42 protein-coding genes, 15 tRNA genes and 1 other annotated feature (1 of these 58 only partly in view) are annotated in these 40,850 nt (G+C 44.6%); of the genes, 13 read left to right on the top strand and 44 right to left on the bottom strand.

Going from position 1 to position 40,850, the window contains the following annotated elements; translation table 11 throughout:
* Positions 1-2: a 2-nt sliver of a metal-dependent hydrolase gene (locus BM415_RS21415; RefSeq protein WP_091161200.1), read on the top strand. It extends 985 nt beyond the left edge of the window; just 2 of its 987 coding nucleotides fall inside the window; the start codon falls outside the window, past its left edge; only part of the stop codon is in view: it crosses the left edge, with 2 bases visible at positions 1-2.
* Positions 3-159: 157 nt separating this feature from the next.
* Here the strand turns inward: BM415_RS21415 and BM415_RS21420 are convergent, their stop codons facing one another.
* Complete coding sequence (locus BM415_RS21420; protein WP_076315001.1) at positions 160-375, bottom strand: alpha/beta-type small acid-soluble spore protein; 216 nt, start codon at positions 373-375, stop codon at positions 160-162.
* Positions 376-505: 130 nt separating this feature from the next.
* On the opposite strand from BM415_RS21420, the gene BM415_RS25255 reads away from it, so the two are divergent.
* Positions 506-676 (top strand): hypothetical protein, encoded by a 171-nt coding sequence (locus BM415_RS25255; RefSeq protein ID WP_170862576.1) that lies wholly within the window; start codon positions 506-508, stop codon positions 674-676.
* A 31-nt stretch (positions 677-707) separates the two neighbouring features.
* On the opposite strand, the gene trpS is transcribed toward BM415_RS25255, so the two are convergent.
* A complete protein-coding gene (gene trpS, locus BM415_RS21425; RefSeq protein ID WP_091161201.1) occupies positions 708-1,688 on the bottom strand; it encodes a tryptophan--tRNA ligase in 981 nt (326 codons plus the stop codon).
* A gap of 66 nt (positions 1,689-1,754) precedes the next feature.
* Positions 1,755-1,984 (bottom strand) — a binding site (T-box leader).
* A gap of 231 nt (positions 1,985-2,215) precedes the next feature.
* Between trpS and BM415_RS21430 the strand changes: the two genes are divergently transcribed.
* A complete protein-coding gene (locus tag BM415_RS21430) occupies positions 2,216-3,193 on the top strand; it encodes an aldose 1-epimerase (RefSeq protein WP_091161203.1) in 978 nt (325 codons plus the stop codon).
* A gap of 196 nt (positions 3,194-3,389) precedes the next feature.
* The gene (locus BM415_RS21435) at positions 3,390-3,605 is read left to right on the top strand and encodes an alpha/beta-type small acid-soluble spore protein (protein WP_091161205.1); all 216 of its coding nucleotides are present in this window, start codon (positions 3,390-3,392) and stop codon (positions 3,603-3,605) included.
* Positions 3,606-3,777: 172 nt separating this feature from the next.
* Here BM415_RS21435 and BM415_RS21440 read toward each other — a convergent pair whose 3' ends face one another.
* Positions 3,778-4,173: an O-methyltransferase gene (locus tag BM415_RS21440; RefSeq protein ID WP_091161206.1), complete on the bottom strand. Its 396-nt coding sequence runs from the start codon at positions 4,171-4,173 to the stop codon at positions 3,778-3,780.
* Between the two features lie 270 nt (positions 4,174-4,443).
* Positions 4,444-6,246 carry a M3 family oligoendopeptidase gene (locus BM415_RS21445; RefSeq protein ID WP_091161208.1) on the bottom strand — a complete coding sequence of 601 codons (1,803 nt, stop codon included), beginning with the start codon at positions 6,244-6,246 and terminating at the stop codon, positions 4,444-4,446.
* Positions 6,247-6,389: 143 nt separating this feature from the next.
* Between BM415_RS21445 and BM415_RS21450 the strand changes: the two genes are divergently transcribed.
* Both BM415_RS21450 and BM415_RS21455 read left to right on the top strand, forming a co-directional pair.
* Positions 6,390-6,584: a YycC family protein gene (locus BM415_RS21450; protein WP_091161210.1), complete on the top strand. Its 195-nt coding sequence runs from the start codon at positions 6,390-6,392 to the stop codon at positions 6,582-6,584.
* Entirely contained in the window at positions 6,581-6,814 is a 234-nt protein-coding gene (locus BM415_RS21455) for a hypothetical protein (protein ID WP_091161211.1), read from the top strand. The genes BM415_RS21450 and BM415_RS21455 overlap by 4 nt, the downstream gene beginning before the upstream one ends.
* Positions 6,815-6,858: 44 nt before the next feature.
* Here BM415_RS21455 and BM415_RS21460 read toward each other — a convergent pair whose 3' ends face one another.
* Positions 6,859-7,242, bottom strand: a complete 384-nt coding sequence (locus tag BM415_RS21460) for a globin domain-containing protein (RefSeq protein WP_091161213.1) — start codon at positions 7,240-7,242, stop codon at positions 6,859-6,861.
* 510 nt (positions 7,243-7,752) lie between these two features.
* Here BM415_RS21460 and ylbJ point away from each other — a divergent pair.
* Both ylbJ and BM415_RS21470 read left to right on the top strand, forming a co-directional pair.
* Positions 7,753-8,976: a sporulation integral membrane protein YlbJ gene (ylbJ, locus tag BM415_RS21465; protein ID WP_091161215.1), complete on the top strand. Its 1,224-nt coding sequence runs from the start codon at positions 7,753-7,755 to the stop codon at positions 8,974-8,976.
* 85 nt (positions 8,977-9,061) lie between these two features.
* Entirely contained in the window at positions 9,062-9,865 is an 804-nt protein-coding gene (locus tag BM415_RS21470; protein WP_091161217.1) for an NAD kinase, read from the top strand.
* A 16-nt stretch (positions 9,866-9,881) separates the two neighbouring features.
* Here the strand turns inward: BM415_RS21470 and BM415_RS21475 are convergent, their stop codons facing one another.
* Both BM415_RS21475 and lipA read right to left on the bottom strand, forming a co-directional pair.
* On the bottom strand, positions 9,882-10,379 hold the full coding sequence (locus BM415_RS21475) for a YutD family protein (RefSeq protein ID WP_091161219.1): 498 nt from the start codon (positions 10,377-10,379) through the stop codon (positions 9,882-9,884).
* Between the two features lie 55 nt (positions 10,380-10,434).
* Positions 10,435-11,322, bottom strand: coding sequence for a lipoyl synthase (gene lipA / locus BM415_RS21480; protein ID WP_091161221.1), 888 nt, complete (start codon positions 11,320-11,322; stop codon positions 10,435-10,437).
* A 196-nt stretch (positions 11,323-11,518) separates the two neighbouring features.
* Between lipA and BM415_RS21485 the strand changes: the two genes are divergently transcribed.
* Positions 11,519-12,574 (top strand): M23 family metallopeptidase, encoded by a 1,056-nt coding sequence (locus BM415_RS21485; protein WP_244533645.1) that lies wholly within the window; start codon positions 11,519-11,521, stop codon positions 12,572-12,574.
* On the opposite strand, the gene yunB is transcribed toward BM415_RS21485, so the two are convergent.
* From yunB to zwf (BM415_RS21500), 4 genes are all read right to left on the bottom strand, one after another.
* Positions 12,502-13,641: a sporulation protein YunB gene (gene yunB / locus BM415_RS21490; RefSeq protein WP_091161222.1), complete on the bottom strand. Its 1,140-nt coding sequence runs from the start codon at positions 13,639-13,641 to the stop codon at positions 12,502-12,504. The two genes, BM415_RS21485 and yunB, sit on opposite strands and share 73 nt — an antisense overlap.
* 185 nt (positions 13,642-13,826) lie before the next feature.
* Entirely contained in the window at positions 13,827-14,720 is an 894-nt protein-coding gene (gene gnd, locus BM415_RS21495; RefSeq protein ID WP_091161224.1) for a phosphogluconate dehydrogenase (NAD(+)-dependent, decarboxylating), read from the bottom strand.
* A 12-nt stretch (positions 14,721-14,732) separates the two neighbouring features.
* Positions 14,733-14,870 carry a hypothetical protein gene (locus BM415_RS25260; RefSeq protein ID WP_170862581.1) on the bottom strand — a complete coding sequence of 46 codons (138 nt, stop codon included), beginning with the start codon at positions 14,868-14,870 and terminating at the stop codon, positions 14,733-14,735.
* 39 nt (positions 14,871-14,909) lie between these two features.
* On the bottom strand, positions 14,910-16,364 hold the full coding sequence (gene zwf / locus BM415_RS21500) for a glucose-6-phosphate dehydrogenase (protein WP_091161226.1): 1,455 nt from the start codon (positions 16,362-16,364) through the stop codon (positions 14,910-14,912).
* Between the two features lie 432 nt (positions 16,365-16,796).
* Here zwf (BM415_RS21500) and BM415_RS21505 point away from each other — a divergent pair, with 432 nt between their 5' ends.
* Positions 16,797-17,123: a winged helix-turn-helix transcriptional regulator gene (locus BM415_RS21505; RefSeq protein WP_091161227.1), complete on the top strand. Its 327-nt coding sequence runs from the start codon at positions 16,797-16,799 to the stop codon at positions 17,121-17,123.
* Positions 17,124-17,228: 105 nt separating this feature from the next.
* Here the strand turns inward: BM415_RS21505 and BM415_RS21510 are convergent, their stop codons facing one another.
* From BM415_RS21510 to BM415_RS21530, 5 genes are all read right to left on the bottom strand, one after another.
* Positions 17,229-18,149, bottom strand: coding sequence for a hypothetical protein (locus tag BM415_RS21510; RefSeq protein WP_091161229.1), 921 nt, complete (start codon positions 18,147-18,149; stop codon positions 17,229-17,231).
* Between the two features lie 202 nt (positions 18,150-18,351).
* Positions 18,352-19,239 (bottom strand): DUF1002 domain-containing protein, encoded by an 888-nt coding sequence (locus BM415_RS21515; protein WP_348272335.1) that lies wholly within the window; start codon positions 19,237-19,239, stop codon positions 18,352-18,354.
* Between the two features lie 312 nt (positions 19,240-19,551).
* Positions 19,552-20,070, bottom strand: coding sequence for an NUDIX hydrolase (locus BM415_RS21520; protein WP_091161230.1), 519 nt, complete (start codon positions 20,068-20,070; stop codon positions 19,552-19,554).
* A gap of 159 nt (positions 20,071-20,229) precedes the next feature.
* Complete coding sequence (locus BM415_RS21525; RefSeq protein ID WP_091161232.1) at positions 20,230-21,024, bottom strand: TrmH family RNA methyltransferase; 795 nt, start codon at positions 21,022-21,024, stop codon at positions 20,230-20,232.
* Positions 21,025-21,041: 17 nt separating this feature from the next.
* Positions 21,042-21,704: a potassium channel family protein gene (locus tag BM415_RS21530; RefSeq protein WP_091161233.1), complete on the bottom strand. Its 663-nt coding sequence runs from the start codon at positions 21,702-21,704 to the stop codon at positions 21,042-21,044.
* Positions 21,705-21,935: 231 nt separating this feature from the next.
* On the opposite strand from BM415_RS21530, the gene sspI reads away from it, so the two are divergent.
* Complete coding sequence (gene sspI / locus BM415_RS21535) at positions 21,936-22,169, top strand: small acid-soluble spore protein SspI (protein WP_091161235.1); 234 nt, start codon at positions 21,936-21,938, stop codon at positions 22,167-22,169.
* A 107-nt stretch (positions 22,170-22,276) separates the two neighbouring features.
* Here sspI and BM415_RS21540 read toward each other — a convergent pair whose 3' ends face one another.
* Both BM415_RS21540 and zwf (BM415_RS21545) read right to left on the bottom strand, forming a co-directional pair.
* Positions 22,277-23,857, bottom strand: a complete 1,581-nt coding sequence (locus BM415_RS21540; protein ID WP_091161237.1) for a peptide chain release factor 3 — start codon at positions 23,855-23,857, stop codon at positions 22,277-22,279.
* A gap of 357 nt (positions 23,858-24,214) precedes the next feature.
* Positions 24,215-25,771 carry a glucose-6-phosphate dehydrogenase gene (gene zwf, locus BM415_RS21545; RefSeq protein ID WP_091161239.1) on the bottom strand — a complete coding sequence of 519 codons (1,557 nt, stop codon included), beginning with the start codon at positions 25,769-25,771 and terminating at the stop codon, positions 24,215-24,217.
* Positions 25,772-26,085: 314 nt separating this feature from the next.
* Between zwf (BM415_RS21545) and BM415_RS21550 the strand changes: the two genes are divergently transcribed.
* Positions 26,086-26,415, top strand: a complete 330-nt coding sequence (locus BM415_RS21550) for a hypothetical protein (protein ID WP_091161240.1) — start codon at positions 26,086-26,088, stop codon at positions 26,413-26,415.
* Positions 26,416-26,517: 102 nt separating this feature from the next.
* Here BM415_RS21550 and BM415_RS21555 read toward each other — a convergent pair whose 3' ends face one another.
* From BM415_RS21555 to BM415_RS21605, 11 genes are all read right to left on the bottom strand, one after another.
* Positions 26,518-27,162, bottom strand: coding sequence for a response regulator transcription factor (locus BM415_RS21555; protein ID WP_091161270.1), 645 nt, complete (start codon positions 27,160-27,162; stop codon positions 26,518-26,520).
* Positions 27,163-27,181: 19 nt separating this feature from the next.
* The gene (locus tag BM415_RS21560) at positions 27,182-28,234 is read right to left on the bottom strand and encodes a sensor histidine kinase (protein WP_091161242.1); all 1,053 of its coding nucleotides are present in this window, start codon (positions 28,232-28,234) and stop codon (positions 27,182-27,184) included.
* Between the two features lie 25 nt (positions 28,235-28,259).
* Positions 28,260-28,907, bottom strand: a complete 648-nt coding sequence (gene liaF / locus BM415_RS21565) for a cell wall-active antibiotics response protein LiaF (protein ID WP_091161243.1) — start codon at positions 28,905-28,907, stop codon at positions 28,260-28,262.
* A gap of 210 nt (positions 28,908-29,117) precedes the next feature.
* The gene (locus BM415_RS21570) at positions 29,118-29,813 is read right to left on the bottom strand and encodes a PspA/IM30 family protein (RefSeq protein WP_091161245.1); all 696 of its coding nucleotides are present in this window, start codon (positions 29,811-29,813) and stop codon (positions 29,118-29,120) included.
* A gap of 1 nt (position 29,814) precedes the next feature.
* Positions 29,815-30,273, bottom strand: coding sequence for a PspC domain-containing protein (locus BM415_RS21575; protein ID WP_091161246.1), 459 nt, complete (start codon positions 30,271-30,273; stop codon positions 29,815-29,817).
* A gap of 4 nt (positions 30,274-30,277) precedes the next feature.
* Entirely contained in the window at positions 30,278-30,949 is a 672-nt protein-coding gene (locus BM415_RS21580; RefSeq protein WP_091161248.1) for a PspA/IM30 family protein, read from the bottom strand.
* Positions 30,950-30,985: 36 nt separating this feature from the next.
* The gene (locus BM415_RS21585) at positions 30,986-31,309 is read right to left on the bottom strand and encodes a hypothetical protein (RefSeq protein WP_091161249.1); all 324 of its coding nucleotides are present in this window, start codon (positions 31,307-31,309) and stop codon (positions 30,986-30,988) included.
* Between the two features lie 273 nt (positions 31,310-31,582).
* A complete protein-coding gene (locus BM415_RS21590; protein WP_091161251.1) occupies positions 31,583-32,458 on the bottom strand; it encodes a carbohydrate ABC transporter permease in 876 nt (291 codons plus the stop codon).
* A gap of 22 nt (positions 32,459-32,480) precedes the next feature.
* Positions 32,481-33,428 (bottom strand): ABC transporter permease, encoded by a 948-nt coding sequence (locus tag BM415_RS21595; RefSeq protein ID WP_091161253.1) that lies wholly within the window; start codon positions 33,426-33,428, stop codon positions 32,481-32,483.
* Between the two features lie 115 nt (positions 33,429-33,543).
* Positions 33,544-35,082: an extracellular solute-binding protein gene (locus BM415_RS21600; protein WP_091161254.1), complete on the bottom strand. Its 1,539-nt coding sequence runs from the start codon at positions 35,080-35,082 to the stop codon at positions 33,544-33,546.
* Between the two features lie 240 nt (positions 35,083-35,322).
* Positions 35,323-36,843 carry an extracellular solute-binding protein gene (locus BM415_RS21605; protein ID WP_244533647.1) on the bottom strand — a complete coding sequence of 507 codons (1,521 nt, stop codon included), beginning with the start codon at positions 36,841-36,843 and terminating at the stop codon, positions 35,323-35,325.
* 87 nt (positions 36,844-36,930) lie between these two features.
* On the opposite strand from BM415_RS21605, the gene BM415_RS21610 reads away from it, so the two are divergent.
* Positions 36,931-39,225, top strand: a complete 2,295-nt coding sequence (locus BM415_RS21610) for a helix-turn-helix domain-containing protein (RefSeq protein WP_091161256.1) — start codon at positions 36,931-36,933, stop codon at positions 39,223-39,225.
* Positions 39,226-39,411: 186 nt separating this feature from the next.
* Here BM415_RS21610 and BM415_RS21615 read toward each other — a convergent pair.
* From BM415_RS21615 to BM415_RS21685, 15 genes are all read right to left on the bottom strand, one after another.
* Positions 39,412-39,491, bottom strand: a tRNA-Leu gene (locus BM415_RS21615).
* 14 nt (positions 39,492-39,505) lie between these two features.
* Positions 39,506-39,579: transfer RNA gene (locus BM415_RS21620), tRNA-Arg, on the bottom strand.
* 13 nt (positions 39,580-39,592) lie between these two features.
* A tRNA-Leu gene (locus BM415_RS21625) sits at positions 39,593-39,678 on the bottom strand.
* 9 nt (positions 39,679-39,687) lie between these two features.
* Positions 39,688-39,761 (bottom strand) — tRNA-Cys (locus BM415_RS21630).
* A 6-nt stretch (positions 39,762-39,767) separates the two neighbouring features.
* A tRNA-Gly gene (locus BM415_RS21635) sits at positions 39,768-39,842 on the bottom strand.
* 8 nt (positions 39,843-39,850) lie between these two features.
* Positions 39,851-39,925, bottom strand: a tRNA-Gln gene (locus BM415_RS21640).
* 11 nt (positions 39,926-39,936) lie between these two features.
* Positions 39,937-40,012 (bottom strand) — tRNA-His (locus BM415_RS21645).
* 20 nt (positions 40,013-40,032) lie between these two features.
* A tRNA-Trp gene (locus BM415_RS21650) sits at positions 40,033-40,106 on the bottom strand.
* Positions 40,107-40,113: 7 nt separating this feature from the next.
* Positions 40,114-40,199, bottom strand: a tRNA-Tyr gene (locus BM415_RS21655).
* 11 nt (positions 40,200-40,210) lie between these two features.
* Positions 40,211-40,286 (bottom strand) — tRNA-Thr (locus tag BM415_RS21660).
* Positions 40,287-40,301: 15 nt separating this feature from the next.
* Positions 40,302-40,377 (bottom strand) — tRNA-Phe (locus BM415_RS21665).
* Between the two features lie 23 nt (positions 40,378-40,400).
* Positions 40,401-40,477, bottom strand: a tRNA-Asp gene (locus BM415_RS21670).
* 11 nt (positions 40,478-40,488) lie between these two features.
* Positions 40,489-40,562 (bottom strand) — tRNA-Met (locus BM415_RS21675).
* A gap of 10 nt (positions 40,563-40,572) precedes the next feature.
* A tRNA-Val gene (locus tag BM415_RS21680) sits at positions 40,573-40,645 on the bottom strand.
* A 133-nt stretch (positions 40,646-40,778) separates the two neighbouring features.
* Positions 40,779-40,850 (bottom strand) — tRNA-Glu (locus BM415_RS21685).

The raw sequence follows: 40,850 nt of genomic DNA on the forward strand, positions 1-40,850 counted from the left end.
AGTACGATCTACTTGAAACGGCCCATCAAGGCCGTTTTTTGTTCTTGACGGAAAGCGGTTTATTCAGGCAAAATCAGCACAAAGGGATTAACGCACAAAAAGCCTAAATCGGCTTTATGCCGCTCTAGGCTTATGACTTCGAATTATATACTGTCTAAGTTACATGCCGCTGCGGCCAGACAGTTGTTGTTCAGCTAATTGCACAAGACGTTTTGTGATGTATCCACCGAGTGAACCTGTTTCACGGGAAGTGTAGTTACCGTAGTAGCCGTCAGCTGGAATAGTTACACCCAATTCTTGAGCCGCTTCCATTTTAAGCTGTTGAAGAGCTGCCGTTGCTTGTGGAACTACCAGATTGTTAGAACGAGATGCCATAATGTGTAATCTCCTTTCGCTTCTCATGCTGTTAATATGTGCTGTGCAAGCTTGCAAGATTATTATGTCTCTTACTATTTGAAGCTATTCTCTTTTTCAAAAAAACATTTACCTGGAGGTATTTTACAAAATGATGAGTAAAGGTCTGTCCGCTTGGTTTGCGATCTCTTCGATGCTTCTGCTTATGGCAACTGCCGTATCCCTTAGTTATTCCTTGTGGTATGCTCTGCTATTCGCTGTCTTGTCCGTAGCCAATATCGGCTGGGGCTTTGTTATAAAGGCCAAAAAAAGAAGAGCTTGATCAAGATCAAGCTCTTCTTTGCTCTTTTATCTTAAAGTACGAATCCCATTCTTTTTTTGACTTCATCAAGCGTATTGGAGGCTTCTTCGCGAGCACGTTCAGCAGACGTATTCAGAATGTTCATCAGCTCATCAGATTCCCGAATTTCCCGGAATCTCTCTTGCATCGGTTCGATAACGGACAGGACTACTTCGGCCAATTCTTTCTTGAAGCCGCCGTACATTTGTCCTTCAAACCTTTTCTCTACATCCTGCAAAGAGAGGCCTGAGCATTCGCTGTAAATGCTCATTAAGTTGCTGACTTCCGGTTTGTTCTCAGGATCAAACCGGACAATACTATCGGAGTCCGTTGTCGCACGGCTGATTTTCTTGCGAATTTCTGCCGGTGTATCCAAGAGGGAAATATAACTGCCTGGGTTCGGATTGCTTTTGCTCATCTTCTTAGAAGCATCATCCAGTGACATGATGCGCGCTCCTACTTTTGGTGTGTAGACCTCAGGAATGGTGAAAAATTCACCGTAACGATGATTAAAGCGCTGTGCCAGATCTCTTGTCAGTTCAAGATGCTGCTTCTGATCCTCACCTACAGGAACCAGATCCGCATTGTACAGCAAGATATCTGCAGCCATAAGTGACGGATATACAAACAGCCCTGCGCCAACGGATTCTTTACCTTGAGACTTATCCTTGAATTGTGTCATACGCTCAAGCTCACCCATTGCGGTCAGCGTGGTTAACATCCATCCAAGCTCCGCATGCTGTGGTACATGGGATTGAAGAAACACATTCGCTTTCTTCGGGTCTATGCCTGCTGCAAGGTAGAGAGCCGCAACATCCTTCGATTGCTCCCGCAATGCCGCTGGGTCTTGGGCAACCGTAATTGCATGCAGGTCAACGACTACAAAATGGCAACGATATTCGTCCTGCAATTTCACAAAATTTTTCATTGCGCCGATGTAGTTGCCTAGTGTCAATTTGCCGCTGGGTTGAATACCAGAAAAAACAGTTTTCATTTTTTTGTCCTCCTAAACAAATCCTAATATGATTCACGAGAAATACAAAAAAGCCCCACATCCCGTAGAAGGGACGTGAGACCGTGGTGCCACCCTAATTCACTGAAATTCATCAGCCTTTCATTTTCCTTAACGCGGAAATCTTCGTCCGGCATACTGAAGAAGAATATACCTTCTCGTTGTGCCTGGGAGCTCTGAGGTCCATTCAGACAAAGCATGCAACACCGATTCGCATCCACCACCGGCTTTCTGTACTTGCTAATGCTAAGCTTACTTATCCCCATCAACGCTTTAAATTGTATTATTCGCCGCTCGTCATATTACATTTGAGCTTTGCTATATCATAAGCATCTATTGCTCTAATTGTCAAACGTAAATATTACATTTACCAAAGATTACATTATTTTCATTGGGAAATGACAGATCCTTCTTTACAGCCAGACTCGATTATCTGATATGATAGTCTTAAGTTTGTTCTTTGTGGTTATCATAGCATTATGATTTTTGTGGGAAAAGGAGTAAATAAGATGAAACAAGTGACCAAAGGACTTTGGAACGGCTACGATACATATACCTTGAACAGCCGTGATCTTGAAGTCACCCTGCTGCCCCGCCTCGGTAACAATATTATATCCATCTATGATCGAGCTCAGAATCGAGAAGTTGTTCGAAGACCGGATGAACAGGATCTCGCTTTCTATCTTCAGAAACCTTACCATTTTGGCGTTCCGATGCTGATTCCTCCAGGGCGTATCTGCCGAGGTCACTTTGAGTATGCGGGCCAGGAATACCAATTCGCTCAAAACTCCAACAATTCCAATCATATTCATGGATTACACCGCACACAGGCGTGGTGCGTCAGTGATATTGAAGAAGACGAAGAAGGATGCATCGTCACGACTGAATTCAGGACTCAGGAAGATGAATTATGGATGAAGCATTTTCCTGTTCCGCTCAAGCTTGAGATGACATTTCGTTTACAGGGGTCACTCCTGACACAGCAGCTTCGTGTAACTCATCTTGGCAGTCATGCTGTTCCCTTTGGAATGGGGTACCATACCTGGCTCCTGCTTGATGGTGAACCGGAACGATGGAATATTAGTTTACCTGTTACCGGCATTTACACATTGAATGAAGAACAGCTGCCAACAGGTGAATTAGCCAGTTTAGATGAACAAGCTGATCTTCCTGCAGGAATCAATCTTTCTGGTCAAAATCTTGACACGATATACAGATCAAATATGGAGCAGGATACTGCTGTTCTGCGGCGAAATGACGGGTATACTATCAAGTATACAGCGAACAAGGACTCCTTTAAGCATTGGGTGTTGTTTACCAAAGGCGAGGCCAGCGATTATCTATGTATTGAGCCTTATACCTGGCTTCCAGACGCCCCTAATCTTAACAAAGATAATGAATTTACAGGCTTGATTCATATGGAGCCTGGAGAGTCAATCTTGCTTCATACAGCTATAGAAATAATACAGCCTGAACACAAAGAATAGATTCATTTGAATATGAATCAGCAGCTGACACTGTCCTCAGCTGCTTTTTTGTTATGTAATTCTTAGATCCAAATAACTCTGTTGTCTGTTGTTGTGAGCCTCACATTTTTCCACTTGTTACCTTCCCCTTTTTTAAGTATATTTTGTCTCTTTGAAACCATACTAAACTCACAAAGCACAAAGGAGGTGACAACACATGGCAAATGGAAGATCTTCTAACAACCTTGTCGTTCCTCAAGCAACTGCAGCTCTTCAACAATTGAAGATGGAGGCTGCACAAGAGCTTGGTGTAACTATTCCACAAGATGGTTATTACGGTAACTATACTTCCCGTGAGACTGGTTCTCTTGGAGGTTACATCACGAAACGTCTTGTTCAATTGGCTGAGCAGCAATTGTCTGGTCGTCAATAATGATGCAATTTTCCTCATAAATCTAGCCTAACTGTTCTGTGAACGAACATTCACTCGTTTCGTATCAGAAGAGGCCTGCGGCAGATGACAAAGCGGTCTTCTATCCAGAGGGCCGCTTTGTTTCATTCTAACTCAAGCTCTATATATTCGTGCTGCCGACTCTCTTGCTATATTAACCAGAAGTCTTCTCTTGATATGTATTTCGCGGATAGCGAATCATCAGGCTTGCTAAATTGTAATTGGACTCAAGCGTGGCGTCCACTACAATCATTCCTTGTCGAACTCCAAAATCATAGGTGATTTCTCCATGTGTCCAGTGTCTCTTCAGCTTCAAGGTTTCTAAAGCCATCTGTCGAAAAGAAAGCCGCTGCATCTCCGTCAATCCGGTAGTGGCATGGATCTCGCTGTGCAACTGAACCGGATAATGCTTAATACCGAATTTACCAATAACATTATTCCGTATTTGCACAAATACAATTCCAGAGTCCATTCCTTTTAGCTCTTCATCAAGCTCCTTAAACACAATATCCAGCTGTCTAGGCAATGATAGTTGATCTAGTGAGACCATATGTTAACCTCCTTAGCATATTAGACCTATTTTATATAGGGCTTGTGACTCAGTATATGACAATATTTTCCTTAATACAACAAACTTATATTAAATTAGGAGTAATATACTAATTTTTGCGTTTATGTCAATTGAATCGGGTAGTATCCAGTCGAATATCTTCATTATTCGACACGTAAATTGTATTTTTCCATCAAAATAAGAAAAAAAGACCTCAACGCAAAACTGTCGAGGTCCTACTTATAGGTTATCACTAGAATTTCTTCACACTTAGATTACTCGATGCTGTGTCATACTCAAAAATTGTTCAATATCTGAAATACAGAGATCGGCTGCTCCTTGCCAGAAAGCAGGTTTAGTCACATCTGTACCCAGATGCTTCTCAGCAAGCTCCTCAACCGTCATGCGACCCGTATCACGAAGCAATGCATCGTACTTCTCTGCAAAATCACTGCCTTCTTTTTGCGCTTGTGCGTAAATCCCCATACTGAACATATATCCAAAAGTATATGGGAAGTTATAAAATGGAACATCGGTAATATAGAAATGCAATTTTGATGCCCAAAAAGTAGGATGATACGTTCCGAGTGCGTCACAATACGCTTCGCGCTGAGCTTCCTCCATCAGTTCGGACAACTCGCTGCTGCTAAGAAGTCCTTCCTTACGTTTTTCGTAGAAGCGAGTTTCGAACAAGAAACGGGCATGGATGTTCATGAAGAAAGCAATTGAATTCTGTATCTTCTCTTCAAGCAATGCAATTTGAGCCTCTTCATCCTTCGCCTCTTTGATCAATGCATCGGATACGATGAGCTCCGCAAAGGTTGAAGCCGTCTCTGCAACGTTCATGGCATAATTTTGATTCAACAATTCCATATCATCCATCACATGCTGATGGTATCCGTGCCCCAGCTCATGTGCCAGTGTGGACACATTGGAGGCTGTGCCTGCATACGTCATAAAAATACGAGTTTCCTTGCTCACAGGAAGGCCTGTACAGAACCCGCCTGGCCGCTTGCCTGGACGATCTTCTGCCTCAATCCACTGATGATCAAAGGCATGCTGAGCGAACTCTGCCATTCTTGGGCTGAATTTGCGGAACTGATTCACGATGTTCACTGCAGCATCATCATACGATATCTTCTCAGAGGCGGAAGTTATCGGAGCATCAACATCTGCCCATGACAGCTGCTCGACTCCTAAGAGCTGTGCCTTACGCTCCAGAAACTTTACGAGCGTCGGTTTGGCCCGTGTAATCACATTCCACATCGCATCAAGCGTATCCTGGGACATGCGGTTAATGCTCAGAGGCTCTTTCAGAACAGAATCCCAGCCGCGTCTTTCATACAGCTTCAGACGGAATCCAGCCAGATGATTCAGCGTATCCGCACAGTAATCAGCGGCATCACTCCATGCCTTCTCCCAGTCTTGTAGAAGCTTCTCCCGTACATTCCGGTCTGGATCCTGCAATTTATTAGCCGCTTGGCCAGCGGATAGATATACGGTTTCTCCATTCACCTCAAATGGGACACGAACCTTGCTCACGATCGTATCATAGAATTCTCCCCAGCCATGGTAACCATCAACGGCAAGATCCAGTGCAAGATTCTCCAGCTCAGGAGACATCTTTTCTTTGGCTTTTAATCTGCTCTCATTTAATACAAATGAGATTGGCTTAATTTCAGGCCGTTCCATCCATGCGGACCACACTGCATCCGACGTTCTTTCAAAAAGGCTGTCAAACATCGTCTGAACAGCTGCGAGTCTTGCTGATAAGGCGGCGATTCTGCCGCTTAACTGTACAGCCTTCTTGTCATCCTGATTCTGGGCTCCAAGACAAGCTGTAAAAGAAGATCCTTCATACAACCTCGCTGCTGCATCTTGAAGCTGGTCAAGCAAAGAATCCAAAGCATATGTATCCTCTATAGCCTTCGGTACTTGATATTCATTAATTGCCTTGTCCAGTACAGCGACATCCTGTTCCAGCTGCTTCAAGTATTCTGCAAATGATGCTGAGGATGAACCGCCGCTAAAAACGGATTCCAAATCCCAGGTTTGCTTCAGTGTTGTACTCATTTTTCTCCACCTCAATCTCAAAAATTATAATAAAATACACAAAACATGTTTGAAGTACGCTTATTCAAGGTGTATAACTAATACTATATCAGAATTTAGCCAAGCCCACTTTGATTAAATTGTTTATTACCGGAGGAAACTTAATGAGACCTTTACAAATATCTGCGGATACCGCAGTCACACTGTCCAAGAAGTTAGGAATTCCCATTGAGCAGCTGATGCATATGCCACAGCACATTCTTATGCAAAAGCTGGCCGAGCTTTCCAAGGAGGACATCAAGCAAGAGCAGAATCAAGCTGAGTCTCCTGACGACAACGAGAAGGATTCCACTTCATGATTCCATTTGAGAACACCTGGCCTTATGATATCGTGATGGGGGATATTTATGTCCAGTACTGTCCTTTCTGTGATCAAGAAAATGTGCTGCTGCCGCTGAAGCCTAAAGAACTGATTCGCATTCGCGAAGGCAAAAAGAGGCTGCTCGTATTTCCATGCTGCAACAACCGGGTCACACTGCTCGATAATGACCAGGATTATTTTCTGGCAGATCAGCGGCTACGTAAATAAAATAGTGCAAAAAAAACGCCGAATGGCGTTTTTTTGTTTTCTGTTTATTCTGACGGGGTATTAATGAAATGATAAGCCGGACCTGAGAGACGTTTCAGCGTAAATTCTCTTACAGAATCGGGCAAATCCTGCTCCTGCAGAGCTGCTGCCATACAGGATAGCCAAGCCTGAGCCCGTTCCTCCGTGACAGGGAAAGGTAGATGCCTTGCCCTCATCATAGGATGACCAAAGGCGTCCGAATAAAGGGGGGGTCCTCCAAAGAATTGACTTAGGAACATATATTGTTTATCCATAACAGGCTGGATATCTTCAGGGAATAGAGGGGACAACAGTTCATTCTGTTGAACCTTGGGATAAAATGCTTCCACCAATGCCCGAACTCCCTTGTCTCCGCCCAGATTTTCATATAGCGTTTTGTTAGGATCCATTACTACTGCGCCTTCTTTCTATAATCAACTTGAAGCTATTTTATCATGTCGCTCAGCATAACTAAATACAATACCTAATTTACATGGCTCTACAGACAAAAAAAGACAAGAGCCTCTCTATCTATAGGTCTCTTGTCTTATAAATATTACATCTCAAGTAACGCTTAGCAGCGTTGTTTGACGCATCCAGCCATTTAATAACTGCGCCAATCTTCTTCACCCGGATGGGTGTGAGCTTCACGCATCACATACACGATAGCGCAGACGAGTATACCGGCTATAATTCCCATCATGACATCACTCCATCCTCAAAAATTTGAAAATCCGACATTTGAAAAAAGGACTTTAGTCTTATTTTTTATATTAAATATATATTATCATAGAATACTTTAAATTACAGCTAATTTGGAAACGCTTACTTTATTTTTTTGTCCTGTTTGTCCAAAAAAGATCATATATTAACTAGACTCAGTTGATGAGAAATGTAAGTTACGGGAGGAACTACTGCTCATGAAACGTCTAGTTATTCCGCTAAGCATAGTGTTTGGCCTTCTCATTATATGCATATTCATGATGTTTTATCCGGCAGCGGTGTGGAATGCGGGAGTGCGCGGTCTGTCCATCTGGTGGGATGTTCTCTTTCCTTCTTTATTCCCGTTCTTTGTCATATCCGAGCTGCTGCTCGGTCTTGGCATCGTCCATTTTACAGGCACACTCCTTCATCCACTTATGAGACCTGTATTTCGTATACCTGGCACAGGCGGCTTTGTTGCTGCGATCAGCTATGCTTCAGGTTATCCGATTGGAGCCAAATTGACGGCCAAGCTGTGGGAGAAGAAACAAATTACCCGTGATGAGGGCGAGCGTCTGGTCGCCTTTACGACAACATCCGATCCCATCTTCCTGATCGGGGCCGTATCCGTCGGTTTTTTTCAGCTCCCTGCCGTTGCGGTTATGCTGGCTATCGCTCATTATGGAGCAGGACTGATCGTGGGCCTGCTTATGCGATTTCACGGAAAAAAAGATTCTACAGCTGAGTCAGAACAGCCTGTTGATAAGCCCCATCGTCTCCGAGGTGCGCTTGAAGCCATGCACAAGGCACGTATTGAGGACGGTAGAACCATGGGGGAATTACTTAGGCAGGCTATACAGTCATCTCTTCAGCTTATTACCGTCGTCGGGGGCCTTGTTGTCTTTTTTTGCGTTATATTGGAAGTCTTCACCCAAGCAGGACTGATGACCGGCATGTATCATACAGTGGAGCTGATGCTTAAGACTCTCGGGCTGCCGCCGGAGATTTCCCAATCCCTAGTAGGAGGGCTATTTGAAGTTACACTCGGTGCTCGTTATGCCGGAACGCTTGCAGAAATTCCGTTAATGTATAAAGTGGCTGCTGCTGCTTGTGTTTTATCTTGGGGAGGACTTTCAGTCCACGCCCAAGTCGTCAGTATCCTTAACCCCACTCCATTACGATATGCGCCTTTCTTAATAGCACGACTTGTCCATGCATTGCTATCCGGAATGATTGTATTTCTGTGCTGGGACTTGGTCATGTTCGATCAGAATACATCCATCATGCCGTGGCCTAATAAATTTGACTCGTTATCATTTCCATCGGCCATCTTCCAAGCTGTACCTTATCAAATAGCACTCACCTTAGTGATCATCTCCTTTTTATTCATGCTGACCTTAATCCGTATCCTCATCCAGCATCTCAGTTCCAGATTCAGGTAATGTCTAGAACTTTACGTATATTGATTGTTTTCTCTCCTGAAATTGGATATCATCGAGTTATACTGATGACAAAGGAGCTTTCATCTTGAGATATTATGTTCAGGACAGAGGAGACTCTTTATCCATTGAATTAGCTGGGCAGTTTCATAAGCTGGCCAAGGAGCATGGATTTGTTCTCGATGCCAAATCACCGGAGATTGTGATATCGATCGGTGGAGATGGAACCATGCTGCAAGCATTTCACACCTTCACAGACCGGATTCCCGATATCGCATTCGTCGGAGTTCATACCGGCCATCTGGGCTTTTACGCAGATTGGAAGGCAGACGAGCTCGAAGATCTGATACAGCTTATGGCTGAAGGGAATAAGGATACTGCCCATTCCCCTCGTATCGTTGAGTATCCGTTAATTGAACTGGAGATTCGTCGCAAATCTGGTGTCAGTTCCATGATCGCCCTTAATGAATTCACGTTAAAAGGTGTAGATGGCACCGTGGTTGCCCAGGTCGATATTAACGATGTCACGTTTGAAATGTTCCGCGGTGACGGAATTTGTGTATCCACTCCTTCTGGAAGCACGGCGTACAACAAAGCGCTCGGCGGCGCTATGGTTCATCCCACCATTGAAGCGATGCAGATTGCAGAGATTGCATCCATTAATAATCGGGTCTACCGGACATTAGGTTCGCCGGTTGTTTTACCGAAGCACCATCATTGCGATATCTTCTCTCGCAAATCTCAACGACTGCTGCTGACCATTGACCATGTAAACCTGACAGTAGATGATCTGATATCTGTAAAATGCCAGGTTTCCACCCAGAAGGTCAGCTTTGCCAGATATCGCCCGTATCCTTTCTGGGATCGGGTGCGAACTGCATTTTTGGACTAAAATAAAAAGCAGCTCCTTATGAGGAGCTGCTTTTTATTTTGTCCATCTTCTCTTTATCCTTGGATTCTTTGGAATCTTTGGGTTCCTTTGGTTCCTTTGGTTCCTTTGGTTCCTTTGGTTCCTTTGGTTCCTTTGGTTCCTTAGGCTCCATAGGCTCCTTGGACTCCTTAGCTTCCTTCGCAGTCTTGGATTCCTTATGCTCCTTGCTGCTGTTATCTTTGTGTTCTTTGTTCTCTTTAGGTTCCTTATGTTTCTGTAGCACAAAATAAGCACATCCAAAGTTGCAGTACTCGTTAATATAATCAACCATTCCCGCTATCGATGTATCCTTGCTCGCTTTTGGATGGTTATCGCGGTAGAAGCCTTTGAGTCGGAGTTGATTGTAGCCCCAATCCCCAATGATGTAATCATAGCGTTCCAGGACTTCACTATACCGGTCACGAAAGGCTTCCGGATTCCAACCATTTCGATAGTCCTGTAATACTTCGTAAGTTTTGCCGCTAATCTGAATCAAAACCGTCTTCCTTCCTTTCTATCCAAACCGCCCATGAAGTTCAGGCCTGCTCTTATCATACTACATTATTAGCATTCGCGGCAGACTTAACTTGTTCATGTGCATGGTAAGAACTTCTGACCATTGGCCCTGATTCAACATGGCTGAAGCCACGAGCAAGGCCTTCATCTTTGAGCTTAGAAAATTCTTCAGGTGTTACATATCTTTCAACAAACAAATGCTTATCCGAAGGCTGCAAATACTGACCGATCGTCATAATATCACAGTCTACGCTTCTCAAATCATCCATGGTTTGCAGTATTTCTTCCCAAGTCTCCCCCAAGCCCAGCATAATACTGGATTTCGTTGGAATATGGGGCTGCATTTTTTTGGCACGCTCAAGCAGCATGAGTGAACGCTTATATTTGGCTTTTGCCCGCACTTTGTCAGACAAACGCTCGACAGTTTCCATGTTGTGATTAAGGATGTCGGGCTTCGCGTCCATCACAATCTTTAAAGCCTCTTCGTTTCCAAGAAAATCCGGAATTAGTACCTCTACACTGCAAAAAGGCAGTTTTCTGCGAATGGCATGAATGGTCTCTGCGAAGATGGAAGCTCCTCCGTCTCGAAGATCATCTCTGGCCACACTTGTGACGACACAATGCTTAAGATTCATTTGCTCTGCTGCTTCTGCAACTCGCTCAGGCTCTTTCAAATCCAGCTCTGTAGGCAGCCCAGTATTAACAGCACAGAATCGGCAGGCTCTTGTACATATGTCACCCAGTATCATAAAAGTTGCTGTTCGGTTAGCCCAGCATTCATAAATATTCGGACAACGTGCTTCTTCACAAACCGTGTGCAGCGTCTTTGAACGCATCATATCTTTGATTTCTTGATAGTTATCTCCCGTAGTCAGCTTGATCTTGATCCATTCGGGTTTCGGTTCTTTTATTTTATTCGCCAAAAGAGACCCTTCTTTCTATATCAAGTTAGAATTTTCGCACGGAACACATTATAACATGGATTTATGGAAATAAGCTCCAAATCAAAATATTTGTGGCTCTTGGACTCCAGCTTTTTTATGTAAAAGACGGATAAAAACGATGCTGATGTGTGAACCTAAATACAACGAAAATATGAAGAAAGGAGGATTGGCTTTTTTGATACGGATTCAGAAGAAAAAATGGTTGAACCTCGGCGTAACGCTGATCATATCTGCTGCTCTCTTTGCTTCATCAATACCGGAAGCCTATGCAAAAAGTGAGGATAAGAAGCCTGTTGCTAAGGAAGAGATATATAAGGAACGCAAAATTCTGTATGACCAAATCAGTGCTGTCAGCGGTGTTCCATGGTATTACTTGGCCGCCATTGATCAATATGAACGTACGATGACAAAGGTACATCCGAAGGACCGCGCCCATGAAGAGCGGTTGACCGGGGTGTTTTTTGAACCTCAGCTCTGGTCCGGTATCTTAAATCCAGATTCTACAGATAGGAATCCATTATCCATTGAGGTATTCGGCGGATATGGGTTAGATGGCACTGGTGACAATATTGCCGATCCTAACAATGATTATGATGTCCTCTACAGTATGGCGAGAATCACATCTAAATACGGTTTATCTTCAGATGATTTAGGCATTGCCTTGTGGCAGTATTATCAAAATTCCAGATCCGTACAGCGTATCCAGCAATTCGCAAAGATTTATAAGCATTTTGATACATTGGATCTTGCTCAGCATGCTTTTCCTTTACCCCTAAGCAACTCCTACTCCTATCGCAGCACCTGGGGAATGAGCCGAAGCTGGGGCGGTCGACGAATCCATGAAGGAACAGACCTGTTTGCCCCTCACGGATATCCTGTTCGAAGCACATGCTATGGGGTTATTGAGATCAAAGGGTGGAATCCCTTTGGAGGATGGCGGGTAGGAATAAGAGACCTGGATAACCATTATCATTATTACGCGCACCTCTCCGGTTTTGATAAATCTGTTCATGTTGGCAGCCTTGTGACTCCAGGACAAAACATCGGATGGGTGGGCAGCTCAGGTTATGGCAAGCCGGGTACCCAAGGGAAATTCCCCCCTCATCTGCACTATGGTATTTACCGTGACAGCGGCTTAACTGAATGGTCCTTTGACCCTTATCCACTATTGAGACAATGGGAGAATGACGAGTATCGAGCACGTAAAGCCAAGAAAAATAGCAAAAAATAAAGGACTCGCAGAATCAAGAGTATGTATGACAACTCCTGTTCTGCGAGTTCTTTCTTTGTCATTGAATTCACTCGCATTACTGCGAGTTCTTTCTTTGTCATTGAATTCACTCGCATTACTGCAAGTTCTTTCGTTGTAATTGAATTCACTCGCATTACTGCAAGTTCTTTCCTTGTTATTGAATTCACTCGCATTACTGCAAGTTCTTTCTTTTCATTGAACTCACTCGTTACCTGTCGGAAGGGATAAGCAGGCTCCTCCATGTACAGCTCGCTCTCTTCCTCTCCACTAGGAACAGTCGTGCCCGCATCTGGAGTGGTTACTCCTGTATTAGGAACTGTTCCGCCTGGCAATGACGGTATAGCAATACTTGGCGCACTCGCCCCATTCTCTCCAACCGGATTTCCATTGCCGTCATAATAATACATTGGCACATCCCCTACAACAAGCAAATAAGAAATCGGAATTTCCGTATCAACCACTTCCGGCTCCATATCCAGCGGGACGACAACAGCAATCTCTGCCACAATATGAATGTATACCTCAACCAAAATCATATTAATGCCGGCATTTTGCTGCCTTGTATTGAGGTCAACCTTAACTGCGCCTTGCGGCTCAATTCGTATTGGCACCTTTGGCCCGAAGGAAGACAGCAATGGGCTGCCCAGCGCCTGCCCTACGGGGACATGATCCTCGATCGTCTCCATTTCCTGCAGAGTGGTCTGAACGACAGATAACGCGCTTGATGTGATCCGCATATGTTCGTTATAGTTCAGCATAAAGCCACTGATTTTCCCTTCTGCATCTGTCTTCCAGTCAATCAACTCATTGGAAGGACCGGCTGCAGAAATTTGACTCGTAATTGCTTTGTTAATCGCCTCCGTCCCAAGCTGCTTCACCCTGATTTTTGCCAAATGCATAATAGGAGGCTTCAAGTTCCGCTCCACATAAGTAACGGACTGGATGGTCACGATGATCATTACCAACAATACAATCAAAATCCACTTTTTACGCTGACCCCCGGTTTTTTGACGCTGTGTACGCCATTTTGCTCGTTTGAATGCCATGCTTCGCATTCCTCCCTTAAGAGAGGTGTGTCCATTTATCCTTATGCAGACCGTCTCCAAAAAAGAAGATCAAGCTGTAAGTCTGGTCGAAAAACAAAAGAGAAGGAATCTCGCCCAACAGCGAAACTCCTTCTCATGATTGAATTCAAAGTATTTGTGGTAGATCAGAAGTAATAAGTACAGTCTTATTTCTTCTCTACAGCATGTCCACCAAATTCGTTACGAAGTGCAGCAACGACCTTACCTGTAAACGTATCGTTCTCAAGGGAACGGTAACGCATCAGAAGGGATAGAGCAATAACCGGGGTAGCTGCCTGCAGATCAAATGCCGTTTCTACCGTCCATTTACCTTCACCAGAAGAGTGCATAACCCCGCGGATCTCATCAAGGTTCGCATCTTTGGAGAACGCACGCTCCGTAAGCTCCATCAGCCAAGAACGAATAACCGATCCATTGTTCCATACACGTGCTACTTTTTCGTAGTCAAAATCATAGTCACTCTTCTCCAGCACTTCAAAGCCTTCCCCGATGGAAGCCATCATACCGTACTCGATGCCATTGTGAACCATTTTCAGGAAGTGTCCGCTTCCTGCTTTGCCAGCATACAGATAGCCGTTCTCTACAGATGTATCTTTGAACAGAGGCTCAACGATGTTCCATGCTTCTTCGTCTCCGCCGATCATGTAACAAGCGCCGTTTCTTGCTCCTTCCATACCGCCAGATGTACCTACGTCCATGAAATGAACGCCATGCGGTTTAAGCTGCTCATAGCGGGCAATGGATTCTTTGTAATGAGAGTTACCTGCTTCGATCACGATGTCGCCTTTGTCCAGCAGAGGAGTAAGGTCAGCAATAACACCATCAACGACAGCATGAGGAACCATGATCCAGAGAATGCGCGGCGATTCTAGCTGATCAATGACTTCCTTGTATGAAGAAGCACCTGCTGCACCATAACCTTTCATTTCTTCAACTGCACCTGCATTCAAGTCGTAAGCTACGACCTCATGCTGATGATCAATCAAGTTTTTCCCCAGGTTTAATCCCATTTTTCCTAATCCAATAAGTCCTACCTTCATGTATGTTGCCTCCTAGATCTTCTCTGTTTTTTGAAAGAACAAACGCCCGTAGACGAGTCCCTTAGGTTCAGCCGCATAGTCAGAAGCGGCCTGTTGTTGGATTTGACGGAGCATGCCGTTCGGATGAACCATCTGCAATCCAACAACCAATCTATGTCATCGACTGTATCAATCAGCCGGATAACATTTTTAATGCCAGCGATTTCCGTCCTGTGCAAGCAGTTCATCCGCTGCTGCCGGACCTTCTGATCCCGCTGCATAATAGTGAAGTGGAACTTCATCCGCTGCAAAAGCTTTGAGGATAGGCTCAACCCATCTCCAAGACAGCTCGACTTCATCCCAATGCGCGAAGAATGTTGCATCTTTGCGAAGCGCATCAAAAATAAGGTTTTCATAAGCTTCAGGCACATTGTCATACGAGGAATTGAAGCTCAGCTCCATCGGCTCAATCGTATCGTGATGCATTGGGCTCTTGGAATTAAGCGTCAGGCGCATGCCTTCCTTCGGTCCAATATCAATGGTAAGCAAGTTAGCAGATACCGCTTCGTCTTCAGACATTCCTGTATTTAGCGGCTGCTTGAATTCAACCACGATACGGGTCGATTTTTCGCTCATACGTTTACCTGTACGAATATAGAAAGGAACCCCTGTCCAGAATGGATCATCCAGGAACAAGCGTGCGGCAAAGTACGTATCGTTCTTGGAGGTCCCTTCAATACCAGGCTCTTCCAGGTAGCCAACCACCGGTTTGCCTTGCAGATCACCTGCTTGATATTGTGCTCTTACAATATACTGGTCAAGCGCTTCTACCTCCAACGGAATTAAGGACTGTGCCGTATTTCTCTTCTTCGCACGAACCTCATCTGGAGAAGATTTCTTCGGCAGGTGAAGTGAGATCATCATGAGCAGCTGCAGCATATGATTTTGGAACATATCTCTTACTGCTCCGGTATGGTCATAGTATTCAGCCCGCTCTTCGACACCAACCGTTTCACTCGCTGTAATTTGCACATTGGAAATATAATGATTTCCCCATAGTGCATGCATGACAGGATTCGTTGCACTCAGCACCTCAAGATTTTGAACCATCGGTTTACCGAGGAAATGGTCAATCCGATAAATCTCTTCCTCAGCAAAAGTACTGTTCAGCTTCTCATTCAGTTGTATTGCGGATTCGAGGTCATGCCCAAACGGTTTCTCAATAATGAGTCGTTTCCATCCGCTGCCTGAACCGAGTCCGCTCTCCTTAATATTTTCGGCAATCGGCTCAAAAAATTCTGGAGCAACAGACAAATAGAACATCCGATTCTGCGGAATGCCAAGCTCCTGCTCACGTTTTTCAACCACTTCAAGCAGTTTCTTATAATCTTCAAGCTTGGTATTGTTAAGCGATGTATAACGAAAAGCGCCTAGAAAATCACGTACCTTAGCCGCGTCCTCTGGAGAACGGCGAGAGAATGTATGAAGCGAAGCTTCAACTCTTGCCTGGAAATCTACATCGGATACTTCTCTTCTTCCTAGACCAATAACAGAAAATGATGATGGCATCTTTTGATCAACATACAGGTTGTATAGTGCTGGGTAAATTTTTCTCTTGGCTAAGTCGCCAGTAGCCCCGAACAGGACAAAAGTCATTGAATCCATTCTGAAATGCCTCCCGTGTTTCTACTCTATATTGTGCGCTAGTTATCTTGTGAAAATTACGAATGTTTATGAGTAAAATTTATTAAAAGTATGACCCACATTATTCCTTCTCATATAACATCAATAAAAGAACGATAATTTGCACTCCCATAATCAACACCACCACAAGTATCCTTTACAAAAAATACAAGTTCCGTTCGATGTTGGTTATTATTTGTAACCAAATAAATTAACGTGATTATCATACACCTAGCTAACACCTTTCGTCAACAAAAAATGTCGAATCTGTGAACAACAAAATTATTCTGTTATGATAGCGCTTTCCATGGTATTCTATAAATAATTCTAATAACTGTTTATTCACAATATGGAATTACTCCATGTACAAAAGAAGTTACTTTTAATAATCAAGTGAATAAGGGGGCCTTGAAAATGGATGAACAATCGACGACAAATCATATGCAGATGTGTGAGAAGGTCTCGCGTTCGTATCAAATTATTGGTCGGAAATGGGTTGCGCCTATTGTTCACACCTTAATGGAGGAACCCAAGCGTTTTAGTGAAATACACGCCGTTATCCCCGATCTAAGCAAACGCGTCCTGAACGAACGAATGAAAGAACTTGAGGAGGAAGGTATTGTCATTCGAAACGTCATTGCCGACAGACCTGTCCGTACCGAATATTCACTTACCCGCAAAGGGACAGAACTTGCCCGCGCCTTAAGCTCCATAGGATTATGGGCCAGGAAGTGGCTCTAGACTCGGCTTATCTTAGGAAATAATACACAAAGAACCCCCGTATGCTCTTACGGGGGTTCATTAATATTCATACTGTCGTGCTTACGTTTAGTATATCTCTTCCATCTATTTATCTCGTTCAAGAAGATCATCATAAGTTAGACCGCGTATAGACTCCTCTGAATATTCCTGTACAGGATAGTATCCTTCTGCCTGCCACTGTTTTAGGACCTTTGGGCTAACGATCGTATTAGGTGGTAATTTTAGTTTATCAGTTTGCAGCACTTTTTTTGCCTCAATTATATTTTCAACTCGTTCTATACCAACCCCTTCAATAGACCCCGTCATATAATCCTTATACACTTTATATTCCCGATAGAATAAACTGATTTTCGGATTGTTCGGATCGTCATTCACAAGATACTCCTCGGTCAAAATCCGGTATTCTGTACCTGCAATGGGCTCATAAGGTCCATCCAATATAAGCGTCTCCAGCAACAGCCTGATATTCTCTGCATCTGTACCATATGTTATTATTTCTGATGAATGCACCTGCAGATACACTATATCTGGAGAATTCGACTCATATAGTATTCTGACTTTCTCAGTCCCTGGCAGCTGAATCTTTATCTGCACTCTTGGCACAAGTTCAAGCTGACTTACCTGCTGGAGTGTATCCGGTTTTATACCGTTATACCATTCCAAAATCTCAGTTGCTTGCCATTCATCAAGCTCCACTAGTTTATCTAAGTCTTCAAAAGACACAGTGTCCCTGTTATATTCGATATATTCCAAATTAACTCGATTGGTCAAGAACTGAGCTCGAGGCAGTTCGGGCTTCGATTGGACTGTAAATTCCTGCTGACTGCTACCCTGATCAGCTTCTCCGCCCCCATCTTTCGTCTGCTCTTGCTGCTCCTTATTGAGAATATGAATCTGCTCCGCGGATGCTGCCTCTTCTGGCTCATTCTCCTTGTCAGCATGGTCTGAACAAGAGGTACTAAGGAGGATACAAGCGATAACACATCCGGCGATCACTTTACGCATAACCTATGATCTTCCTTTCGAGCTAAGATTTTGTTGATGCAGGTCTTATTAAGAAGAAGATTTCTTGTTTCAATTAAAGTAATCAACGCGTCCAACTGATATTTTGTTATAGATTATTTGATCGAAAATAAAAAAGCACCCTTCCATGGATAAATTTGCGCAATCCATTGGAAGCAGTGCTGTCTTACAATATTCAATTATATTAGGAGAACCAGCCTTTTATAATTTCGATTAGTCCTACAAAAAAGTCCTTAATGGCTGCCAGAATACCTTGGCCCTGCTCTGACTCTATAAAATCAGTAAACTGCTGCTTGGCTTGCTCCAGCTGATCACCTACCGCATTCCAGTTAATATTCGCATCCTTCATGTTCATAAATAGATCCACTAAGCCGGTCAGCTGAGCTTCGGGAATAGTAATGTTTAGATTATTTGCTATATTAATAATCAGCGTTTGCATTTCTTCTCTCGTCTCTGGCTGATTCTGCGCAAGCTCCTCTTTGATGTTCGTCATCAGCGTCGTCGTTTCTTCCGCACCGATGGAATCGGATAATTGGGCGGTCTTTACGATCTCCTCGTTAGCAACCTGCTTCTGCTCCTCCGGGATTTCGGTATCTGTCGTTGTTTCGTATGCTTTGATAATCCCTGTCAGCGCAGCTGTACCCGATACATCAAATGGCGCCGTGATGCTAACATGGGCATCCTTAACCCCAGCTGTAATCATGGCGTTGAGATACATATCGTTGGTAACCCAGTTAATGTGATTCGAAGTCGCTGACACGCCGCTTCCCGGCTTACCGATTACGATTTTAGCCGAGCTGAGCGCCTTGCTTCCGATTTGCGCCTTGGACATGTGACTGCCCAGATATTTATGTTCTTCTTCATTTGTCACTTGAATCGTCATCGTATCTGCAGGGGCATCCAGATCAGCAAGCACTTGTTCTTTCTGTGCCGTGGTCAAATCCTCCCCCAAAATAACAATGACATCTCCTTCTACAGCATCCGCAGAAGCAGCGGGAGCAAAATACATACTTAGTAAAATAAGTGCAGGTATTAATAGAATTGCCATCAGTTTGCGCAATTTCATCATCATGTACTCTCCTCATACAATTCTAATTTTTTTATATCGCTTTATATTCCATATTATGGATTACCCAATTTTAAGCTTGCACCTCTCAATAAGGCCCTTAACCTCCCATTAAATTTATTTGCGAGCATTATACCATGTTTCTAAACCTCAATTTTTAACAGAAAATTAATATTTTCTTAACCTGAATCAATTTCATAATACCTTTAGCTGCTTAAATCAAGAGTATATATAGATCAAAATGATTTAATTTGTCTATACATAGTTTCGAATACACGTATTTAATGAGTTATGAAATTGATTCACCTTAAAGCAATTTTATAAGCTTCTTAGAAGAGCAACAGCCCGCTCAAGTATGGTTTTATCTCTTAGAATCATAAATTTGCTCGAATACTCACGACAATTCCTGAATGATCGATCCATTGCTTTGAGAGCTTCATCCATTGTCATCCAGATTACCGTCAAACCAAGCTGCTTCTCTTTGGCTGTCAGCTTCACCGTGTTCTCCTCCACTGATTTTGCAATGAAGCAGTAGGATAGCTGCAGGAACTGATTTTTAGTCTTATGCTCCTCAATGCGGCCCAGCTGATGTGTAATTTTTGCTCGATAGCCTGTCTCTTCTTCTACTTCACGTAAAAAAGCTTCTTCCGGCGTCTCTGTCCCTTCGATTCCCCCGCCAGGCAGCTTGTATAACTTCCGTTTTGTCATATGCATCATCGCAATATTGAAATTTTCATCAACGAGCACCCCTCTGGCCCCAAATCGGGACACTGAGTGCAGAAGCTCTGAACGTTCACCCAATATGTCATAATCCGTAATCCGGCTTATTAAGTTCATATGTAATCACCCAATCACTATGCAATCTATAATTATTCCAGTCGTTCGGCAATCTTTCGCACCGCTTCGCATAAATCAAATGGCAACGTCCCTTTGTTATCCAAAGGTCTCGCTGCCATACCGATGTCTTTTGTCATATTTAATTCACCTATACGCAGTTCAAGCGGAGTAATGCCGCTGTCTCATCGCTTCAAACATGAGTATTGTAGCAGCCATCGCCGCATTCAGTGATTCAGCCTGCCCTGGACTTGGAATAATAATGGCATCGTCCACAAGACGGCTTACCTCCTCGGAGACCCCACTGCCTTCATTACCGATCACGAGCCATTTTGCTCCTCTAAAATCATAATCATAGCAGGAGTTCTCCGCAGCAAGCGACGTACTGACGAGTGTAACTCCTTCCGTTTTGGCTTTTGGAAGCACTTCGGCCAGATCTGCTTCAACAACAGGCAAATGAAAAAAGGATCCCATCGTGGAGCGTATCGTTTTGGGATTATATACATCGGCGCTCCCACGGCCTACAATCACGCCGTCTGCCCCGGCTGCATCTGCACTGCGGATAATTGTACCAACATTGCCTGGGTCCTGAAGCCGATCCAGTACGATAATCAAGCTGTCCTTCTTGTCTAAGAACTCATTTAGCCCGGCAGCATCTTTTCTAACAATCGCAAACACCGGCTGCGGTGTCACGGTATCGGTGCACTTTTCAATGACGGCAGTAGATACAGGAACCCACTCCGCATGCCCTTGTGAATCAGCAAAGCCTGTTAGCTCTCCCGGTATTCCTTTATCCATATCATAAGCAATGCATTCGATATCAGCATCATAATTTAGCGCCTCTTGAACCAAATGAATTCCTTCAATGATGTATTTGTTGTGCCGGGTTCGATACTTTTTGTCGAGCAGCTGCGCCCATTCCTTCACTCTCGGATTATGTACCGAAACGATTTCCATTTGACTTCAATCCTTCTCTATCTCGAATAGGCAAGCTCTAGCTTGGTTAAATCATCCTTGTGCCCCACAATAATAAGCACATCCTCGGGTTGTAATTCATAGTCAGCATCCGGTGAAATATTCATTTCAGTGCCTTTGCGAATCGCAATTACGTTACAGCCATAACGGGCACGAATGTTGAGCTGTACTAAATTTTTTCCAATAATATTTGACGAAGCTTTCATTTCCAGAATACTATACTCCTCTGACAGCTCAATATAATCCAAAATGTTAGGCGATGCCAGATGATGTGCGACCCGCATTCCCATATCCCGTTCCGGATAAACCACTTTATCCGCACCAATCTTGGATAACACCTTGCCATGGAGCTCGGATTTGGCCTTCACGATCAAATACTGAATTCCCATATCCTTCAAGATCAGCGTCGTTAATATACTCGCCTGGATATCTTCACCTATCGCAACGACCACCACATCGAAGTTTCGAATGCCTAGCGCTCTGAGCGCTTCCTCATCCGTACAATCTGCGGACACGGCATGTGTCACTACGTTTGATATGTCCTGAATTCTGTGCTCATCCCGATCAATTGCCAGAACGTCAAAACCCATTTCGCTAAGTGCATAAGCTACACTCGATCCAAAGCGGCCCATGCCGATCACGGCATATTGTTTTTTGGCCATAATATGGTACCTCCATATCATCTTAGGTATAAGAAAATCATTCTATAGATGAATCAATTTCGTAACTCATTAAAAAGGTGTGAAATTGATTCGGATTCTTCATTATTATAAATGCTGTCAACTAATTCATCCTAAGTAGTATAGCACAATGAATGGAAAACTTGAATTTATACGCTCGTCTCAGGGTACAGTATACATGCAGGAAAAGACTACAGTTGGAGGGACAAACACATGTCTATCGTACTGGATTTACGCCAAGCGATTGTTCACAAGGTACATGGCAAGCCGGACAAGGATATCAGAGAGATGATTGAGGGATCGGTTGATGGACCTGAAGCAGCTCTGCCGGGTCTCGGAACCCTGTTTGAAATGATATGGAAGGATTTGCCGAAAGGGAAGCAGGATGAACTGATTCAGGTACTGCAAGAACATCTGAAGACAGTCAAGCCAGTTCCTTTAACCTAGGAACGATCTATCCATAGCCTTGGAACTGCAAAAAAAATCCCCCGTCCTTTTCCGGACGGAGGGATTTCTTTGGTATATGATGCCAATTCCTTTATTTCGTACCAGCCTTACGGTGCAGTCTCCAGGAATTTAGCAGTCGGGTTCTTCTCAATTGCTGTTCTCATCGCATATTCATTTTCAAAGAGGACAACGTAATTGTCCTTTTTATCTTTAACAAGGGTCGAGTTAATCCGGAATTTGCTTGGATCGATCTTGTCGTCAACAATCCAGCGGGCAAATTGATAGGGCATGCGCTGCAGCTGTACTTCAACACCGTACTCTGCTTTCATGCGATGCTCGAACACTTCAAATTGAAGCTGTCCGACGACTCCAAGAATCGTCTCGTCAAAGCTCGCTGTACGGAATACTTGAATCGTCCCTTCCTCTGTCAGCTGATCAATGCCTTTCTGATACTGCTTATGCTTCAAGGCGTTCTTGGCTGTTACCTTCGAGAAAATCTCTGGTGAGAATGTCGGAAGCTCGTCAAAGACGACTTCACCGCCTTGGCTTAAGGAATCTCCAATTCGGAAAATCCCCGGATCAAATAGACCAATAATATCGCCTGGATAGGCCTCTTGTACGATGTCACGATCCTGAGCCAGAAACTGCTGCGGCTGAGAGAGCTTAATCTCCTTACCTACCCGAACATGCTTAACACTCATGCCTCGTTCAAATTTACCCGATACAATTCTCAGGAATGCAACACGGTCACGGTGTGCCGGATTCATATTCGCCTGAATCTTGAAGACATATCCGCTGAATTTCTCATTCGTCGGTTCAACCACGCCTTCCGTACTTTTGCGTGATTCTGGCTTCGGCGCCAGCTCCAGGAAGTTCTCAAGGAAGGTTTGAACACCAAAGTTATTGACCGCACTGCCGAAAAATACAGGTGTAAGCTCTCCCTTCAGCACCTTCTCCAGATCAAACGGATCACCCGCTACATCCAGAAGCTCAAGCTCCTGCTTTAATTGATCATGCAAAAATTCACCGGCCATCTCACGAATCACCGGATCCTCATAGCTATCCACTTTTTGCACCTTAATCTTGGAGTGATCGTCGCCTTGGAACAGCTCTACCTGATTTTTCATCCGGTCATATACACCACAGAGATCCCGGCCCATACCAATTGGCCAGTTCATCGGTACCGAACGAATACCAAGAACACGCTCCAGCTCCTCCATCAAGTCAAATGGGCTTTGCCCTTCACGGTCCAGCTTGTTGATAAATGTAAAAATCGGTATTCCCCGCTTCGCACATACCTGGAACAATTTAATCGTCTGTGCTTCGACACCCTTCGCCACGTCAATCAGCATGACCGCACTATCTGCTGCAGTAAGTGTACGATAAGTATCCTCACTGAAGTCCTGGTGACCCGGTGTATCTAGAATATTGATACGATGATCCAAATAATCAAACTGCATTACAGAGGATGTTACAGAAATCCCCCGCTGCTTCTCAATCTCCATCCAGTCACTTGTCGCATGCTTGCTTGCCTTCCGAGCCTTTACTGTACCTGCAAGGCGAATTGCACCTCCAAATAACAGCAGTTTCTCAGTAAGCGTCGTCTTCCCGGCATCCGGGTGAGAGATGATCGCAAACGTCCTGCGTTTGTCGACCTCCTCCTGCAAAATATTCGTGGTTTTGCTCATATTCATTAATCCCTCTCATACTCATGTATTCATCAAACTTTATATTTTAAAATATATAGTATTCCTATAATTCACTCAAAACAGATTATATTTCGAACAGCACATTGTGAATCATCCCTCTATTGAAACCTGTATTACCATTTGCTGCAATGGACTCACAAGGGTGTCACCTACTCTCTGTCGTTATCTTACCATAGAGCCTATTCGTCTAAATGGCTCAACTCTCCTATTGTACCACATTTGTTATTTATTTTTACCTGTATATTTTACATCACCTAAAAAAGCAGAGTCCCCGGGATTATTGAGAGGTCTCTGCTTTGTATCATTAATGTCACTATTCCATTCGTTTATTTATCCTTATTTGTTCTTAATCCAGATGACGTTGTCTTCATCCTGTCCGTTGACCGGCCACCAGTGATGCCCGTCTTGCTCCAGCAGGTTATGCGCTGCAGACGGCCCCCAGCTGCCTGCAGGATAATATGCCAGACTCTCCGGCTGTTCTTGCCATACGGCTGCAATATGATCTACGAAGGACCATGCCGTTGCAACTTCATCCCATCTTGTAAAATAGGTTGAGTCTCCTTCTGCCGCATCATGAATTAGCCGTTCATAAGCTTCCGGGGAGTTAATTCCAATCATACAGCTCTGGCAAAAATCCATCGCCAGCGGCTCAATCTCAGAATCTGTGCCTGGCTTCTTGGCATTGATCTTGATGTAAATACCCTCCATAGGATTTACACGAATGACCAGAAGGTTAGGCTCAAGCTTATATTTTTGGCCAAGATACACATTATTCGGCATGGATTTGAACTCCACAACCACTTCTGTCGTCTTCACGGGCAGTCGCTTACCTGTACGAATATAGAAGGGCACACCTGCCCACCGGAAGTTATCCACAAATACTCTCGCTGCAAAATACGTTTCTGTATTGGAATCGGGATCTACTTTATCCTCCTGGCGATAACCGGGCAGATGTATACCCTTCACATCACCTTCTGTATATTGGCCGCGAACGACATTGGCGCTCACATCCTCACTTGAAGCGAACGCCCGTAAGGAGCGAAGCACCTTCACCTTCTCATCCCGGATATCTTCTGGCACAAGCCGGCTTGGCGGCTCCATGGCAATCATCGTAAGCATCTGCAGCATATGGTTCTGTCCCATATCACGTAGGGCGCCGGCCTGGTCATAGTATCCTCCGCGTTCTTCAACTCCGACCGTCTCACCAAGCGTAATTTGTATATTGGAGATATGCTTGTTGTTCCATAACGGCTCAAAAAAAGCATTGCCGAAACGGATCACTTCTATGTTCTGTACCATCTCTTTGCCCAAGTAATGATCAATCCGGTAAATCTCTTCCTCACGGAATACTTCACGAATTTGCTCATTCAGCTGCTTCGCCGAGCCCAAATCATAGCCAAAAGGCTTCTCAATGACTAATCTGTGCCAGCCTGCACTTTCCAGCAGCCCGCCTTCTTTAAGATGGGAAGACACCCTTCCAAACAACTCAGGAGCCAGCGCCAAGTAAAACAGACGATTGCCGGGAGTGGAAAATTCATTTTCCACCTCCTCTGTGAAGGCATTCAGCTCACGAAACCCATCGATATGATTAATATCTAAAGTTTTATATTCAAAATGCCGTACAAATTCAGCCCACTCCTCATGCTTCCCATCGCTTGGCTTATAGCGGCAAAACTCCTCTATCGAGGACAGTACATCTTCTCTGAACTGCTCACGTGTGCGCTGACTTCTTGCCAGACCGATCACTGCAAAGTGATCGGACAGCTTACCTTCCCTGTAAAGACTGTAGATCGCTGGAAACAACTTGCGCCGGGCAAGATCGCCCGTAGCTCCAAAAATGAAAAATACCGCACTCGACGCCTGCATTGTCTCGACCTTTTGATTGTTCGCCATGGCTCCTTCTTTCCCTATCGAATAGTTTTTATTTAGAATAAATACGCCGTTCCTCTGGATGCTGCTGACATTTTAGCATAGCTGAGCTTGCGAAGCTATGTCTTGAAATCCTTATCTCCTTCTATTATAGGTATCTGCTTATTCTTATAACCAGCTTCTGAAATAATTGCTCATCTATCATACAGGGCTTGGTTAAAGGTCTATACCTGTTCAACTTTATGAGAATACTTATAAGTTAGACAGAATGGAGACTCCTTCGCACCTGCTTTAAGTTCATTCTCTCTAATACTATATTTACGATTGAGGTGAATTATATGTATCCTGTACGTCCGTTATCCCCGGAAAACATAAGCCAGCATTGCGGAAAAATGGTCTGTGCTGTCATGAAAGATGGCAGACGGTTTGTAGGCAGACTGCACGGCTGTAATGAAACCCATATTTTTCTAACCGATGAACGCAAAGGCAAATATAGATCCTGCCGTGCTTACAAATCGAGTGTGCTCGAGAGCAAACAAGCCGAGCAGCCGAAGAAAAAAAAGAAGAAATTAAAGAAGCAGGCCGTAGTTAAAGCCTTCTATCCTTACGGCTATGGCTACGATTGGGCTCTTGGTCTCTCGTTCCTCGCTTTACTCTTCCTCATCTAACCCTTCTATACAAGTAATAAAAAGCCCCGGCTCTTCTATACAGAGTCTCGGGGCCTTACATTGATACGCACCGTTTATTTGAATTTTGGGAATCGTTCATTCTTATTCAGCCAGGCCATTCTTATAAGCATAGATCGCAGCTTGCGTACGATCATCCACCCCCAGCTTTGCGAGAATGTTCGTCACATGAAACTTTACAGTTTTAATACCGATAATCAGCGTGTCCGCAATATCCTGATTCGATTTGCCTTGTGCGAGCAGTCTTAGTACATCCATCTCACGTTCGGTGAGGGCTTCATGCGCCTTGGCCTGCTCTTGCGGCTGGCGGAAGCGATTCATCATCTTGGAGGCTACCTGAGACTCAAGAACAGACTGACCACGGGCAGCAGCGCGAATCGCATCCGCAATCTCGGAAGCGCGTGAAGTTTTAAGTAAGTAGCTAAATGCTCCAGCTTCGATGACGGGATACATCTTCTCATCATCCAGATAGCTGGTAAGTACGATAACTTTGCATTCCGGCTGCATTTTTAACACCTGCTTGGTCGTTTCGATCCCATCCATTCCTTCCATAACCAGATCCATCAGAACGACATCAGGATGGTACTCCTGAGCAAGACGAATGCCTTCCTCTCCGCTTCCTGCTTCACCGACAACCTCGATCCCTTCCTCTGTATCCAGTACAGCCGCCAGTCCAATCCGCACCATTTCATGGTCATCAACCAGCAGAACCTTAATGGCAACTTCCATACTTTCATCTTCCATAATACTATGCTCCCTCGCTTTCTTCCTCCATGACCGGCACCGTTATTTCGATTCGGGTTCCTTTGCCCGGAGCCGTAATCCATACGATCGAGCCGCCAATCTCATTTACACGCTCCTGCATATTGGACAACCCATACGAAGCCTGCTTCTTGTCATCCAATTCAAAGCCTTCGCCGTCATCCCGGATAATGACCCGTATTGCTTTATCTTTGCGTTGGATTCGAATCTCGATTTTTTCCGCCTTGGAATGCCGGAGGGCGTTGGACATGGCTTCCTGAATAATACGGAATAGATGGTTTTCTATCCCTTTAACTAGCTGTATTCCTTCATCCATCTCAAACAGAATTTCCATAGGCACTTTGGACTGAAGCTCTCTCACAAGCTCCCTGAGTCCTTGCTCCAGATGCTTGCCTTCCAGATATACGGGACGCAAATGCAGCAGCAAAGCCCTCATCTCGGATTGGGCAACAGAGGCCATTTCCTCGATCAATGCCACCTGACGCTGGGCCCTGTCAAAATCCTTCTCAAGCGTACGCCCTACCGCTGTAGCTGTCATGGATATGGCGAACAGCTGCTGGGATACCGCATCATGCAGCTCTCTGGCTAAACGCTGTCTTTCCTCTACAATGGCAGACACTCTTGCTTGTTCAGCCAGCTGAGCATTATGGGTGGAGAGTCGTTGAAGCGAGCTGACCTGCTCTTCCCACTTCTTGCTGATCCGGCCCAGCTGCTCTCCAATTCTGCCGACTTCGTCATATCCAAGCTCCGGTACGGCCCTCGTTACACTCCCCTTCTCCCACTGCAGCAATGTTTCCCGCAGTCTCTCTAGCTGCACTTTGGTTCTATACATTTGGAAGAATCCATAAATCGCACCGAGTCCAATTAACAGTAATACAAGGGTGGCTCCGGCCTGAAACCAATGATCCCACTCATCAAACGGCATCAAGTATCCATAGGAGTAAAATATATAAAAGGTGATCAGACCCAGCAGCAGTGCAAGCAATATGCCCTGTCCCATACTACGCGTAACCATATTTTTTGTTTTATTGGATTGCACAGGGAGTCCTCCCTCCTGTTGAGTATTACGTTAATCGTACGTTAAGGTCGCCAATTAAATAGGAAATGACAAACTTCGCTTTATATTCACTGTTCTCATAACCCGGCGTTCGATATACAAGCCGATTCATCGCTCCACCTTTTTGATCATTTCCGAACTGCTGCTTGCCTAGTAGTACAAATGCCTCGATTTCTACACCATAATCCTCTGGGATCGATAAATCAATATCTCCCATCACTCCCTGCAAATAAACAACGGTTTCCTTCGTCTCCGGAATGGCCAGCGATAAGTCGGCATCCACTTCACCGATGACATGCCAGATCGATGTGTTCCGAAGCATCCAAGGCTCCTCATCCCAAGCAAAATTGGACATAAAATTTTGATTGATGATGTATCCCTCTCTCGGCTGGACTTTTCGCCCCTTCCAATAGAACACACCGAGTGAAATAAGGGTTACACCTACGACAAATATTAAATTGTCAAGAATGAGAATGGCAGCACCGACTCCCAGATAAGTGCGTCCTTTTTTTGCATTGCCCGATTGGAATTTAAAGTAACCATAGATTAATAAGAGAAGTGCGACAATCGTAAAGAAGCTGATAAAATCCCCAAGCAGCATCAGCAGTCCGATCCCTATCGCCAGTATTGCAAAAAACTGCTTTCTGTTACTCATCTGTCGCACCCCCTCATGTCAATTTTCAACCGAACCTTGAGCTGGTCAATCCGGCTGATTATGTAATTTGAATATCGCATTGCTGCAATTGAACCGGGTCTATCATCTTAAAAAAGGCCATACGGAACAATATCGCTCCCGTATGGCTCTATTCACCCTAGTCAAACCTACTGCTTGATTCTATCATAACTTCATGCTAACTTGAATAGCTTATTCTTTTGGTGCTTCTCCAGAAGAGGCTTTACCGTTCAGCTTGCTCTTCAGTGCTTCCAACTGCTCGTTTACTTTGAATTGTTTCTCCGTTTCTACCGGATTATTCGTGTTGCTGCTTCGGTATGGAGCACGCATTACGTCTGCTTCTGCTTCAAGCTGCATAATTTTCTCTTCCATACGATGGAATCCAAGAGATGCATTGCCGCTTTCGATCGTGTGGACACTGTTGATTTGGTTCATTTGTTTTTTGGCTTTGGCCATTTGTGCACGGGATACTAGCTCATTGCGTTTGTTACGCATTTTGTAGAACTCATCCTTCATGTCATGAAGCTGCTGCACAAGCTCTTTTGCTTGAGTCTCTGCTTCCACATGGAAGTTCTTGTATTCCTCTACCTTTTGATCATAATAGATCTTCTCTTCAAGCAGCTTGCGTGCAACTTCTTCCTGTCCGTTTACAAGTGCTGACTCAGCCTGTGATTCACGCTGTGCACCAAGACGTTCTGCTTCTTCCAAACGATGCTTCATACGGCGCTCGTTCGCCATTTGTTTCGCAACAGTGACTTCTGCCTCACGAATTTCTGCTTCCATATCACGAATATATTGGTTCAGCATTACAATTGGATCTTCTACTTTGTCCAGAACTTCATTTACCGATGCTTTTGTCATATCCTTAATTCTTTTAAATACTCCCATTTTATAAATCTCCCTTCTCATACTTCGATAGTTTTTGGCGCAGCTCTTCTACTTCTTTCTTTAATGCTTTTTTCTCAATGTCTCCCATCATGGAGTCGAGATCATCTTGCTTTGGCTCAAAACCGTTTGAACTCTGATAACGATTGCTGCTGAATCGGTCTCTCTGCGGTTCTTTATAGGAGGCAAACCCGCCTTGGTTCGCATATTCGCCGCCTTTTCCATAATATCCGGCTGCACCTGAACCTGGGCCGGGGCCGTAAGGGTCATAAGGTGGTATATATTCCTTGGGTACGACAAGCGCAGCAATGAAATAGAGGAAGATCATTACGCCGCCTGTAAAAAAGATGCTGACTACGAATATTAGTCTTGCTAGTGTAGAGTCTATACCGAGTGTTTCGGATAGCCCGCCGAGCAGCCCTGTTACCATCTTATCGCGTCTTGATCGATATAATTTACTCATCTAATTACTCCTTTCCTCCGTTCTCCAGCTTCTTCTTCAGCTTCGCCATCTCTCGTTCCAACAGATCAGAGACGGAATACTGGCTGGTTTCTCTTGTCTGCTCGCCGCGGCGCAGATCCCGAAGACTTCTTGCTTCGTACTCAAGATCCGACACCCGGTCCTCGAGACGATTGAACATTCCCGGAACATGTCTTCCGCCATATTGGCCAGAACGTTCATTCATTCGCTGCTGCAGCTGTATCGTCTGCATTCTCGCATAGTAATACTGACGCTTGCTGTATACCGATTGATATTCAGTCTTGAGATTGTCAAGCTGTTCCTCAAGCTCTGTCAATGCGTCTCTGCTCTGGTCGTACAATCCAATATATTGTTTGTACTTTTCCTCGTAGAGCATTTTTTCCTGCAGTGCGAGCTTCGCCAGATGATCTTCCTCTGCTTTGAGAGCCAGCAGAGCTTGCTCTTCTCTCTTGGCAATCATTGCTGAGGCCTCATCTACCTGCTGCTTTAATTGTCTGGTATGTCTGGAATATTGCTGGTGAAGCTTCTCAACCTCACCAATCTCATTTCGTGTATCCATCAAAAATTGATCGATCAGCTTGACCGGATCTTGACTTTGTTCCAAATGTTCATTAATTGTGGCTGCGGTTATATCCCGCATTCGACGAAATACGCCCATTCTTAATCTGACCTCCCTTTCCATCTGTTCAATTGATTAGTAACGTCTGCTTTTGTGATTGCTTTTGTCTTTGAGCATGTAAATACCAAATACGATCAACCCGATTGCAATGAGGGGTCCAATTAACCATGCCAGCTTGCTGATCAGAACCAGTACACCAATGACAAGAATAATGTAACCAATTAATGTGTTGCCTCGCTTGACACCGTAGTATCCTAGAGCGATCATCGCGATTGGAACCAGATAACCCATAATTTCTCTAGTTAATGCCCCAAGGAAGGGAAGAAATCCCCCGAATAGCATCAAGGCACCCACAACGATCAGGATGATAGCTAAGCTCTTACCTTTACTGTATCTCATATGTTGTTATCACCGCCTTCTGGTTTGTATTACTTCTTTACGATTTGCTTCATGTTTTGTTTCTTGTTTTTACTTCGTGTTCCTTATGACTTTATTTTAGGAGAATTCCCTTCTTTTCAAAACGGACCGGGGACGGTTTTTTAACCTAGACTCAGGTCGGGGATAAGCCAAGACCATATATGTACAGGCATCATCGTAAGCATGAATACAATACAAAACCGCCCCTCTTGTGAAGAGGAGCGGAATTTGATAATGAAATCCTGTTCAGTTGGCTCAGCCCTTAATCGAGCCCAGCATAGCGCCTTTTGCGAAATGCTTCTGCAAGAATGGATAGACCAGCAGGATAGGTAGTGTCGCTACCACAATCACCGCCATCTTCACGGCCTGGTCGGGCGGCGGAACCGAGGAATCCAGCTCTGAGCTGTAGTCCATGCCACTTGCGAGCACTACGATTTGACGCAGTAACACCTGAATCGGCCACATTTTACTTTCATTTAAGTAGAGGATGGCGCTCATATAGGTATTCCAATACGTAACCGCATAGAAGAGTGAAATGGTCGCAATGGCCGGCATGGACAACGGGAGCACGATACGGAACAGGATTCCAAAATCGTTCGAACCGTCGATCTTCGCTGATTCCTCCAAACCCTCCGGAATGTTCTGAAAGAAATTCTTAAGAATGATCATATTAAAGGCACTGATGGCGCTTGGCAAGATCAGAGCTGCATACGTATCAATTAAACCAAGCTCCTTCACGACGAGAAACGTAGGGATCATCCCCCCGCTGAACAGCATCGTAAAGACGACCATAAACATGATGACTTTGCGACCATCCAAATCCCGTCTCGAAAGTCCATATGCCATCAGTGATGTAATCAGCATACTGAACAACGTTCCGATAACAGTAACTCCGATTGATACGAGCATCGCTCGAAAGATGGTATTTGTTGAAAAAATAAACGTGTAGGCATCCAGACTCCAATCTGTCGGGATGAGCACAAACTTCTTGGCTGCCATTTCAGCACTCGTCGTGAATGAACCAGCGACCACATGCACAAATGGCAATACAGTAACCAGTGCAATGACGGCAAGCAGAATAAAATTTACACACGAGAACATTTTACCGCCCAGCGTTCTGTCTTCAACCATTTTCTTTCTCCTCCCGACGAGATTAGTAAACGCCCTCTTCACCCATTTTTTTGGCCAGCTTATTGGCGATCATCACAAGAACTAATCCGACAAAGGATTTAAAAAAGCCGATCGCTGTACTATAGCTGAATTGTCCTTGCTTCATCGCAGCTGTGTAGACATAAGTGTCAATAATCTCTGCAACCTCCCGATTCATGGAGTTCAGCAGGAGATATACATGCTCGAAGCCAAGCTCAAGCACATCGCCGATCTTCAGAATGAGCAGAATAATGATGACACTGCGAATAGCTGGAAGCGTGATATGCCATATTTGACGAAGTCGATTTGCTCCGTCCATTTTCGCTGCTTCATATAGCTGAGGATCGACAGAGGCAATTGCAGCGAGGTAAACGATCGTTCCCCAGCCTGCTTCACGCCAGATAACCTGAATGATATACGTTGGCCTGAACCACTCTGTGCTGAGCAGAAAATTGATTTTTTCGAAGCCAAAATATACGAGCAGCTCATTAACAATTCCGCCGTCCATCGTCAGCATGACATAGCCAATTGACACGATTATGACCCAGGACATGAAATGGGGCAGATAAACGAGTGTTTGGAATGTCTTCTTAAAGAAGGAGTTCCGCACCTCGTTCAGCATAAGGGCAAGAATAATGGGTACTGGGAAATAGAAGAGCAGATTTAACCCGAACAAGATGAGTGTGTTTGTGAGTATGTTTAGAAAATCCGGTTCGTTGAACAAACGGGCAAAGTGCTCAAACCCTACCCATTCACTGCCGAGTATCCCCTTGAACGGCTTATAGTCTTGAAATGAAATGATAAGTCCATACATCGGCAAATATTTAAATATAAGAAAATAGAGAATTCCTGGGAGCAGCATGACGTAAATCCATTTATTTTTCCAAATTCTTTTACGCAGCCTGCTCTCCTTTTTACGCGCTGTTGCAGATGGAACGGCGATTTCCTGCATAGCTCTCTTTCCTTTCTATCCGGTGTGTCCGGCGGCACTAGATCATCTGGATATAGCATCATTCGGATGTTTTCTGTGTTACTTAAACGCTTATCGCTGTAGGGCTGACTCCCATTTACTGCTTGGCCGCGTACGCCTCATTGAATTCTTGGATAATTTGCTCCCCGCCTTGCTGCTTCCACTGCTCAACGGCAGCTTCAAATCCTGCTTGGTCTAAGGTTCCATAGATATACTTGTAAGTCGCATCCGTGATAATCGTTTGCAGCTCAACGCCTTTGTTCGTATACGTCTCAGAGTCAAGTGCAGCAGTAGGATCATGAACGGCAATTTCCTCATTCGCTACGGTCAGCTCTTCTGCATGGATTCTGCCCGGCAGATCATGATAACCCTCATACATTCCATTCGTTTCTGGTTCCCCGATGACACTGTCTTTGTACCCCTTAACTTCACGTTCTGTTTTTTCCTGATCCTCCGATGCTTTTGCCTTACCGTCCTCAACGGTATAATGTACGCCCTCCTGCCCCCAGTACATCAAATTGGCGACTTCAGGAGTCATCATCTTGTCAAAGAAAGCTAACACCTGCTTTAGCTCTGCTTCATCCTTAATCGCGGAAGTTGGGAACAGAATGACATTGTTATATCCAGGAATAGCCCAGGTTGCCGCTTCACCAGTCGGTCCAGCAATCATGCTCTCTACATCCAGCACAGCCTCTGGCGCATTCTTGATCAGATCCTTGTGAAGGGAGTTAATATCAGACATAGCCCCCACATAAGCTCCTGCCTTGCCGCTCGTGAACAAGTTAACTTGGTCAGTTTTACTCGTGGCAGCAAAATCCTGATTGATCAGCCCTTCCTGGTGAAGCTTCTTGAAGAAATCGAGTGTTTCCATATACTCAGGGAATGTGAAATCTGGCTGGAGCTGTCCGTCCTTCTCCCCCCAGTTATTCGGAACTTTGTACCAGGAAGCCACGGTCTTGAATGCACCATAGACCAAATCATTCCGGTCTGTCAGTCCAATCGTATTGTCCTGTCCATCTCCGTCCGGATCCTGCTCCTTAAACGCTTTCAACATATAGTAAAATTGATCAACATTGGTTGGTGCCTCAATACCCAGCTTATCTGCCCAATCCTTACGATAGATGAGCCCCTGCCTTGCTAGTGGCCGACCGATGTATAAGGAATACAGCTTTCCATCCACCTTTGTGTTTTCGAGAATGAGCGGTTTTAGTTTATTCAAATTTTCAAACTCGCTTAAGTACGGTCCGATTTCCCAGAATTGTCCGTCACGAATCGCTTCCTTCATCTGAATGAATGTGGCTTGATTCTTTAAATAAGTTACATCCGGCAATGAACCTGTAGCAAAGGATGTATTTAATTTCTCTTCATAAGTGTCCGCCGGAAAAAATTGATACGTCAGCTTCGTATTTGTCAGCTTCTCCACTTCATTTTTAATCGTGTCAGGTGGAGTTTCCGCTGTGTTCAGAGGAAGCATGATCGTAATCTCTGCTGGTTGATTGGATGCTTCCTTTCCGCCTTGTGCCGCCCCAGGATCACTAGGAGTACCCGTAGCGCTCTCTCCTTCGCCTCCGCAGGCAGATAGGACCATACTAAAAGACGTCAATAGACTAAGCATCGCGAATGTTCTTTTTTTCATATTTGTCATGACCTCCATTAAATTGATGGATAACTTGCTTACATGCTTCACATTACATTTTGAGAACAGGGGTCGAATACAATCATTTGACCATATCGCCTTATCCCCTATGATACCTAATCAAATGATTATCATGGTTATCCAGAGCTAGAGCTATTTGGCTCTCAAGGATCGAAAAAAACCGCCCAAATGAGATTCCTGCGAATCACCATTGGACGGTCCCTACATTTATTTTTTATTTTATTTGAAGTAAGCAGAAGTGTATTCTTGAATAATATCTTCTCCGCCCAGTTGCTTCCAACGCTCAATCTCGCGGGCGAAGCCTTCTTGATCAAGATTCCCCAAAATATAATGATAGGTTGCATCGGATATCAATGTTTCCAGCTCCACATTTTTTTCGGCATACGTATCGGACTCCAGATGGAGAGTCGGGTCCTGTACCAAGAATTTCTCATTATCCATACTTAATTCCTCTGCTAATGCGGTTAAAGCTTCCTGCTGCGCAATCGGCATCACATTAGGGTTGCTGAGATCGGCAATCATTAATGTGTATAACGGATTTACTTCGTTAACCCGCAGTATAGAGGTTTCTTCATCCAGAAGCACCTTGCCATCTTGTACAGTGTAGTGTTTGCCCTCAATACCGTAGCGCATTAAATTAGCCACATCCTCATCCATCGTTCTGTCAAAAAAGCCAAGAATCTTCCTCAGCTCCTCCTCTGTTTTAATGGCTTTCTTTGAAAATAAAAAAACGCCGTTATAATTCGGAATAGACCACACTTTATATCCCGCCGGTCCCTGAATCCGATTAGAGAGCGTAAATCTTGCGTCTGGATTCAGCACCTTGGTCTCATCATACAAACGCTGGACATCTGTCATGCTTCCAATATATACGCCGGCCTTACCCGTAATGATCATATTTCTCTGTACATCTTTGCTAGTGACAGCAAAATCCTGGTTGATCAGCTTTTCCTTAACGAGCTTCTTCATAAAATTCATCGTATCCATGTAGGCCTGCGTCTCAAACTCAGGAATCAGTGTGTTTCCTTTAACCAGCCAGTTATTTGGTGTTCCAAAATAAGAAGACAGTGTCTTGAAGGCACCATAAGTCAAATCGTTTCGATCTGCTAATCCTATCGTATCATCCATTCCATTTCCGTCCGGATCAAAAAAAGTAAACGCTCTCATAACCTCGTGCAGCTGGTCCAATGTTCTTGGTGTTTCGAGTCCCAGCCGATCCAGCCAATCTTCTCGAATGATGACGCCTTGTCTTGAAGAGGGTCTCTCTGTGTACAATCCGTAAATACGTCCATCCACTGCCGTCTGCTCAAGTATACCGGAATCAAGGTATCTGAGATTGGGAAACTCTTCGATATACGGGCCGATCTCCCAGAATGTATCCGTTCGTATGGCGTTTTTGATAAACGGATAATCGATATGCTTCACAAAGGTCACTTTTTTCATTGAATTGGTCGTGAGTGCCGTATTAAGCTTATCTGTGTATATACCGTCTGTGACCCAATTGATCTCCAGCTCAGTATGTGTTAGCTGCTCAATTCGATCCATGATTTCATCACTCGGCGGATGAGGAAAATGAAGCGGAACCATCAGCGATACGGGAAGCTTCTCCTTCACTGGTATTCGAAGTTCAGCCTTAAGGGGTCCATTGCTGCAGGCACTAACGATCATAATGGATAATAGACCTGTTCCGGCCGCAATTATGCGTAGCCCCCATGCTTTTCGCTTAAAAAGAATCATCATAACAGCTCATCCCCCTTGCCGAATTTTCCATTAATAGGCATAATCAAATAAAGAAGCCTCAATTACTAATCGAGACAGGTGATGTCCATGCGCTGGAACGCTTTGAGCTTTTTAAGCAAAATAACCATCTTCGTACTCCTGTTGAGCACGATTCCTGTCATTTTCATTGGTGTATTCGCTTACGTTACCTCTACTCAGGAAATACAGCGGAACGTCAACAACAGTAAGATGCAGCTTATTTTGCAAATTAATTCCAATTTAGAACAAAAGCTCGTGACTGTCAATCACACACTTAATCAAGTAGTAAGCTCTAGTGTACTTAAAAATTCTCTTCATAGCCCTCTTTTTGTAACCGATTTCAAAACGTATAATGATCTCCGCACAGAAGTCCGTAACATGCAGTCGTTTGAAACCAAGCTCGATGACGTTGTACTCATCAATTTCGACCAAAACTGGATGATCAAAAATTCAGGTCTCTACCGGTTCGATGATTACCCCCTAGCCAATGAGATTCAAGACCTCAAAAATATGAAAGATAACTCGATGTGGACTCTTACGCCGACGAGGTGGTTCTACAGCGAAGAGAATGCGGACGGTGCCAACTGCAAGTACAATATCAGCTTAGTCAAAAAACTCCCGGCCACCGGAATGGAGAAATCCGGACTTGCGATCGCTAATATCCCCTCCTGTGAGCTTAAGGACTTTATTCAAAAGGACGGCGAATCGACCGAGGACATTATTATTCTGGATTCCAATGAACGTATCTTATTTCATTATGATCAGAACCTGATCGGCAAGCCCCTATCTGAAAGTCGACTCTTAGCTGAAGGCAGGCTTGATCAACCGTCAGGGCAGTTCACAACCGAACTGTCGGGCCAGGATTACGCCGTTTCTTATTACCGCTCTGAACTGAATGACTGGACCTATTTGTCTGCAACCTCCATCCAGAGCCTAACTCAAAAATCTTCACAAATTGGAACGTACACACTTCTGATGTGTCTGGCTCTGCTGCTTATTTCCGTCGGTATGGCCTTTCTTGGATCAAGACGCATTTATTCACCCATCCGGAGATTGCTGAATGAACTTGGGCTTAGACCTGAACGTAACGAATTTGAGCATATCGGGGCTGAGGTCTCTGACTTGTTTCAGTCGAAGTCCCGGCTTGAGAAGGAGCTGCATCAGCATATCCAGCAGGTTAGAGCCTTCTATTTAACAAAAGTATTCACAGGCCAGTTCAAATCAAATGAGCTTCTTCATAAGCTTGAGCAGTATGGTTATGGTAAACAACTCAACGAATGGCGCACGATGGCTGTCTTAACCATTCAGATTGATTTTACAGAACAAACACGTTATGAGAAGAAGGATCTAGAGCTGCTTTTGTTTGCCGTGCAAAATATGCTGGAGGAGCTTGTCTCACAGAAGGACCGTCTCACCCCGGTGATCATAGATAACACCATCGTCCTACTTGTCGGTGGTGAAGAAACGAATGATACCGTATTTAATGCTTATCTCTATTCTTTAACGGAAGATGTTCAATATCATATTGATGAGGTGCTTGACCTAGCAGTGAGCATTGGAATTAGTCTTCCTGTGGAATCTTTTCACGGCGTTTCTATGGCTTATCGGGAGGGACTGGAGGCACTCAGACATCGTATTAAGCTTGGCAAAGGCATCGTCATCCAGTATCAGGATTTAAATGATGGTAAGCACTATGTTAATCTGTCTTATCCGGCACAGCTGGAGAATGAGCTGGTAGAGGCCATCAAGCTGGCAGATGAGCGAAAGGCTCGAGATATATTTGAGCAGCTGCTTGACAGTATCTTCGATCTTGAGCTGCTCCCCCATGAGTATCAAATACCGATTACTCGGCTGCTTAATAATCTTCTGCTGATCATGCAGGAGTCTGGAATTAGTGTTCATCAAATCTATCATGAGAAACGCTCCGTCTTCGAAGATATTCTGAAGCTGGACACCGTTGATGAGATCCGTAATTGGTTCTGGTTCCAGCTGATCCATCCAGTTGTGGGTGTATTTCGCAGCCGTCAGGATACACAGTATCATCATATTTCCGAGAAGATCATCGACCTTGTACAGAATTATTATGATACCGATCTTACGCTCGAGGAATGTGCTCATCGTCTTCACTACAATGCCAATTATCTTAGCAGCGTTTTTCGTAAAGAGACCGGCTGTTCTTTTAGCGAATACCTGACAATTTATCGATTTAATATGGCAAAAAAGTGGCTTACAACGTCGAATATATCCATTAAGGACATCGCCACCAAACTGAGGTATAACAATTCACAAAACTTCATCCGCTCTTTCCGAAAAATTGAGGGCGTCACACCTGGAAAATACCGAGAAGACAGGAAAGCAATCTAAGAATAAGGAGGCGAAATCACCTCCTATTCTGTCACTATTTAAAATCACAATATCCGTATATCCTGAAGGTTTAACTTGATTTATAGTCACTTATTTGTAGACGGAACTCCTTACATATAGAAAGGATGATTGCAGCACAAAAAAGCGAAGAGCATTACTGTAATAGTAATACTCCTCGCTTATGTATGCCGGTGAAGGGACTCGAACCCCCACGGTTTCCCTCACGATTTTGAGTCGCGCGCGTCTGCCAATTCCGCCACACCGGCTTATTTAATTAAAGCGTGCCCTAAGAGATTCGAACTCCTGACCTTTTGATTCGTAGTCAAACGCTCTATCCAGCTGAGCTAAGGGCACATATTGTCTAACATGCGGAAGACCAGACTTGAACTGGTACGATAGTCACCTACCGCAGGATTTTAAGTCCTGTGCGTCTGCCGATTCCGCCACTCCCGCTTAAAAAAATGGAGGCGCCACCCAGATTCGAACTGGGGATAAAGCTTTTGCAGAGCTGTGCCTTACCACTTGGCTATGGCGCCTTATTATGGAGCGGACGACGGGAATCGAACCCGCGACCCTCGCCTTGGCAAGGCGATGCTCTACCGCTGAGCCACGTCCGCGTATAAACTGGCTGGGGATATAGGATTCGAACCTATGCGTGACGGAGTCAAAGTCCGTTGCCTTACCGCTTGGCTAATCCCCAATAAATATAAATGGGGCGATCGATGGGACTTGAACCCACGAATGCCGGAGCCACAATCCGGTGCGTTAACCCCTTCGCCACGACCGCCATATAAATTATAAGGTAATTGGCAGGGGCAGCAGGAATTGAACCCACACTAACGGTTTTGGAGACCGCTGTTCTACCTTTAAACTATGCCCCTATGAAACTGGTGGAGGATGATGGATTCGAACCACCGAACCCTTACGGGAGCAGATTTACAGTCTGATGCGTTTGGCCACTTCGCTAATCCTCCATATGAAACTGTGGTGCCGGCGAGAGGACTTGAACCCCCAACCTACTGATTACAAGTCAGTTGCTCTACCAGTTGAGCTACACCGGCATAAGGTGTTGTAAATGGTGGCTCGGGACGGAATCGAACCGCCGACACGAGGATTTTCAGTCCTCTGCTCTACCGACTGAGCTACCGAGCCATATTATAACATAATAACTAAAATGGCGGAACTGACGGGATTCGAACCCGCGATCTCCTGCGTGACAGGCAGGCATGTTAGGCCTCTACACCACAGTTCCATGTAATTCAATTGCGGGGGCAGGATTTGAACCTGCGACCTTCGGGTTATGAGCCCGACGAGCTACCGAGCTGCTCCACCCCGCGATATTAAGAATGGAGACTGAGGGGATCGAACCCCCGACCCTCTGCTTGTAAGGCAGATGCTCTCCCAGCTGAGCTAAGTCTCCATTATGTAAAAAGAAAGTGACCCGTAGGGGATACTCTCACTATCGTTCGAGACTGCGATGCAATTTCTAACGATGTAAATGCTTCGACGAACCCTGATGGGTTCTCATCCCCAATCGAAGAATCAAATTAAAGTGACCCGTAGGGGATTCGAACCCCTGTTACCTCCGTGAAAGGGAGGTGTCTTAACCCCTTGACCAACGGGCC

Source organism: Paenibacillus sp. 453mf (assembly GCF_900116105.1).
Taxonomy (GTDB): domain Bacteria; phylum Bacillota; class Bacilli; order Paenibacillales; family Paenibacillaceae; genus Paenibacillus; species Paenibacillus provencensis.

Coding starts and splice junctions, on each gene's coding strand:
- BM415_RS21420 (WP_076315001.1), bottom strand. CDS start 375: ATGGCATCTCGTTCTAACAATCTGGTAGTTCCACAAGCAACGGCAGCT.
- BM415_RS25255 (WP_170862576.1), top strand. CDS start 506: ATGATGAGTAAAGGTCTGTCCGCTTGGTTTGCGATCTCTTCGATGCTT.
- trpS (WP_091161201.1), bottom strand. CDS start 1,688: ATGAAAACTGTTTTTTCTGGTATTCAACCCAGCGGCAAATTGACACTA.
- BM415_RS21430 (WP_091161203.1), top strand. CDS start 2,216: ATGAAACAAGTGACCAAAGGACTTTGGAACGGCTACGATACATATACC.
- BM415_RS21435 (WP_091161205.1), top strand. CDS start 3,390: ATGGCAAATGGAAGATCTTCTAACAACCTTGTCGTTCCTCAAGCAACT.
- BM415_RS21440 (WP_091161206.1), bottom strand. CDS start 4,173: ATGGTCTCACTAGATCAACTATCATTGCCTAGACAGCTGGATATTGTG.
- BM415_RS21445 (WP_091161208.1), bottom strand. CDS start 6,246: ATGAGTACAACACTGAAGCAAACCTGGGATTTGGAATCCGTTTTTAGC.
- BM415_RS21450 (WP_091161210.1), top strand. CDS start 6,390: ATGAGACCTTTACAAATATCTGCGGATACCGCAGTCACACTGTCCAAG.
- BM415_RS21455 (WP_091161211.1), top strand. CDS start 6,581: ATGATTCCATTTGAGAACACCTGGCCTTATGATATCGTGATGGGGGAT.
- BM415_RS21460 (WP_091161213.1), bottom strand. CDS start 7,242: ATGGATCCTAACAAAACGCTATATGAAAATCTGGGCGGAGACAAGGGA.
- ylbJ (WP_091161215.1), top strand. CDS start 7,753: ATGAAACGTCTAGTTATTCCGCTAAGCATAGTGTTTGGCCTTCTCATT.
- yunB (WP_091161222.1), bottom strand. CDS start 13,641: ATGGCATTCAAACGAGCAAAATGGCGTACACAGCGTCAAAAAACCGGG.
- gnd (WP_091161224.1), bottom strand. CDS start 14,720: ATGAAGGTAGGACTTATTGGATTAGGAAAAATGGGATTAAACCTGGGG.
- zwf (WP_091161226.1), bottom strand. CDS start 16,364: ATGGATTCAATGACTTTTGTCCTGTTCGGGGCTACTGGCGACTTAGCC.
- BM415_RS21505 (WP_091161227.1), top strand. CDS start 16,797: ATGGATGAACAATCGACGACAAATCATATGCAGATGTGTGAGAAGGTC.
- BM415_RS21510 (WP_091161229.1), bottom strand. CDS start 18,149: ATGCGTAAAGTGATCGCCGGATGTGTTATCGCTTGTATCCTCCTTAGT.
- BM415_RS21515 (WP_348272335.1), bottom strand. CDS start 19,239: ATGATGATGAAATTGCGCAAACTGATGGCAATTCTATTAATACCTGCA.
- BM415_RS21520 (WP_091161230.1), bottom strand. CDS start 20,070: ATGAACTTAATAAGCCGGATTACGGATTATGACATATTGGGTGAACGT.
- BM415_RS21525 (WP_091161232.1), bottom strand. CDS start 21,024: ATGGAAATCGTTTCGGTACATAATCCGAGAGTGAAGGAATGGGCGCAG.
- BM415_RS21530 (WP_091161233.1), bottom strand. CDS start 21,704: ATGGCCAAAAAACAATATGCCGTGATCGGCATGGGCCGCTTTGGATCG.
- sspI (WP_091161235.1), top strand. CDS start 21,936: ATGTCTATCGTACTGGATTTACGCCAAGCGATTGTTCACAAGGTACAT.
- BM415_RS21540 (WP_091161237.1), bottom strand. CDS start 23,857: ATGAGCAAAACCACGAATATTTTGCAGGAGGAGGTCGACAAACGCAGG.
- zwf (WP_091161239.1), bottom strand. CDS start 25,771: ATGGCGAACAATCAAAAGGTCGAGACAATGCAGGCGTCGAGTGCGGTA.
- BM415_RS21550 (WP_091161240.1), top strand. CDS start 26,086: ATGTATCCTGTACGTCCGTTATCCCCGGAAAACATAAGCCAGCATTGC.
- BM415_RS21555 (WP_091161270.1), bottom strand. CDS start 27,162: ATGGAAGTTGCCATTAAGGTTCTGCTGGTTGATGACCATGAAATGGTG.
- liaF (WP_091161243.1), bottom strand. CDS start 28,907: ATGAGTAACAGAAAGCAGTTTTTTGCAATACTGGCGATAGGGATCGGA.
- BM415_RS21570 (WP_091161245.1), bottom strand. CDS start 29,813: ATGGGAGTATTTAAAAGAATTAAGGATATGACAAAAGCATCGGTAAAT.
- BM415_RS21575 (WP_091161246.1), bottom strand. CDS start 30,273: ATGAGTAAATTATATCGATCAAGACGCGATAAGATGGTAACAGGGCTG.
- BM415_RS21580 (WP_091161248.1), bottom strand. CDS start 30,949: ATGGGCGTATTTCGTCGAATGCGGGATATAACCGCAGCCACAATTAAT.
- BM415_RS21585 (WP_091161249.1), bottom strand. CDS start 31,309: ATGAGATACAGTAAAGGTAAGAGCTTAGCTATCATCCTGATCGTTGTG.
- BM415_RS21590 (WP_091161251.1), bottom strand. CDS start 32,458: ATGGTTGAAGACAGAACGCTGGGCGGTAAAATGTTCTCGTGTGTAAAT.
- BM415_RS21595 (WP_091161253.1), bottom strand. CDS start 33,428: ATGCAGGAAATCGCCGTTCCATCTGCAACAGCGCGTAAAAAGGAGAGC.
- BM415_RS21600 (WP_091161254.1), bottom strand. CDS start 35,082: ATGAAAAAAAGAACATTCGCGATGCTTAGTCTATTGACGTCTTTTAGT.
- BM415_RS21605 (WP_244533647.1), bottom strand. CDS start 36,843: ATGATGATTCTTTTTAAGCGAAAAGCATGGGGGCTACGCATAATTGCG.
- BM415_RS21610 (WP_091161256.1), top strand. CDS start 36,931: ATGCGCTGGAACGCTTTGAGCTTTTTAAGCAAAATAACCATCTTCGTA.